This window comes from Nocardioides daphniae, from assembly GCF_004777465.1.
GTDB lineage: Bacteria > Actinomycetota > Actinomycetes > Propionibacteriales > Nocardioidaceae > Nocardioides > Nocardioides daphniae.
Genome location: NZ_CP038462.1, coordinates 2,694,065 through 2,751,735 on the forward strand (window position 1 = coordinate 2,694,065; position 57,671 = coordinate 2,751,735).

46 protein-coding genes, 7 pseudogenes and 1 riboswitch (2 of these 54 running past the window's edge) are annotated in these 57,671 nt (G+C 71.2%); of the genes and pseudogenes, 17 read left to right on the plus strand and 36 right to left on the minus strand.

The features are described 5' to 3' along the window. Positions 1-978: the 5' portion of an adenosine deaminase gene (locus E2C04_RS13235; RefSeq protein WP_229721585.1), read on the minus strand. 102 nt of this gene lie to the left of the window's left edge; the window shows 978 of its 1,080 coding nt (coding positions 1-978); it begins with the start codon at positions 976-978; its stop codon lies off the left edge, out of view. A 19-nt stretch (positions 979-997) separates the two neighbouring features. Between E2C04_RS13235 and E2C04_RS21560 the strand changes: the two are divergent. Continuing rightward, positions 998-1,234 (plus strand): annotated as a pseudogene (locus E2C04_RS21560) (MaoC/PaaZ C-terminal domain-containing protein); the annotation flags it as partial. A gap of 65 nt (positions 1,235-1,299) precedes the next feature. Next, a complete protein-coding gene (locus E2C04_RS21565) occupies positions 1,300-1,449 on the plus strand; it encodes a hotdog family protein (RefSeq protein ID WP_338088764.1) in 150 nt (49 codons plus the stop codon). Here E2C04_RS21565 and E2C04_RS13245 read toward each other — a convergent pair. Then, entirely contained in the window at positions 1,442-2,725 is a 1,284-nt protein-coding gene (locus E2C04_RS13245; protein WP_135832949.1) for a thymidine phosphorylase, read from the minus strand. The genes E2C04_RS21565 and E2C04_RS13245 overlap by 8 nt on opposite strands. Positions 2,726-2,789: 64 nt before the next feature. Further along, positions 2,790-3,197 carry a cytidine deaminase gene (locus tag E2C04_RS13250; RefSeq protein ID WP_188421875.1) on the minus strand — a complete coding sequence of 136 codons (408 nt, stop codon included), beginning with the start codon at positions 3,195-3,197 and terminating at the stop codon, positions 2,790-2,792. A 252-nt stretch (positions 3,198-3,449) separates the two neighbouring features. On the opposite strand from E2C04_RS13250, the gene E2C04_RS13255 reads away from it, so the two are divergent. From E2C04_RS13255 to E2C04_RS13270, 4 genes and pseudogenes are all read left to right on the plus strand, one after another. Next, complete coding sequence (locus E2C04_RS13255; protein WP_135832950.1) at positions 3,450-4,529, plus strand: BMP family lipoprotein; 1,080 nt, start codon at positions 3,450-3,452, stop codon at positions 4,527-4,529. Positions 4,530-4,659: 130 nt separating this feature from the next. Further along, a pseudogene (locus E2C04_RS13260) lies at positions 4,660-6,200 on the plus strand (ABC transporter ATP-binding protein). Beyond that, the gene (locus E2C04_RS13265; RefSeq protein ID WP_135832951.1) at positions 6,197-7,519 is read left to right on the plus strand and encodes an ABC transporter permease; all 1,323 of its coding nucleotides are present in this window, start codon (positions 6,197-6,199) and stop codon (positions 7,517-7,519) included. Before E2C04_RS13260 ends, E2C04_RS13265 begins: the two are co-directional and overlap by 4 nt. Further along, the gene (locus tag E2C04_RS13270; protein ID WP_238694292.1) at positions 7,516-8,802 is read left to right on the plus strand and encodes an ABC transporter permease; all 1,287 of its coding nucleotides are present in this window, start codon (positions 7,516-7,518) and stop codon (positions 8,800-8,802) included. The genes E2C04_RS13265 and E2C04_RS13270 overlap by 4 nt, the downstream gene beginning before the upstream one ends. Before the next feature lie 21 nt (positions 8,803-8,823). On the opposite strand, the gene E2C04_RS13275 is transcribed toward E2C04_RS13270, so the two are convergent. From E2C04_RS13275 to E2C04_RS13340, 14 genes and pseudogenes are all read right to left on the minus strand, one after another. After that, positions 8,824-10,056 (minus strand): amidohydrolase, encoded by a 1,233-nt coding sequence (locus tag E2C04_RS13275; protein WP_135832952.1) that lies wholly within the window; start codon positions 10,054-10,056, stop codon positions 8,824-8,826. Between the two features lie 68 nt (positions 10,057-10,124). Then, positions 10,125-11,165, minus strand: coding sequence for a hypothetical protein (locus tag E2C04_RS13280; protein ID WP_135832953.1), 1,041 nt, complete (start codon positions 11,163-11,165; stop codon positions 10,125-10,127). 122 nt (positions 11,166-11,287) lie between these two features. Beyond that, positions 11,288-12,298 (minus strand): hypothetical protein, encoded by a 1,011-nt coding sequence (locus tag E2C04_RS13285; RefSeq protein ID WP_135832954.1) that lies wholly within the window; start codon positions 12,296-12,298, stop codon positions 11,288-11,290. 56 nt (positions 12,299-12,354) lie between these two features. Further along, positions 12,355-12,951, minus strand: a complete 597-nt coding sequence (locus E2C04_RS13290) for a hypothetical protein (RefSeq protein ID WP_135832955.1) — start codon at positions 12,949-12,951, stop codon at positions 12,355-12,357. 59 nt (positions 12,952-13,010) lie between these two features. Next, on the minus strand, positions 13,011-15,578 hold the full coding sequence (locus tag E2C04_RS13295) for a bacterial transcriptional activator domain-containing protein (RefSeq protein WP_135832956.1): 2,568 nt from the start codon (positions 15,576-15,578) through the stop codon (positions 13,011-13,013). A gap of 166 nt (positions 15,579-15,744) precedes the next feature. Beyond that, positions 15,745-16,191, minus strand: a complete 447-nt coding sequence (locus E2C04_RS13300; protein WP_135832957.1) for a pilus assembly protein TadG-related protein — start codon at positions 16,189-16,191, stop codon at positions 15,745-15,747. Continuing rightward, positions 16,188-16,616 carry a TadE/TadG family type IV pilus assembly protein gene (locus tag E2C04_RS13305; protein ID WP_135832958.1) on the minus strand — a complete coding sequence of 143 codons (429 nt, stop codon included), beginning with the start codon at positions 16,614-16,616 and terminating at the stop codon, positions 16,188-16,190. Before E2C04_RS13305 ends, E2C04_RS13300 begins: the two co-directional genes overlap by 4 nt. Continuing rightward, complete coding sequence (locus tag E2C04_RS13310) at positions 16,613-16,957, minus strand: TadE family protein (protein ID WP_229721582.1); 345 nt, start codon at positions 16,955-16,957, stop codon at positions 16,613-16,615. Before E2C04_RS13310 ends, E2C04_RS13305 begins: the two co-directional genes overlap by 4 nt. A gap of 44 nt (positions 16,958-17,001) precedes the next feature. Further along, positions 17,002-17,199, minus strand: a complete 198-nt coding sequence (locus E2C04_RS13315; RefSeq protein ID WP_135832959.1) for a Flp family type IVb pilin — start codon at positions 17,197-17,199, stop codon at positions 17,002-17,004. 46 nt (positions 17,200-17,245) lie between these two features. Further along, a complete protein-coding gene (locus tag E2C04_RS20115; RefSeq protein WP_135832960.1) occupies positions 17,246-18,166 on the minus strand; it encodes a type II secretion system F family protein in 921 nt (306 codons plus the stop codon). A gap of 187 nt (positions 18,167-18,353) precedes the next feature. Further along, positions 18,354-19,034: pseudogene (locus E2C04_RS21570) on the minus strand (type II secretion system F family protein); the annotation flags it as partial. Next, positions 19,031-20,347 (minus strand): TadA family conjugal transfer-associated ATPase, encoded by a 1,317-nt coding sequence (locus tag E2C04_RS13330; protein WP_135832961.1) that lies wholly within the window; start codon positions 20,345-20,347, stop codon positions 19,031-19,033. The pseudogene E2C04_RS21570 and the gene E2C04_RS13330, both read right to left, overlap by 4 nt. Next, positions 20,347-21,123 (minus strand): CpaE/TadZ family protein, encoded by a 777-nt coding sequence (locus E2C04_RS13335; RefSeq protein ID WP_135832962.1) that lies wholly within the window; start codon positions 21,121-21,123, stop codon positions 20,347-20,349. Before E2C04_RS13335 ends, E2C04_RS13330 begins: the two co-directional genes overlap by 1 nt. Continuing rightward, positions 21,120-21,848: a CpaB family protein gene (locus tag E2C04_RS13340; protein ID WP_135832963.1), complete on the minus strand. Its 729-nt coding sequence runs from the start codon at positions 21,846-21,848 to the stop codon at positions 21,120-21,122. The genes E2C04_RS13335 and E2C04_RS13340 overlap by 4 nt, the downstream gene beginning before the upstream one ends. A 241-nt stretch (positions 21,849-22,089) precedes the next feature. Between E2C04_RS13340 and E2C04_RS13345 the strand changes: the two genes are divergently transcribed. Further along, on the plus strand, positions 22,090-22,386 hold the full coding sequence (locus E2C04_RS13345; RefSeq protein WP_135832964.1) for a WXG100 family type VII secretion target: 297 nt from the start codon (positions 22,090-22,092) through the stop codon (positions 22,384-22,386). Between the two features lie 138 nt (positions 22,387-22,524). Here E2C04_RS13345 and E2C04_RS13350 read toward each other — a convergent pair whose 3' ends face one another. Together E2C04_RS13350 and E2C04_RS13355 are read right to left on the minus strand one after the other, a co-directional pair. Then, complete coding sequence (locus E2C04_RS13350; RefSeq protein WP_135832965.1) at positions 22,525-26,184, minus strand: FtsK/SpoIIIE domain-containing protein; 3,660 nt, start codon at positions 26,182-26,184, stop codon at positions 22,525-22,527. Between the two features lie 61 nt (positions 26,185-26,245). Beyond that, positions 26,246-26,896 (minus strand): ubiquitin family protein, encoded by a 651-nt coding sequence (locus E2C04_RS13355; protein ID WP_135832966.1) that lies wholly within the window; start codon positions 26,894-26,896, stop codon positions 26,246-26,248. 203 nt (positions 26,897-27,099) lie between these two features. Here E2C04_RS13355 and E2C04_RS13360 point away from each other — a divergent pair, with 203 nt between their 5' ends. From E2C04_RS13360 to E2C04_RS13375, 4 genes are all read left to right on the plus strand, one after another. Beyond that, positions 27,100-27,615: a hypothetical protein gene (locus E2C04_RS13360; protein ID WP_135832967.1), complete on the plus strand. Its 516-nt coding sequence runs from the start codon at positions 27,100-27,102 to the stop codon at positions 27,613-27,615. 103 nt (positions 27,616-27,718) lie between these two features. Continuing rightward, complete coding sequence (locus tag E2C04_RS13365; RefSeq protein WP_135832968.1) at positions 27,719-30,388, plus strand: alpha/beta hydrolase; 2,670 nt, start codon at positions 27,719-27,721, stop codon at positions 30,386-30,388. Between the two features lie 49 nt (positions 30,389-30,437). Further along, positions 30,438-30,743 carry a hypothetical protein gene (locus tag E2C04_RS13370; protein ID WP_135832969.1) on the plus strand — a complete coding sequence of 102 codons (306 nt, stop codon included), beginning with the start codon at positions 30,438-30,440 and terminating at the stop codon, positions 30,741-30,743. Next, entirely contained in the window at positions 30,740-31,213 is a 474-nt protein-coding gene (locus E2C04_RS13375) for a hypothetical protein (protein WP_135832970.1), read from the plus strand. The genes E2C04_RS13370 and E2C04_RS13375 overlap by 4 nt, the downstream gene beginning before the upstream one ends. Before the next feature lie 174 nt (positions 31,214-31,387). Here the strand turns inward: E2C04_RS13375 and meaB are convergent. The 4 genes and pseudogenes from meaB to E2C04_RS20130 all read right to left on the minus strand — a co-directional run bounded on the left by meaB (position 31,388) and on the right by E2C04_RS20130 (position 36,309). Beyond that, positions 31,388-32,381, minus strand: a pseudogene (meaB, locus tag E2C04_RS22120) (methylmalonyl Co-A mutase-associated GTPase MeaB). A 37-nt stretch (positions 32,382-32,418) separates the two neighbouring features. After that, a pseudogene (gene scpA / locus E2C04_RS13385) lies at positions 32,419-34,577 on the minus strand (methylmalonyl-CoA mutase). After that, positions 34,574-36,175, minus strand: coding sequence for a methylmalonyl-CoA mutase family protein (locus E2C04_RS13390; protein WP_238694295.1), 1,602 nt, complete (start codon positions 36,173-36,175; stop codon positions 34,574-34,576). The pseudogene scpA and the gene E2C04_RS13390 overlap by 4 nt, the downstream one beginning before the upstream one ends. Further along, positions 36,097-36,309: a hypothetical protein gene (locus E2C04_RS20130; RefSeq protein WP_238694296.1), complete on the minus strand. Its 213-nt coding sequence runs from the start codon at positions 36,307-36,309 to the stop codon at positions 36,097-36,099. The genes E2C04_RS13390 and E2C04_RS20130 overlap by 79 nt, the downstream gene beginning before the upstream one ends. A 246-nt stretch (positions 36,310-36,555) precedes the next feature. On the opposite strand from E2C04_RS20130, the gene E2C04_RS13395 reads away from it, so the two are divergent. The 3 genes and pseudogenes from E2C04_RS13395 (at position 36,556) to E2C04_RS13405 (ending at position 40,072) form a co-directional block, all read left to right on the plus strand. Continuing rightward, positions 36,556-37,269, plus strand: a complete 714-nt coding sequence (locus tag E2C04_RS13395) for a succinate dehydrogenase cytochrome b subunit (RefSeq protein ID WP_268234036.1) — start codon at positions 36,556-36,558, stop codon at positions 37,267-37,269. Positions 37,270-37,284: 15 nt separating this feature from the next. Next, positions 37,285-39,326, plus strand: a pseudogene (locus E2C04_RS13400) (fumarate reductase/succinate dehydrogenase flavoprotein subunit). 2 nt (positions 39,327-39,328) lie between these two features. Beyond that, positions 39,329-40,072, plus strand: coding sequence for a succinate dehydrogenase/fumarate reductase iron-sulfur subunit (locus E2C04_RS13405; protein ID WP_135832972.1), 744 nt, complete (start codon positions 39,329-39,331; stop codon positions 40,070-40,072). A gap of 121 nt (positions 40,073-40,193) precedes the next feature. Here E2C04_RS13405 and E2C04_RS13410 read toward each other — a convergent pair whose 3' ends face one another. The 7 genes and pseudogenes from E2C04_RS13410 to E2C04_RS13430 all read right to left on the minus strand — a co-directional run bounded on the left by E2C04_RS13410 (position 40,194) and on the right by E2C04_RS13430 (position 49,084). Next, the gene (locus E2C04_RS13410) at positions 40,194-40,703 is read right to left on the minus strand and encodes a 2'-5' RNA ligase family protein (RefSeq protein ID WP_135832973.1); all 510 of its coding nucleotides are present in this window, start codon (positions 40,701-40,703) and stop codon (positions 40,194-40,196) included. Positions 40,704-40,709: 6 nt separating this feature from the next. After that, positions 40,710-40,937 carry a hypothetical protein gene (locus E2C04_RS22385; RefSeq protein WP_477529289.1) on the minus strand — a complete coding sequence of 76 codons (228 nt, stop codon included), beginning with the start codon at positions 40,935-40,937 and terminating at the stop codon, positions 40,710-40,712. 53 nt (positions 40,938-40,990) lie between these two features. Then, positions 40,991-41,779, minus strand: a complete 789-nt coding sequence (trpS, locus tag E2C04_RS13415; RefSeq protein WP_477529290.1) for a tryptophan--tRNA ligase — start codon at positions 41,777-41,779, stop codon at positions 40,991-40,993. An 86-nt stretch (positions 41,780-41,865) separates the two neighbouring features. After that, positions 41,866-43,113 carry an MFS transporter gene (locus tag E2C04_RS13420; RefSeq protein WP_135832974.1) on the minus strand — a complete coding sequence of 416 codons (1,248 nt, stop codon included), beginning with the start codon at positions 43,111-43,113 and terminating at the stop codon, positions 41,866-41,868. A gap of 65 nt (positions 43,114-43,178) precedes the next feature. Continuing rightward, positions 43,179-44,579, minus strand: a complete 1,401-nt coding sequence (locus E2C04_RS21575; RefSeq protein ID WP_338088845.1) for an ATP-binding cassette domain-containing protein — start codon at positions 44,577-44,579, stop codon at positions 43,179-43,181. A gap of 263 nt (positions 44,580-44,842) precedes the next feature. Next, entirely contained in the window at positions 44,843-46,756 is a 1,914-nt protein-coding gene (locus E2C04_RS20140; RefSeq protein ID WP_238694297.1) for an ABC transporter ATP-binding protein, read from the minus strand. Between the two features lie 136 nt (positions 46,757-46,892). Then, a pseudogene (locus E2C04_RS13430) lies at positions 46,893-49,084 on the minus strand (NADP-dependent isocitrate dehydrogenase). A 108-nt stretch (positions 49,085-49,192) separates the two neighbouring features. Here E2C04_RS13430 and E2C04_RS13435 point away from each other — a divergent pair. After that, the gene (locus tag E2C04_RS13435) at positions 49,193-49,942 is read left to right on the plus strand and encodes an aquaporin (protein WP_135832975.1); all 750 of its coding nucleotides are present in this window, start codon (positions 49,193-49,195) and stop codon (positions 49,940-49,942) included. A gap of 23 nt (positions 49,943-49,965) precedes the next feature. On the opposite strand, the gene E2C04_RS13440 is transcribed toward E2C04_RS13435, so the two are convergent. After that, on the minus strand, positions 49,966-50,724 hold the full coding sequence (locus E2C04_RS13440; protein WP_135832976.1) for a hypothetical protein: 759 nt from the start codon (positions 50,722-50,724) through the stop codon (positions 49,966-49,968). Positions 50,725-50,815: 91 nt separating this feature from the next. Between E2C04_RS13440 and E2C04_RS13445 the strand changes: the two genes are divergently transcribed. After that, positions 50,816-51,805 carry a malate dehydrogenase gene (locus E2C04_RS13445; RefSeq protein WP_135832977.1) on the plus strand — a complete coding sequence of 330 codons (990 nt, stop codon included), beginning with the start codon at positions 50,816-50,818 and terminating at the stop codon, positions 51,803-51,805. Positions 51,806-51,875: 70 nt separating this feature from the next. Here E2C04_RS13445 and E2C04_RS13450 read toward each other — a convergent pair whose 3' ends face one another. From E2C04_RS13450 to E2C04_RS13470, 5 genes are all read right to left on the minus strand, one after another. Further along, positions 51,876-52,208, minus strand: a complete 333-nt coding sequence (locus tag E2C04_RS13450) for a DUF3017 domain-containing protein (RefSeq protein ID WP_135832978.1) — start codon at positions 52,206-52,208, stop codon at positions 51,876-51,878. Between the two features lie 19 nt (positions 52,209-52,227). After that, the gene (locus E2C04_RS13455) at positions 52,228-53,091 is read right to left on the minus strand and encodes a bifunctional methylenetetrahydrofolate dehydrogenase/methenyltetrahydrofolate cyclohydrolase (RefSeq protein ID WP_135832979.1); all 864 of its coding nucleotides are present in this window, start codon (positions 53,089-53,091) and stop codon (positions 52,228-52,230) included. Positions 53,092-53,221: 130 nt separating this feature from the next. Then, positions 53,222-54,859: a bifunctional phosphoribosylaminoimidazolecarboxamide formyltransferase/IMP cyclohydrolase gene (gene purH / locus E2C04_RS13460; RefSeq protein ID WP_229721581.1), complete on the minus strand. Its 1,638-nt coding sequence runs from the start codon at positions 54,857-54,859 to the stop codon at positions 53,222-53,224. A gap of 28 nt (positions 54,860-54,887) precedes the next feature. Further along, positions 54,888-54,978, minus strand: a riboswitch (ZMP/ZTP riboswitch). Between the two features lie 10 nt (positions 54,979-54,988). Then, complete coding sequence (purN, locus tag E2C04_RS13465; protein ID WP_135832980.1) at positions 54,989-55,612, minus strand: phosphoribosylglycinamide formyltransferase; 624 nt, start codon at positions 55,610-55,612, stop codon at positions 54,989-54,991. A 9-nt stretch (positions 55,613-55,621) separates the two neighbouring features. Then, complete coding sequence (locus tag E2C04_RS13470) at positions 55,622-56,914, minus strand: cell division protein PerM (protein WP_135832981.1); 1,293 nt, start codon at positions 56,912-56,914, stop codon at positions 55,622-55,624. Positions 56,915-57,117: 203 nt separating this feature from the next. Here E2C04_RS13470 and E2C04_RS13475 point away from each other — a divergent pair, with 203 nt between their 5' ends. Next, positions 57,118-57,671, plus strand: partial view of a SigE family RNA polymerase sigma factor gene (locus E2C04_RS13475; RefSeq protein WP_135832982.1) — the 5' portion only. 1,285 nt of this gene lie beyond the right edge of the window; only the first 554 of its 1,839 coding nucleotides appear in the window; the start codon lies at positions 57,118-57,120; its stop codon lies beyond the right edge, outside the window.

Sequence of the window (57,671 nt, forward strand, 5' to 3'; positions counted from 1 at the left end):
CGTGAACCAGCGCAGGTCCTCCCAGCCGTAGCCGAAGGCCTCCACCAGCAGCGCCATCTCCTGGGTCATGGAGGTGCCGCTCATCAACCGGTTGTCGGTGTTGACGGTGACGCGGAAGCGGAGCTCGGTCAGCAGGCCGATCGGGTGGGTGGAGATCGACTCGGCGGCCCCGGTCTGGATGTTGGAGGACGGGCACATCTCCAGCGGGATGCGCTTGTCGCGCACGTACGCGGCCAGACGTCCCAGGGTGACCTGGCCGTCGGCGTCGACCGTGATGTCGTCGATGATGCGCACCCCGTGGCCGAGGCGGTCGGCGCCGCACCACTGGATCGCCTGCCAGATCGAGGGCAGGCCGAAGGCCTCCCCCGCGTGGATCGTGAAGTGGCTGTTCTCTCGCTGGAGGTACTCGAACGCGTCGAGGTGGCGGGTGGGCGGGTAACCCGCCTCCGCCCCGGCGATGTCGAAGCCGGCGACGCCCCGGTCGCGCCAGGCGACGGCGAGCTCGGCGATCTCCATGGAACGGGCCTGGTGGCGCATGGCGGTGAGCAGCTGGCGCACGACGATGCGGCCGCCGGCCGCCTCCACGCCGGCGTCGAAGCCCTCCTGCACCGCCGCGACGACCTCGTCGAGGGAGAGGCCACCCTGCACGTGCTGCTCGGGGGCGTAGCGCACCTCGGCGTAGACGACGCCGTCGGCGACCAGGTCCTCGACGAACTCACGGGCCACCCGGACCAGCGCGTCGTGGGTCTGCATCACCGCGACGGTGTGGTCGAACGTCTCCAGGTAGCGCTCGAGGCTGCCGGAGTCGGCGGCCTCGGCGAACCAGCGGCCGAGCGACTCCGCGTCGTCGACCGGGAGCTGGTGGCCCACCTCGCGCGCGAGCTCGACGACGGTGGCGGGGCGCAGGCCCCCGTCGAGGTGGTCGTGCAGGACGACCTTGGGGGCACGGCGTACTTCTTCGAGCGTGGGCTGGGTCACAGTCCCTATCCTTCCATCCATGAGACGGTTCACGAGTGTTGAGGGGCTCCGCGAGGCGATCGGCGAGGAGCTGGGCCCCGGCGAGTGGCTGCTGGTCGACCAGGAGCGCGTCGACCTCTTCGCCCGCGCCACCGGGGACGAGCAGTGGATCCACGTCGACGTCGACCGGGCCCGCTCGGGACCCTTCGGCGGGACGATCGCCCACGGCTACCTGACGCTGTCGCTGGTCCCCGTGCTGGGCACCTCGGTCTTCTCCCTCGACACCCCCGGCGCGAAGCTCAACTACGGCGTCAACAAGGTGCGGTTCCCCAGCCCCTGCTGGTGGGCCGACGGGTCCGCGCCCGGGTCGTCGTCGCCGACGTCGTCGAGCTCGGGAGCGGCGTGCAGGTCACGCTGCGTACGACCGTGGAGATCGAGGACGAGGCCAAGCCGGCGTGCGTCGCGGAGAGCGTGGTGCTGCTGCTCAGCTGATCCGGTCGTGGATCAGCGGGGTGGCCGCGAAGTCGGCGGCGGCGCCGATCTCCCAGCCGCCCTCGAGCGAGGCCAGCGCCCGGTCGAAGCGCTCAGGGGTGTCGGTCAGCAGGGTGAAGAGCGGCGCGCCGGCGGTGACCTCGTCACCGGGACGGGCGTGCCACACGACTCCGGCGCCGGCCTGGACGGCCTCACCCTGCTTGGCGCGACCGGCACCGAGGCGCCAGGCGGCCATGCCGACCGCCATCGCGTCGAGGCGGGTGAGCGTGCCGGTGGTCGGCGCGGTGACGACGTGCGACTCCTTGGCCACCGGCAGGGTGGCGTCCGGGTCACCGTCCTGGGCCCTGACCATCCGGCGCCAGACGTCCATCGCGGAGCCGTCGGCCAGCTTGTCGGCGGGGTCGACGTCGGTGACGCCCGCCCCGGCGAGCATCTCGCGGGCCAGCGCCACGGTCAGCTCGACCACGTCGGCGGGGCCGCCGCCGGCCAGCACCTCCACCGACTCCGCCACCTCGATGGCGTTGCCGGCGGTCAGGCCGAGCGGGGTGGACATGTCGGTGAGCAGCGCGACCGTGTTGACGCCGGCGTCCTTGCCGAGGCCGACCATCGTCGTGGCCAGCTCGCGGGCCCGGTCGAGGTCCTTCATGAAGGCGCCCGTGCCGACCTTGACGTCGAGCACCAGCGAGCCGGTGCCCTCGGCGATCTTCTTGCTCATGATTGAGGAGGCGATGAGCGGGATCGCCTCGACCGTGCCGGTGACGTCGCGCAGGGCGTACAGCTTCTTGTCCGCGGGCGCGAGGCCGTCGCCGGCCGCGCAGATCACCGCACCGAGCTCCTCGAGCTGGTCGAACATCTCCTTGTTGGAGAGCGTCGCGCGCCAGCCGGGGATCGACTCGAGCTTGTCGAGGGTGCCGCCGGTGTGACCGAGGCCGCGGCCCGAGAGCTGCGGCACCGCCACGCCGCAGGCCGCCACCAGCGGAGCGAGCGGGAGCGTGATCTTGTCGCCGACGCCACCGGTGGAGTGCTTGTCGGCGGTGGGGCGCGACAGCGTGGAGAAGTCCATCCGCTCGCCGGAGGCGATCATGGCCGCGGTCCAGCGGGCGATCTCGCGACGGTCCATGCCGTTGAGCAGGATCGCCATCGCCAGGGCGGACATCTGCTCGTGGGCGACGTCGCCACGGGTGTAGGCGTCGATCACCCAGTCGATCTGGGAGTCGGACAGCTGGTGCCCGTCGCGCTTGGCGGTGATGACCTCGACTGCGTCGTGCTGGCTCATGCGGCCAGCCTATGTTCATCCGGCCGCCGGGAGTCGAATCGCGAGGACGTGTGGTGGCCGCCCCTCAGCGGGCGAGATCCTCCGGACCGAAGGCGTCGGGCAGCACCTCGGTCATGGGTCGTACGCCGGAGACCGTCCACACCAGCAGCTCGGCTCCGCCGGCCTCCCACAGCAGCTGCCGGCAGCGGCCGCACGGCATGATCACCTCGCCGTCGCCGTTCACGCAGACGAAGTGGGTGAGACGCCCTCCACCGCTGGCGTGGAGCTGCGAGACCAGGCCGCACTCCGCGCACAGGGTGACGCCGTAGCCGGCGTTCTCGACGTTGCAGCCCACCACGAGGCGACCGTCGTCGACGAGGGCCGCGGCACCGACCCGGTAGCGGGAGTACGGAGCGTACGCGCGCCCCGCGACCTCCGTCGCCGCTGCGCGCAGCTCGGGCCAGGGGGCCTGGGTCACGTCCACCACGTCCATCACTCCTCCTCGGTCGTCGCGCTCGGCGACGGCTCACGTCACGGCACAGCATGCGCCACGCAGCCTCGTGGCACACCGCCGCAGTCTCTCCTGCGGCGTGTCCATCCAGTGGAAACCTGCCCTCATGTTCCGACTCGGTAACTATCGCGCGCCCGCGCGAAATGCCCGCCTCGCCTCGGCGTATCGTCCGGTGCGTTGACACGTGTCCCTGCCGACGTCGGTGGGACCAGACCCTGGAGGAAGCAAGTGAAGATGAAGCGATCGGCCGCACTCGGTGGCCTCGTGGCGCTCAGCGCGTCCCTGCTCGTCGCGTGTGGCGACGCCCCGGACAACGACGACTCGCCGAAGGCGAACGACGACTTCCTCCCCTGCATGCTCTCCGACGAGGGCGGCTTCGACGACAAGTCCTTCAACCAGGTCAGCCACGAGGGCTTCATGAAGGCCGTCGAGGAGCTGGGCTCGGAGTCCAAGTCGATCGAGTCCAACTCGGCCGTCGACTACGCGCCGAACCTGGAGAACATGGCCGCCGAGGGTTGCGACCCGATCATCTCCGTGGGCTTCAACCTGGCCGGCGACACCGTGAAGGCCGCCAACGCCAACCCGGACAACCACTTCATGCTCATCGACTCCGACGGTGACCTCGACGCCGACGGCAAGGTCGACGCCGAGAACCTGAAGCCCGTCACCTTCAACTCCGCGCAGGCCTCCTTCCTGGCCGGCTACGCTGCGGCGGACTACTCCAAGACCGGCAAGGTCGGCACGTACGGCGGCGCCCCCATCCCGTCGGTCACCATCTTCATGGACGGCTTCGTCCAGGGCGTCGAGTTCTACAACGAGGAGAAGAACAAGGACGTCAAGGTCGTCGGTTGGGACCGCGAGAAGGAGACCGGCTCGTTCACCGGCTCGTTCAACCCCGACGCCAAGGCGACCAACACCGCTCGCCAGGTGCTCGGTGAGGACGTCGACGTGATCTTCCCCGTCGGCGGCCCGATCTACCAGGGCGCCGTCACGGTGATCAACGAGGAGAAGCTGGACGCGACCATCATCGGCGTCGACAGCGACCTCGCCCAGACCGACAAGAAGATCGCCCCGATGGTTCTCGTGTCGGTCCTCAAGGACCTCGGCTCGGTGACCGAGGGCGCCGTCATGGACGTCTCCGAGGGTTCGTTCGACACCACGCCCTACCTGGGCACCCTGGAGAACGGTGGCGTGAGCCTCTCGCCGTTCCACGACTTCGAGTCGAAGATCCGCCCCGACCTGCAGGACGAGCTGGACGCGATCAGCGACGCCATCAAGTCGGGTGACCAGAAGGTCGAGTCCTACCTCGACTGATGACGCCGGTGGGTCCCCGACCCACCGCTGACAGAGGGAGCGGTCGCGTTCCGCGACCGCTCCCTCTTCCTTCCCCCGGCCGACCGGCCGGACCGACCGCACCACGCGTGCAGCGGGGCTGCGCGTCCCGATGCCACGTAGCCCTAGGATCCAACTCATGCATCTGGCACTGCGCAACGTGACCAAGCGCTTCGGCTCGCTGGTCGCCAACGACCGGATCTCCTTCACCGTCGAACCCGGTGAGATCCACTGCCTCCTCGGCGAGAACGGCGCTGGCAAGTCCACGCTGATGAACGTCCTCTACGGGCTCTACACCGCCGACGAGGGCGAGATCCTCATCGACGACGTCGTCCAGAACTTCTCCGGCCCCGGCGAGGCGATCGCCGCCGGCATCGGCATGGTCCACCAGCACTTCATGCTGGTGCCCACCTTCACGGTGGCCGAGAACGTCGTGCTCGGCAACGAGTCCACCGGCTTCGCCGGTGCGCTCGACCTCGACACCGCCCGTGAGCGCGTGCGAGAGATCTCCGCCCGCTTCGGCTTCAAGGTCGACCCCGACGCGATCGTCGAGGACCTCCCGGTCGGTGTGCAGCAGCGCGTCGAGATCATCAAGGTGCTCTCCCGTGACGCCAAGATGCTGGTCTTCGACGAGCCGACCGCCGTGCTCACCCCGCAGGAGACCGACGAGCTGATGGCCATCATGCGCCAGCTGCGCGACGAGGGCACCGGCATCGTCTTCATCACCCACAAGCTCCGCGAGGTCCGCGCCGTCGCCGACCGGATCACCGTCATCCGCCGCGGCAAGGTCGTGGGCGAGGCGTCGCCCAAGGCCGAGAGTGCCGAGCTGGCCGCGCTCATGGTCGGCCGTCCGGTCTCCCTCACCGTCCAGAAGGACCCGCCCCGCCTGGGCGACGAGGCGTTGGTCGTGCGCGACCTGACCGTCTCGGACGCCTCCGGGCTGGTGCACGTGGACAACATCAACTTCTCGATCCGCGCCGGCGAGATCCTGGCCGTCGCAGGCGTCCAGGGCAACGGCCAGACCGAGCTCGCCGAGGCGATCCTCGGCCTCCAGAAGCGCGTCAGCGGGTCGATCACGCTCGACGGCAAGGAGCTCGTCGGCGCCAGCGTGCGCAAGGCCCTCGACGCTGGCGTCGGCTTCGTGCCCGAGGACCGCCAGACCAACGGCCTGGTCGGCACCTTCACCATCGCCGAGAACCTGATGCTCAACCGCAGCTTCCGGCTCCCCTTCGTACGCCGTGGCTCACTGCGCCGCGCCGAGCTGCGCGACTTCGCGCAGAAGAAGATGGAGGAGTACGACGTGCGGGCCCCCGGGATCACCACGCCCGTCGGCACGCTCAGCGGCGGCAACCAGCAGAAGGTCGTCGTGGCGCGCGAGCTCTCCCGCGACCTCCGCCTGCTCGTCGCCTCGCAGCCCACGCGTGGCGTCGACGTGGGGTCGATCGAGTTCATCCACCAGCAGGTCGTGGTAGCGCGCGACTCGGGCATCCCCGTCCTGCTCGTCTCCGCCGAGCTCGACGAGGTCGTCGCGCTGGCGGACCGCATCATGGTGCTCTACCGGGGCCAGGTGGTCGGGATCGTCCCCGCCGACACCCCCGTGACGTGCTCGGCCTGATGATGGCCGGCGAACGACCCGCAGGAGTTGAGGCATGACCAGCGACGGATCACGCGACGTCGTGGACGGCGGAACCGGTGAGGGCGCGCCCCTCGCCGGCGCAGGGGCCACGACGACCCCCGCCGGCACCCCCTCGCAGGAGCCGAACTGGCGGGTGACCGCGAAGGCCATCACCGGCGGAGGCGCCCTCGTGGCGGCCCTCTCCGTGCTGATGTCGCTGGTCGTGGGATCGCTCCTCATCATCGCCACCGACCCCGACGTGCAGGACACGCTGGGCTACGTCTTCTCCCGCCCGAGCGACTTCTTCGTCGCTGCCTGGGAGTCGATCAGCGGTGCCTACTCGGCCTTCCTTCGGGGCTCGATCTGGAACCCCCGCGTCGACGACCTCGCCGCACAGGTCCGACCCCTCACCCTGACGTTGCGCTACGCAGCACCGCTGATCCTCGGTGGCCTGGGTGTCGGTCTCGCCTTCCGTGCGGGCCTGTTCAACATCGGTGGACGAGGACAGATGCTGCTGGGCGGCTCCGCGGCGGCCTGGGTCGTCCTGGCCTGGACCCCGCCCAGCTGGTCGCTCCCCTCGTTCCTGTCCTGGGTGCCCGACTGGCTCGACCCCACCGTCTGGATCCACCCGGCGGCCGGCGTCCTGGCGGCGATCGTCGTGGGCGGACTGTGGGGCGCGCTGGCTGGCCTGCTCAAGGCTCGCACCGGGGCCCACGAGGTCATCGTGACGATCATGCTCAACTACGTGGCGCTCTACCTCGTCGCCTACGCGCTGGGCGAGCAGGGCCTCCTCCAGGCCCCGGGCTCCACCCAGCCGAAGTCCGAGCCCACCCCCGAGAGTGCCCTGCTCCCCCAGATGCTGGGAGACAGGTTCACGCTGCACTCGGGCTTCCTGCTCGCGGTGCTCGCGACGGTCTTCGTGTGGTGGGTGCTGAGCCGCTCGGCCATGGGCTACCGCTTCCGGGCCGTCGGCGAGAACCCGAACGCCGCCAGCACCGCTGGCATCAGCGTCGGACGCGTCTACATCACCGTCATGCTGATCTCCGGCGCGCTCCTCGGCCTGGCCGGCGCCAACCAGTCGCTCGGCACGACGCCGACCGGTGTCACCCAGGGGCTGGACGCCGGCATCGGATTCGACGCCATCACCGTGGCGCTGCTGGGCCGCTCCAACCCGGTCGGCATCTTCTTCGCCGGCCTGCTCTTCGGTGCCTTCAAGGCAGGTGGCTTCACCATGCAGGCCTCCGAGAACGTCTCCGTCGACCTGGTGCTGATCCTCCAGGCTCTCCTGGTCCTCTTCCTCGCCGCACCGCCCCTGGTGCGCGCCATCTTCCGCCTGCCCTCGAAGGAGGCCAAGTGAGCACCGTGACCGTGACCGAGTCGGGAGCTCAGCCGGCTGACGAGAGCCTGCGCGTCGTCGACGTCGTCAGCGCCAAGGCCCCCATCACCTTCGCCCTCGCCATCCTGGCGATGGCCTCCCTCCTGCTCTTCGGTGCCCAGAGCGGAGACACCACGTTCCGCTTCTCCCGCGCCGGCGACTTCTTCACCGTGCCCGACGTGACCGTGCCCGCGACCACCACGGCCTGGGTCCTGGTCGTCGTGCTGGTGGCGCTCACCGCCGAGTCGGTCCGCCGCTACGTCGCCCGACGGCGTACGCCAGGATGGCTCATCGCGCTCTTCGCCCTGGTGGCGCTGACCGCCTTCCTGTCGTGGGCGGGCGCGGACGCCACCCTGCGGGTGGACGGCCTGCTCGCCGGCACCATCCTGCTGGCCATCCCGCTGGTCTTCGGCGCCATGAGTGGCGTCCTCGGCGAGCGCGTCGGCGTCGTCAACATCGCGATCGACGGCCAGCTCCTGGCCGGCGCCTTCGCCGCTGCCCTGGTCGGCTCGATCTTCGGCTCCGCGTGGGCGGGCGTCCTGGGCGCCATGCTGGCCGGTGCGCTGGTCGCGGTGATCCTGGCGGTCTTCACGATCACCTACTTCGTGGAGCAGGTCATCGTCGGTGTCGTGCTCAACGTCCTGGTCCTCGGCGTCACCAACTTCATGTTCTCCCAGGTGCTGGCCGAGAACCCGGAGGGCCTCAACACGCCTCCGCGGCTCTCCCAGTGGGCCATCCCGGTCCTCAGCGACATCCCGGTCCTGGGCTCGGCGCTCTTCAAGCAGTCGCCGATCGTCTACCTGCTCTACGTCGTGGTCGCGGCCGTCACCTACGCGCTCTACCGCACCCGGTGGGGCCTGCGCGTGCGTGCGGTGGGTGAGCACCCGAAGGCCGCCGACACCGTCGGCATCAACGTCATCAGGACGCGCTACACCACGGTGATCCTGGCCGGCGCGATCGCCGGGGCCGGCGGAGCCTTCTACTCGCTCGTCTCGGTCCAGGGATTCAACCGCGAGATCACCGACGGCGCGGGCTACATCGCCCTGGCGGCGGTCATCTTCGGCAAGTGGGACCCGATCAAGGCCACGCTGGCCGCGCTGCTCTTCGGCTTCGCCCTGCAGGGCACGCTGAGCGTCATCGGCGCACCGGTGCCCAGCGAGTTCATGCTGATGCTCCCCTACCTGGTCACGCTGCTGGCCGTCGCGGGCTTCGTCGGCCGGTCCCGGCCGCCGGCCGCGAGCGGCATCCCGTACCGCAAGTCCTGATCCGGACGCAGGCGGGTCACCTCAGTCGCTGAGGTGGCCCGCCTCTTCCGTCTCCCGGGCAGCCTCGAGCGCCGCCTCGGCGAGCACGCGGGCGCCGATCGCGACGGCGCGCTCGTCGATGCGCAGGTCTCCCTGGTGCAGGTCGTACGTCGGGCCACCGGGCGTACGCGTGCCCAACCGCCCCATGGCACCCGGGACGCGGTCGAGGAACCAGCCGAAGTCCTCACCGCCGAGGCTCTGCACCGTCGGCACCGCGCCCTCCTCCCCCAGCGCCGCCTCGACGGCCCGGGTGAGGACGGCGGTGGAGGCGTGGGTGTTGACCACCGGCGGCACGCCGCGCTGGTAGCCGACGTCGGCGACGATCCCGTAGGGCCCCACGATCTGGTGGACGATCTCGGAGATGATGTGCTCGGCCTCGGCCCAGGCCACCGCGTCGAGCATCCGCACGGTGCCGGCGAGCATGCCGGTGGCGGGGATGACGTTGGGGGCCGACCCGGCCTCCACCCGGCCCCAGACGACGCTGGCGCCGGCGCGCGGGTCGAGGCGGCGCGAGAGCACGGCGGGCAGCTCGGTGATGAGCTTGCCGAGGGCGAAGGTGAGGTCCTGGGTGAGGTGCGGGCGCGACGTGTGGCCGCCCTTGCCGCGCAGACCCACCCGCAGCAGGTCGGCGGCACCGGTCAACGGCCCCTCACGCAGGCCGACCTGACCGACGTCGAGGCTCGGGTCGCAGTGCAGCCCGAAGACCTGCACGACGTCGTCGAGCGCGCCCTGGGCGATGAAGTCGAGGGCACCGCCGGGCATGACCTCCTCGGCGGGCTGGAAGAGCAGGCGTACGCGGCCCTGCAGGAGCCCCGCGTCGCGCACGGCGGCCAGTGCGAGCCCGGCGCCGAGCAGCGCCGTGGTGTGCACGTCGTGGCCGCAGGCGTGGCTCACGCCCGGAACCGTCGAGCTCCACTCGTCGGTGGTCAGGTCGGCCACTGGAAGCGCGTCGAGGTCGCCGCGCAACGCGACCACGGGCCCGCTCTCGCCCAGCTCGGCGACGAGGCCGCTGCGCGGGAGCCGGCGCACCCGCAACCCTGCCGCCTCGAGGCGCTGGGCCACCAGCTCGGTGGTGCGCGTCTCGCGCCACGACAGCTCCGGACGCCGGTGGAGGTCACGGCGGAAGTGGAGCAGCTCGTCCCCGAGGGTGCGGATCACGCTCGCGGCGACCGAGCTGGCGTCGAGGGGGGCGGGGTGGGGGGCCGTGGAAGACATCGTCTCCACTCTAGTTCGCCCGGGCGACCCCTGGGACGAGGGCGAACCCGAGGGCTCGCGCCTCACCGTCAGTTGACCTGGGTCACGAGGGCCTGTGACCCCGAGACGGGGACGGACGTCGTCTCCCTTACCCACCTTGGCCTGGGCCCGAGTGCACCACCCTCGGCGCCGGACCTCCACGACGCAGTCCAGGGCACCTCCGCCACGACGGCGAAGCCACCCTCCACCCCGTAGGACTCCTTCGAGAAACTGACGGTGCAGGCCGAGGATTCGTCGCGTCCGGCCCGGTACGACGTGGTGGCCTGGCTCGCGTCGCACGACGCCGATCCTGCCTCGGACCGGACGAGCATCGTGCCCGGTTCAGCCGTCACCGTGACGCTGACCGTCCCGACCGACGCCGTCACCTCGCGGGTGTCGACGGCCTCCGCGTCACGGACCCACATCCAGGTCGGGAGGTTGATCAGTGCCGCGTTGTTCCGGCCGGCGATCTTGGGGTTCCAGTCGAGCTCCGGTGACACGAGGTTCATGACCTCGTAGGCGTACTCAGCGAGCACCCGTACGTCGACGACGGGCGGCCTGGGCGTCTGGAAGGGGAAGTAGTTGTACATGATCGGCACGTCGCCGACCATGGCTCCTCCCTGGACGGCCCAGTCGGTGCACCCGGCGCCGACGAGCTCGGCGGGGGTCATGCTTCGGTCGTACTCGAGCTTGTACCAGGTCACTCCCGCCCCCTCCCTGTCCGCGTCGACGGCCGCGTCGAAGGCCTCGGGGTGACGGGCCGACGCCTGGACGTAGGCACCGCCGCCAGCGCTCGAAGGACCGTGGCTGGAGAGGTACGCAGCGAACCAGTCCCGCACACCTTCGGCGTTGTTCGGGTCCGGGGCCTCCACCTCCGTCCACCAGCAGCGAGGCGCGGGGAGGGAGACCCGTCCGGCGAGGCTCACCGAGTAGTCACCCTCGAGCCTGACCGCGTACGCGGAGTAGCCACCCGGCGTCTCGCCGCCACCCGCGGCGCCCTCGGGGCTCGAGATGTCGGCGTGGGCAGCTCCGGGACTCGCCAGCAGCCACGCAGTGACTCCGACGCCCACCACTCCGATCAGCTTCCTCATGTGTCTCTCTCCGGGTCGAGGGCGGTGACCGCCCGTGTCCATGCCGTACGCCGTTGGTCCGCGGCCAGTCTGCCCCGTTTCCCTCCGGATCACACGTCCCTGTCCTCGCACCGCAGGCCAGCTCAACGCACGTCCACCACGAGGCTCTGGGTGCTCGCGACCCGGATCGGCGTCTCTGCGGTGATCGTCATGAGATCGAAGGTGCCGTCCGCCCCGGTGCTGGCCCGCCAGGTCGCGCGCCAGGTGGTCTGGGCACGCAGCTGGAACCCGTCGCCACCGGTGGCCGACTCCCGCAGGAAGGTGACGAGGCACGCGCTCGCGTCATCCCTGCCGACCGCGAACGAGCGCCTGCCCTCGCTCGGCGTGCAGCGCTTGCTCACCCCGCCGTCCGGCGAGGAGACCACCAAGGACTGGGGTTCGGCGACGACCTCGACCCACAGGTCGGTGCCCCGCACCCGCGCACGGAGGCTGCGCTGCTCCAGCGCCGCGCCACGCTCGACCCACATCCACGTCGGCAGGTTGACCATGGTGGCCCCACCCTGCGCGCTGATGCGCGGGTTCCACTCCAGGGTCGGGAGCACGAGGTCGAGCGCCACGTAGGCGTACCGCGCCAAGGACTCCACGTCGACGACGGGCGGCGGAACCTCGGTCACGGGACGATACCGGTACTCGACGATCGCCGGCACGCTCTGGTGGGAGCTCGCCTCGGTGCATCCTCGCTCGACGAGCTCGCCGGTGAAGTCGACGTCGCGGAGCTGGGCGTGGTCGTAGCGCAGCTGCCACCAGCGGATACCGAGCCCTACCTGGTCCGCCTCGTGGGCCCGGTCCAGGGCGTCCATCCCGCCGGGCAGGCGCGCAATGCGCCTGTAGCCCTCGTCCCACACGGGCGCAGCGGCGACGTGGGCGGTGTACGCCTCGCGCCAGGCCCCGGCGTCCGTCGGATCAGCTGCCAGGTCCGGGCGCCCCCACCAACACACCGGCGGAGGCAGTGACACACCCGCGGTCCTCGACAGGTCGACGTCGCCCTCCCAGTCGATCACGTAGGCGCTGAACCCTCCGGGAGTCTCCTCGCCGTCGGCCTCGCCCACGTCTGCGCCAGCCGGGTGGCCCGCCCCGACGAACGCGGCCACCAACAGCGCCACCGTACTCACCAGCAGGCGCCGGCCGGACCCACGTGCAGTCGTGCGCCTCACAGCTCGCACCGCCCACTCGTGTAGATCTTGAAGGAGCTGACGCGCCACTGGCCGCCCCGGTAGACCAGCACGTCGCTGCTCGTGCGCCAGGGCTCCACGGTCTCGACGGGCTTGCCGGCGGAGTCGACCTCCGTCAGCGTCGTGCGCACGCAGCCGGTGACCAGCGCTTCGTCCCCCTTCACGTCCACCTTCGTCGGGGCGACGACGAGGCCACCGGTGTGCCGGTGCCCCTGAGCGGCCTGCTCCTCCGCGTAGCGCAGCGGGGAGTCGAACGCCTGGTCGGTGGCCACCTCGCTCCAGCGCCCTCGGTCGAGGTCGGGACCGGCGTACATCCGCACCATCTCCGTGTAGAACGAGAACCAGGCTTCGGCGACCGCCTGTTCCTGGGGCGTGGACGCGGCGGCCGCGGACCCGCGTCGCAGCTCACCGTCGACCGGTTCGTCGCTCGTCGCCGCCTGGGTCGGCGTGGCGCTCGGAGACGGCGTGGTGTCCAGCTCCACCTCCGCCCTCGGCGCGTCGTCCGCACAACCGACCAGCACGAACGTCGTCGCGGCCAGCGCGACCCCCACGCGACTTCGTCGTCCCTGACTCATGCATCCCCCCATGCGTTGTCCACGTCCACTCCTCATCACCTCGACCGCTGCTCGGGTCGTCAGGCGATGGCCTCCCCGTGCGGGTCCGCCCCGGACGGCAGCAGCTCCTCCACCAACGCCTCTGTCTCGGCCTCGGGCGTGGCCCCGCAGGCGGCCAGTGCACGACGCATCTCGGCCACCACGGCAGGGGCGCCGGGACCATCCGGATTCTGCGACTCGCTGACCACCAGGTCACGCCACAGGACCTGCGAGGCGGGCGCCAGTCGCAGGCCGGCACGGCAGGCCGCGACGGCGCCCCCGGGGTCGTTGGGCAGCGACAGCTCGACGACTCGATGCGCCGTGTCGACCACGAGGTCGACGCTCTGGCGCTCCAACCTCGTACGCGGCAACCAGGCGTAGCGCTGCGACGGTCGACCGGTGAGGAACTCACCTCGCACCAGCTGCAGAGCGCGGCGCAGGAGCTCGATCTCCTCGTGCGGAGCCGAGGTGCGGGCCCGCAGCGCCAGCGCGCAGAAGGCGTGCCAGTCGACCGCGACGTCGTCGGACAGGAACAGGCGTCCCTCCTCGTCCTCGCGCAGCAGATGGTTGCCGGCCGAGTCGGTGCCGAGCCAGTCACGTACGCGGGCGATCGTGGCGTCCCGCACCTCGGGGGTGACGCCTCCGGGCCAGACCGAGGCGGCGACGACACTCGGGTGCACCGGTGACTGCTGGAGCGCCAGGAAGACGACCACCTCGGTGGCGAGCTGCACGCGGGCAGGATCGAGTTGGCCGGTGGTGCGGACGGCCAGGTCACCGAGGACCCCGACCCTGGCCGGGGCCGTCGCCCAGTGGTCGTCCTCGCCGGCGCGCGGGGGACGGGGAACCGCCACACGGTCGCCGGCGTGCACCGGCGCGGTCTCCCGCGCCTTGGCGAAGAGAGCCGCCACCTCCTGCTCGGTGTCGGCCGTGATGCGCACGGCCTGGACCTCGAGGTCGAGCAGCGGCACCCGCAGGCGGCCGGCTTCGTCCACCTCGAGCGTCCAGCGGGCGCTGGGGACGGGCACGGCGGAGACGACGGCGACGCCGCGGTCGTTCTCACCGGTGAGGTCGGAGAGCAGCTCGACGCTGGCGGGGCTGGGAGCCTCGCCGAGCACCAGGTAGTGAGCGGTCTCGCCATCGGAGCGACGCAGCCGTCCACTGAGTACGTCGTGCGCCGGACGGTGCCGTCGCTGGCCCGACCAGGAGGCAAGCAGCGCGTCGACGTCGTCGACCACCTGCATCTGGGAACCGGCGATCTGCGCCGCAGCGGGCGAGAGGCGGTAGCAGTGCGCGACCTGGTCGTCCGACCAGGGTGAGAAGGCGAGTTGAACGGCCAGCGCTGAGGTGACCTCTCGGGCTACGGCGTCGGAGCCCGAGAGGCTTACCAGCCCGCCGAGTGCCTCGAGATCGAGGAGCACGTCACGGTCGTCGTCGTCGCGTCCCAGGCAGACCAGTGCGGGGTACGGAGCGGGGCCGTCCTCGAGCGGGAGGTCGACGTCGGCGGCCAAGGTCCACCGCGACCCCTCGTCCTGCACGGCCCACGGCATCGGAGCGGTCTCCACGCGCGGGGCGAGATGAAGCTCGACCGACTCGGAGGAGACGGTGACGGCGTAGACCTGGGGAAGCTGCAGACGCTCGGTGCGACAGAGCTCGGCCAACCCGCGCAGGGCACGGTCCAAGCGGCGCGCGCGCTCCTCGTCAGCCCCGATGCGCAGCTGCACCTCTGCCTCCAGCTCCTCGGCCGTGTTGGCGAGCCCGCGACGCCGGCGACGCTCGGCCAACAGTGCTCCGAGCAGAGCGGCAGCCAGCAACCCTCCACTCGCCATCGGGGTCAACGGGGCCTCGGAAACCGATGCGCCCTCGTCCGCAGGGGCAGCGGGACCCTGCTCGACAGGGGACGCAGGGGTGGTGGCGGGCGGCGCCTCGACCGCGGCCTGGACGCGGGTCACGTTCTTCGCGTCCTCGGGCATGATCAGCACCCAGCCGGGTTGGATGAGGCGGCCGAGCACCAGCTGCTGCCCGTCGGGCTGCTTGCGGCCCTTGTTGAGCTCGTAGATCTCCTTCCACCGCCGACCGTCACCCATGGTGCGCTCAGCGATGTCCCAGAGGTTGTCGTGGTAGGCACCGTCGGGTGGCTGCACGATGGCGACCTTGCGGCCGATGACGTCTGTCATGCTGCTCGGCACGCCGGGCACGTGGACCATGCGCGCGCGCGGAGCCCTGGACTCCTCGACCGCCTCGGCCTGGTCTTCCGCCCCAGCCACCTCCTGGGCGACCTCCCGGTCGCCGGACCCGTCGACGGCCTGGATCACCGGAGCGCTGCGCTCCGGTGCCGGCGCCACCACCGCGTTGGCTGCTCCCGAGGTGCCCAGGAAGGAGGTGCCGACCAGGAAGGTGCCGACCAGCGCCCGCGCCAGGGCCTGGCTGCGTCCCGAGAGAGGCACGGGGCGCGGCAGACCGCGGTCGGAGACAAAGCTGCTGACCTCGATGACGGTGCAGACGACGAACTGCAACCACGCCAACCACACGACCGCCAGCAGGACGGCAAGGAGCGCCTCGAGGCTGATCGGCTCGGTGAGCTGTTCGCGGGCGGGGAGTCCCGTGGGCACGGGCGGCGCCCCGCCCCCGTCGCCATCACCAGGAGAACGGGCACACCCACGACCAGGGCGAGCAGCGCGAGTCCTGCCCCCAACGCCTTGCCCAAGGAAGGGCGCTCGGGGGGCGCGCTCGTCAGGGCGAAGCGCTCGGGGCCGCGGCGGCGGGAGTCTGTGGGGGTCATCGCGTCACTGCCTGGGAGGTTGCGGAGGCGCCGACGTCGAAGGTGTCGACGCCGATGAGGCTCAGCATCTGGGCGTCGACGACGTCCTTCGCCTCGACTCTGATCTGGTTGCCCGTCACCGTCACGGCTACGTTGGGGTAGTTGAACGAACTGATGAAGTCTTGGGCCCGCGCCTCGGCCGCCGCGCCGTCGAGGCGGACCTCGCCCGTGGCCCGCAGGTGCGGCACGTCGATCTGCTGGGCTCCGGCTCTTGCCGCCTGCTCGACGTTGTCGGCCATCCGGGTGCGGGCGTTCATGGCCTGGCCGCCGTCCAGGACGAGTCCGGCGCAGACGAGAAGGGTGATCGCCATGCCGAGGACGAAGACCGTGGCGCTGCCGCGCTCCTCACGCCGCCGCAAGCGCTGCAGCACCCTCGCGTGGGGGGCACGCTGAAGAACTGTCATCGGTAACTCCTGTAGGGGTCGAGTGGAACTGCGCTCTCGGCCTCGACGACCTTGTGCCCGCGGACGCCGAGGAGACCCAGACCTTGGTAGGACACCTTGCAGCGCAGACGCACGACGAGCGTCGCCCCTGCCCTGAAGTTCGGGGTCATCGTGGGCGGGTCGCAGGTGGTCTGGTCGTCCAGGGACTTGTCGACGACGTCCTTCGCCGCGAGGACGGCTTCGCTCCGGGACGGCTCCAACGAGGCAGCGCGAGCCGCGTCGCGGGCGGCCGCGTCGATGTCGCCCTGGACGGTCACAAAGCGTCCGATCAGGACGATGAGCATCACGAACATCATCAGGACCGGCGCCAGGATCACGAGCTCGACGGCCATCGACCCACGCTCGTCCGGTTTGGCCGAACGACCCCGTCTGACGAAGCTGCTCATGACGCCTCCACGAAGCGCTCGACCGGGGCCTCGACCTTCTGGGTGATCGCTGGCACCCAGGGCAGGACCTTCAGCGACTTCCCGGTCACCTCGACCTGGACCCGGTCCGTCCCGAGGGGGCGGATCACGATCTCGGGGGCGTCGAGAACCCCCTTGCCCACCTGATCGATGTAGACCTGGCCGCGAGCGCGGGCCGCCGCAGGGTCCCCCGTCACGCGCATGACACGTGCTGTCTCTCGTGCTGCCGAGCTCGCGGTCTGCCGACCGAGGTGGTACATGGAGAACTGCACGGCGAGGAGGATCATCACCATCAGGAGTGGCATGTAGATCACCAGCTCCACGGAGGAGACTCCCCGCTCGTCACGAGCACGCCGGAGGCGGCGCCTCACGGGTCGAGCTGCAGGTTGTTCGCCTTGCCTTCCAGCCGCTGCCGCAGGATCGCGTAGATGCTGAAGGCGATCAGCGCCACGAGGCCGGAGATCACGACCCACTCGACGGCGCTGACGCCACGCTCGTCCTTGCGTGCGGCCGCCAGGCGTCCGTTCAGCATGATGACCAAGAACTGCAGGTGCTGACTCGTCATTGCGTTTTCCTCCGTTGGATGACACTGGCTGGACCCCCGTCACGACTCACGCGAGCACCATGGACAGGGCGGGGTAGATCAGGAACAGCAGGAAGCCGACGCACATCAGCAGCTGCGCCACGAGCATCGACTGCGACTTGGCCGCGGCACGACCCTCGGCGTCGGCCAGCTCCTTGGAACGCATGGACGCGGCGCGTGCGGCCAGCGACTCACGGACCTTGGCACCGTCCTCTGCCACCAGGGCCAGCGACGCGGCGAGGTCACGCAACTCGTCGAGGTCGATCTCGTTGCCCAGCTCGCCGAGCGCTGCCCAGGGTGTGACGCCCTGCAACTTGGCGGCCTCGAGGGTGTCCCGGATGCGGACCATGGCCTCGCTGTCCGAGATCGAGGCCGCGGCCTGCAGTGCCTCAGGCACACCACGGCCCCCGGCGAGGTTCATCGCGACGAGGTCGAGGAAGGCGCTCAGCATGTGCCTGAAGGCGCGCAACCGTTCCGCGGCCTGCGTACGCAGCTGCGACGAGGGCACCATGGCGCCGATGACTGCTCCGAGCACCATGCCCCACAGGGGCACGATGGGTGCAACGACGCCGAGGAAGGCCATCGGCAGCACCACGAACACGGGCCAGAGAAATCCGAGCAGAGCGCCGCCGACGGTGCGCGCCAGGAACATCTCGCGCGACATCCCGACGAGACCGAGCTGCACCGTCAGCGACTTCGGCAGCCGTATGCCGCGGCTGTCCAGGGCCTCGGCCAGGTCGGAGCCGATCTTGCGCATCCTGGCCGACTCGCCCTGGTGGCGTCGGTCGGCGGTCAGGCTGGCGGTTCGACGGCCGCGACGCAGCTGGTCGTCGAACCTCGCCAGGCTCACGGGACCGGTGGTGGGCGGCTGGGCGACAAGCACGGCGGCCAACATCACCCCGCCGCCGACGACGGCACCGGCGAGCATGACCCAGATCTCGAGGCTCATCAGGCGCTCTCCGGGTCTCGAGCGTACGCAGGAAGCGCTCCGGAGCCTCGAACTGTGACAGCCGGCGCAGCCAGAAGATCCCGGCACCGAAGAAGAAGAGGATGACCACGAGCATGATCTGGCCGAAGGGCGTGCCGTAGGGCTCGACGTAGGACGGGTTGAGCAGCCGCAGTCCGAGGACGAAGGCCACCGTGACTCCGACCACGATCTGTACGCTGCGCTGGGTCGCGCGACGCCCGGCGTTGACCCGCTGGCGCATCTCGAGCTCCTCACGCGCTGCGTGCGCCAACGAGGTGAGCACCTGTCGGAGCCCGGGGCCGCGTAGGCGTGAGTTGAGGATCAGCGCTGCGATGATGAGGTCTGCGCCTGCGTCGTCCATGTCGTCGGCGAACCGCTGCAGGGCCTCGGGGAGCGGCACGCGCACCCGCAGCCGGTCGGAGAGCGCGAGGAGCTGCGGCCGGATCGTGTCCGCCGCGGCGTGTGCGGTCGCCGGGATCGCCTGCTCGAGGCCAATGGCGCCGGCCACCGTGTCACGCAGTGACTCGGTCCAGGTGGCGAGGCCCTCGAGCCGGGCCAGCCCGGCGCGCTCGGTGCGCGAGCTGCCGAACAGCTTGTCCCAGAAGACGACCAGTGCCCCGACAGCCACCGCGGCCACCACCCACCGCGTGAGCAGCAGGATCAGCACGCCTGCGCCGATCCCCACGGGCAGCCGCCGTCCGAAGGCGCTCAGTCGCTCGACGAGCGACGGACCACCCTTGACGGTGCGCCGCTCGGGCGCCGGCGTGGCCGAGTGCACCAGGAGGAGCAGGCCGAGCCCGACGACGGCCCCGAGCAGGACGACCAGGAGCAGGCTGGGGCTGACGGTCATGCCGAGTACTCCACCCACGTGGGGGCCGCGCCGGGCACGTAGCCCACGGCCTCCAGGTCGGCCATGCAGGAGATCTGGGCCGCCGGCTCGGCGTATCCGTGCTCGCCCATGGCGAACACCTCACTGGAGAGCACTCGGCCGTCGACGCCGTTGACCTCGCGCACCGAAGTGATCATGCGGCGCAACGACCCACCGGTCGCGAAGTTGTTGACGCGCTCGACGAAGAGCACGAAGTCGATCGCACCGCCGATGAGCATCGTCGTCGCCTCTGCCGGAAGGCGCTCGGCGCTCTGGATGGCGTAGGTGCAGATGCGATTGAAGACCTCGGCCGACGAGTTGGCGTGGATCGTCGACAGCGAGCCGTCGTTGCCCTGGCTCATCGCGTTGAGCATGGTGACGATCTCGTCGCCGAGCACCTCACCAACGATGACGCGGCTGGGGTTCATACGCAGCGAGCGGCGCACCAGCTCGGCCATGTGGATGGCACCGGTGCCCTCGGTGTTGGGCAGGCGCTCCTCGAAGGCCACCACGTTGGGATGCAGCTCGGGGAACTCCCCCAGCCCGAGTTCAAGGGCGCGCTCGACGGTGATGAGGCGCTCATCCGGCTCGATCTCGTTGGCCAGGGCACGCAGCAACGTCGTCTTTCCGGCGTTGGTCGCGCCGGCGATCATGATGTTCTTGCGCGCCCGCACGGCGGCGGAGAGGAAGGCTGCCAGCTCGGGCGACATGGTCCCGTAGCCGACCAGGTCCTCGAGGTGCACCTTCGACAGGCGGGCCCGGCGGATGGACAGGGACGGCCGGGGGCAGACGCCCATCACTGCCGAGAGGCGGGAGCCGTCCGGCAACCGCAGGTCGAGCTGCGGGTTCGAGGTGTCGAAGGGGCGACTGGTCAGGCCGCTGTAGGCACCGAGGGTCTGGACGAGCTCGATCAGCTCCTCGTCGCTCTCGGCGACCGGCTCACCACGCACCTCACGGCCGTCGGAGTAGCCGATGAAGACGTTGTCGCACCCGTTGATGTCGACGTTCTCGACCTCTGGGTCGTCGAGCAGGGGCTGCAACCGGCCGACGCCGAAGAGAGCAGCGTGCACGCCCTCGGCGAGCTGGAACTCCTCCTCCGACGTCATCGGCGAGCGTCCGCTGGTCACCTCTTCGCGGGCGTACCTGTCGAGCACCCGGTTGACGACGGCGCGCGCGAACTGGCGCTCGTCCTCGGCGGACATGGGGGCCAGCCCGTTGGCCGCGTCCTCGCGGCGCTGCCGAGCCAGGAGGTCGGCGACTTCTTCACGCAGGCGGCGTACGAGTGCCTGGTCCATCACGCACTCCCCACGAAGTCACGGGTGGTCACGGAGGCCACCCGCTGGGCGAGGACCTTGGCGGAGCGGGCCAGGAGCGACCGAGCCGGGTTGCCCACCCGTGTCGAGGAGAACACCTGCGCCGCCTTCTCGTCGCGCGCCACGACTCCGACGACCTCGGCGACGATGCCCTCCGAGTCGAGCAACTGCTGAAGGTGCGGAGCGGAGTCCCGGTCGCGGTACGACGTCGCAACCGCGACGAGGACCGGCGTACCGTCGCCCTCCCCGCGGCGCAGCGCGGACCGCAGCTGGAGCAGGCGGCTGCGCAGGTGCGCGACGCCCTCGATGTCAGGACGGACGACGAAGAGCAGCGCGTCGGCCTTCAGGGCGACCGGGAGCGACGCCGATCCGGCAGCCACACGACCACAGTCCACGAGGACGTCCGTGTCGTGCGACGCCATCAGCGTCGGGAGCTGGCTCCACACCGACCCGACGCCGGTCAGCTGGTCCTGGGAGGTGATGCCCACCAGGACGGGCGTACCGAGAGCGGTCTCCTGGAGGTGTTCGGCCAAGCTCGTCTCGCCCGCGTCGCGGCGCGCCGCGGCGGCCAGCGAGAGCAGGCCCCGATCGGGGTCGAGCGGCTCACCGTTGACACCTCGACAGCGCCAGAGCAGATCGCCACCGGCCGGGTCGCCGTCGACGAGCGCCACGGGACGGGGCCACACCGACGCGAGCGCCTGGGCCGTCAGGGTGGCGCCCGGAGCACCCTTGGCGGAGCAGAGGGCGATGACACTCATCGGCCGGTCCGCAGCTCGACGTTGGTGCCGAGGCCGCGCTGGATCAGCGCCAGACCTGCGGAGTCGGAGCCTGAGGCGTTGACGACGTCGGCGGCCGCCGCCCGCGGGACGAGCAGGCTCAAGGAGCCTCCACCCCCGCCGAGCTCGTCCTCGCCCCCGGCGTGGACGTCGAGGACGAGCGCCTCGGAGATCTCGATGCTCGGCCCACCGGTGTCGCCGCGCGAGACGCTGAAGACCTTGACGAGGTCACCGCTGCGCAGCTCCTCCCGCGGGGTGAGCTCAGGGGTGAGCGGCACCGAGACGATTGCCCGGTCGGAGCCGATGGGCTCCTCCTTGGTCAGCACGTTCTCGTCGAAGAGGGAGTCCTGGCGGATCTGCACCCGCGCGTAGGTGTCGCCGTCAAGGATCTGGGAGGCCAGATCGGCCGGGATGAGCCGCAGACCCTCGCTGGCTACGCTCACTTCACGCACGTGCTCCTGCGTGATCAGCGTGCCGGGGGCGATGTCCGTGGCCGCCGCCAGGACGGGCTGGCGAGCGTCCATGCGTACGGCTAGGAGTCCCGCGGCCAGGGCGCCGCCGACAATGAGCGCCACGGCGAGCGCGGCCAGGCCGGTCCGGCGCTGGCGCGGCGGCTCGGCCACCTTGGTCGTCGCCTTCGACGACTCACGACGGTCGTTACGTGCCCGCTGACGCTCTGCCACGCTGGCGCCATTGATCGAACTCACAGTCAATCCCCCTCAGGAATCAGGGGCCCCCCGGCCCCTGTTCACCAATTCCCAAACGTACCCATGTGAAACCTGTTGAAACCATCCGTCCGCTGGGCAAGACAATGTTTGGAGTGGCTGCCGACGCGGCAAGGTGAGGGGTGGTTGCACCGACGTAGGGGGGACCACGCGTGCCCGCACGGGCGGGGGGAGCGTCCGGCGCGGTAGGACCGTCATCGACACCACTGACGAAGGAGCCATCATGGCCACTGGAGACCACCGGATTGATCCGCAGGAGATCCGTACCACCGCGAGCACCATCCGCAAGATGGTCAGCGACCTGGAGTCGAGCAAGAAGACGCTCGACAAGGCCGCGACCGACCTGACCGGCGCTGGCGCCGGCGGCTGGAGCACCCCCAAGGCGTCGAAGAAGTTCGACACGCAGTGGAACGAGTGGAGCGACGGCCTCCGCAAGCTCCTCGAGGTCGGTCCCGACTTCGCCAAGTGGCTCGACAACTACGCGAACGACGCGGAGAACTTCGACCAGCACTACTCCTGATCCTCGGAGCACAGAGCTCCAGCACCACCACAGGGCGGCGTCCACTCGGACGCCGCCCTGTGGTGTGTTAGGAGGTGGTGTGTCCGGAGGTGGTGTGTCCGGAGCCGGCGGCCTCCGCCCCCGTAGGTCCGGGTGGCGTCAGGGGCGCTCAGGCACCTGGGTGACCGTGACCTCGCCGGACGGGTCCAGGACGAGGCCACGACCCGGGTGCACCTTCGACATCATCAGGCTGCGCGACAGCCGGGTGTCGAAGATGTCACCGTCGGAGGGACCGGAGGGCGAGAGCAGCAGGCCCTGGCGCGACTTGCGCGCGTCGGCGACCCACCCGCTGTAGCCGGACCCCATGGTGGAGGTGTCACCCGCAGCGACGATGCGCCATCCCTTGGCGCGCGCCCGGCCCACCACCTCGTCCAGGGCGTCGTCGACGTCGCCGCTGCGCAGCAGGTCGCTGTCGTCGATGACGAGCACTCCCCCCGCGGGCAGCGTCGACACCCAGTCGACGATCTGGTCCTCGTCCTGGGAGCCGTCGATGACCAGGGCCGCGTCGCCGAGCTCGTCCGAGAGCGCGTTGCGCGCCCCGCAGACCGCCTTCACCTCGAGCCCGGAGGCCCGGCCGGCAGCGACCACGAAGCGCAACGCGGTCGTCTTGCCCGACTTGGGCGGCCCGGCGACCACGGCCGTCGGGGCACCGCTGAGGTCGACCCCGACCAGGTCGAGGTCGTCGCCGCCGATGCCCAGGGGCAACCACCCCTGCGCGATGCGGTCGCCGGCGAGGCGGACCAGCTCGTCGACCTCGGCATCCCACTCGGCGCGGGTCGGCATCTCCTTGAGCGAGAACGGCCGCTGCACCGCACTCGCTGCCCGGTCACGCTCGGTGTGCCGCTGGGCGATCTCACGCAGCGCGGCGTTCTGCCCGGCGCCTGAGACGTCGTCGGAGAGCAGCGCGACCTGGCGCTCGAGCACCGGGTCCGGGGTCAGCGCACGACCGTCCGGCATCTCGTCGGGGACGTACTTCGTCTGGATCCCGACGCTGCTGTACTCGCCGCGGTCGGGCATGCGCAGCACGAGCTTGTCCTCGACGAGCGACGACATCCGGCCCGACGTGAGGGTCCGGTCGCCGGAGACCGCGGCGTAGACACCGACGGCGGGTCCGTCACGGAGCAGGTTCTGCACCTGCTCGGCCATCCGGCCGCCGTCGACGTCACCGAGGGTCGCCATGAAGCCGTCCCAGCGGTCGAGGAGGAGCAGGACGTAGGGCGGCCGTTCCTCGGGCGGCAGGCTGCTGCGGAGCTCCGCCAGGTCGGCGACACCGGCGCGGCCCATCGTGGTCTGGCGCTCCTCCACGATCTCGGTGATCTTGTCGAGGAGCCGGCTGGCCCGGCTGGTCTGGGAGCGGGTGACGACGGCACCGGTGTGGGCCAGCGCCTGCAGGCCGAGCAGAGCGCCGTTGCCGCAGTCGAGGCCGTAGATGTTGAGGTCGGAGACGGGGACGCGGTCGGCGAGGGCGCCGGCCAACGTACGCAGGGCCGTGGAGCGGCCGCTGCGCGGGCCACCGATGACGTAGAGCGAGCCGCTGCGTCCGAGCCGGAAGACGTCGGGACGCTGCGCCTGCTCGGACGGGACGTCGACCAGGCCCCACGCGGCCGGCGGGGGCAGGTGCTCGTCGACCGCGGGCACCTCGGGCAGCTCGGCCAGCGTGATCGCGGTCGGGAGGGCGTCAAGCCACGGCCGGTGCGAGGGCGGGATGCCGAGGGCGTCGTTGAGCTCGTTGACCGCCTCGACCAGCGCCGAGAGGTCGGTGTCGGCCTCGTCGGTCTCCTCACCCTGGATCTTCGGGCGCTGCGGGAGCGGGAGCCCCAGCTCCTCCCACTGCACCGGCCAGGCCAGCGCCTCGACGGCGACCTTCTCGACCGGGCCCCGGTCGGGGCTGCGGCCTCCGACGCGCCCCGACTGGAACGGCATCAAGGTGGAGGCGCCCGTGCGTACGAAGGCACGACCGGGCTGGTTCTTGCCGATCAGCGCCGCGTCCGGGGCGTCGATGACGTCGCTGGAGTCGTTCTGGTCGGTGACCCGCAGCGAGATGCGGAGGTTGGTGTTGGCCTTGATGTCGGGGGTGACCACGCCGCTGGGGCGCTGCGTCGCCAGCACCAGGTGGATGCCGAGCGAGCGGCCTCGCTGGGCGATCGAGACCAGGCCGGTGATGAAGTCCGGCAGCTCCGCCACCATCGAGGCGAACTCGTCGATGACCAGCACCAGGCGCGGGATCGGGGGCAGGTCGGGCTGCTTCTTGCGCAGCGCCCAGTAGTCCTCCAGGTCCTTGGCACCGGGGCCGGCGAGCAGGTGCTCGCGGCGGTGCAGCTCGGCCGCCAGGGAGACCAGCGCGCGACCGACCAGGTGGGTGTCGAGGTCGGTCACCATGCCCACGGTGTGGGGCAGCTTGGCGCAGTCCTTGAACGCCGACCCGCCCTTGTAGTCGACCAGGACGAAGGTCATGTCGTCGGGACGGTTGGCCACCGCGAGGGAGGCCACCAGGGTCTGCAGCAGCTCGGACTTGCCGGAGCCGGTCGTGCCGGCCACCAGCGCGTGCGGACCGTCGCGGCGCAGGTCGAGGCGGAAGGGGCCGTCGTACCCGGCGCCGAGGACCACGTCGGTGGTCGGGCTCCCCCGCCAGCGCTGCGCGATGCCCTCGGGCGTGGGCGGGTCGAGGTCGATCTCCTCCAGCAGCCGGGAGGACGACGGCAGGCCCGCCGACTCCTCGCTGGGGGTGGTGTCACGCAACGGGGCCAGGCAGCGGGCGACGGTCTCGCACCACCCGGGCTCGACCAGGTCGGGCACGACGTCGGTGGTGTCCTCGGCCGAGGTCTCGTGGATCGTCAGCCGGCCCATGTGCAGCGACAGGATCGCCTTGCACTCCGCCGGCAGTTGGCGCACCTGCTCGTCGAGGCAGATCACGCGCACGCCCACCTTCGGGCCCCGGCGCAGCAGCTCCACGACGGCAGGCAGCGTACGCAGTCGGCGCGCCCCGTCGAGCAGCACGACGTGGTCCTGACCCACGCGGCCCTCACCGCCTCGGGCGGCCTCCCGGGCCTCGATCAGGGCGAGCAGCTCGTTGAGCCGGCGACCGACCGACTCCTGGCGCGCACCGATCGCGACGCCGACGCCGTCGGCCTCGTCGCGCAGGTGCGGCAGCCAGCGCAGCCACTCCCAATCGGTGTGGCCCTCGGGGTCGCTGAGGGCGACGATCCGGACGTCCTTGGGGCTGTGCAGCAGGGCGACCTGACCCAGCAGCCACTGCGCCATCGGCACCGCGCTCTCCGCCTCACCGGCGATGCCGATCACGCCGAGCTGACCCAGCCCGAGCCAGGTGGGGACGCCGACGAGGGGCTCGACCTCCGGGGCCTCCAGGGACTTGTCGCGACGCTCCTCCTCGATGGTCACCTCGGGGGGCATCGCGGTGAGGCCGACACGGAGCCGGAGGTGGTCGACGTCGTCGGGGCGGCGTTCCCACAACCGCTCCCCCGGGCCGATCGCCTGGGAGATCAGCGTGGCGGGGTCGGGCAGCGCCACCCGGCGCTCCTCCCGTTCCAGCAGCCGAGCCTTGGCGACGCGCTCGAGGACGTTCTCCTTCTTCTCCTCGTACTCGCGCAGGCGCTCCTCGTGCTCCTTGCGGTTGGTGATCTTGTCGCTGAAGAAGTTGGCCAGCGCGAGCAGCGGCGACATCAGGCCGAAGAGCAGGTAGCGCATGTTGTCCAGCACGATCGCCATCGGCACCGCCATCACCGCCGGCGCCAGCACCATGACCCAGGGGAAGGGTCGTCCCCGGTGGGGCGTGGGCTCCGCCGGCATGTGGAAGGTGCGCTCACGGGGGCGGCGCGATCCTCGGCGGACGGTTGTAGTCGACGACCGCCTCGGCGGGCTTCGCGGTGACCTCGGCGAGCGACTCACCGAGAGCCGTGCGGGCCAGGACGGTGTCACCGACGAAGAGGTAGGCGCCGAGGGGCCACTCGGTGGCCTCGGAGATCTCCTCGTCCTCCAGCTCGGTGGTCAGGCCCTCGGCCGGCGTGACCGTGACGGTCCCGTCGGGGGTGACGTCCAGGGTCAGGGCGTCGGGCGGCAGCCGGAGGTCGGGCAGCGACCAGTCGGGCCCCCCATTGCCCACGACGCTGCTGCCGAGCGGGACGCGGTGCACGCGTCCGGCGCCGGGCCCGGAGACCACGCGGAGCTCGGCCACGCCGGACGGGACTGCGCGCACGATGCGGTCGGTGCCCTCGTGGAGCGCGAGCACCGCGCCCGTGCGTACGCCCGCCTCTCCCGCGGGGGTGGCGGAGTCGACCCGACGACCGTCGACCCAGACCGGCACGCGCGCGGCGAACTCGGGGTGCATCGGCTCCCCCAGCAACGACGTCAGCGCCGGGAGCAGGTCGGCCACCGGGGCCGCCAGGTCGCCGTCGACGAGCGCGTCGATCGCGCGGTCGTTCCTGCCGTCGACCAGCGTCAGGCTCAGCCTCACCGTGTCCCCTCCCGAATCGGTTGCCGGTCAGTATGCCTGCCCCCTCCGACACCCTGGCCCCGCAGCCATCCCACAACGCCGGGGCGCCGTCGGCCCCGTCTCACTCCTCGCGCACCCGCCGCGCCCCGTGCGTCAAAGCGCCAAGGTGGGGGAAGGAGAGGGAGGTCCGGCGGGTGCCGGGTGCATCTGTCTAGGGGGAAACCGTGCGAGCGCTACGACTGTCGGTGGCCGCTGCCATGCTCGTCTCCGTCGCCGGGTGCGCGACGCCGGAGAAGACCTCCACGGGGAAGGAGAACGAGGTGGCCACGAGCGAGATGAAGCCGGACGAAGCCCTCGCTGCGCTGAAGAAGGCCAGCCGGGAGCTGATGGCGGGCATCGCCCCCGGGGTCGAGTTCACCGAGGCCGGCACCAACCGTGCGGTCCCCTGCGGTGGTCCCGGCGGCAGCGAGTACAGCAAGGTCCACCTCGACTTCGAGGGTGGGCTGTCGGCCCCCGCGTCGGATCCCCGCGTCCCGCAGGGTGAGGAGCTCTTCAGCAAGGCCGAGTCGACGCTGCGTCGGATGGGCCTGGAGGTGAGGGGCCGCCAACGCACCCCTGCCGGCGACGGTCTCGTCTTCGCGGGGGACGGATTCGGCGGCCGGATCATCCTCCACGTCCAGGACGCGGTCATGGTGCGCGGCCAGACCGCCTGCCTCGACAACCCTGACGACCTGCGCTGACCGGCTCGGGGAGCCACCTGCCACCACCACGTGAATCGGGGGAGACACGTGCACCTGACGCACACCACGAACGCCTCGGCGGGGACGGCCCGGAGGCGGCGCGATGACTCGCGGTCCCTTCACCCTGGACGTCCACCCGGACCAGCTGGACGCCGCGCGCCAGCGCATCAGGCGGGTGCTGGCCATGCTCGAGGAGCGCACCCCGCAGGTCGTGCGTACGCCCGACGAGCTCGACGACTGGCGCGGTGCCGGGGCCGATCGGGTCAAGCGCGAGATGCGGGCGCTCGGGACCCAGCTGGAGGACGCCGACCTCCCGCTCAAGGACGCCGCACGCGCCCTGCGCCACCTGGCCCGGGCCTACCGCGACGCGCTGGACGAGCTGCCGAGCCTGAACCGTCGCTGGCACCAGGCCCTCGGTGACCACGACGACGCGGTGAGGAGGGCCGGTGACGCTCTGGAGAGGCGTCTGGGGAAGATCGCGGAGTCCGACAAGGACGAGGCCGCCGCCAAGGAGGCCAACGACGCCGCGAGCACCACGCACGACGGCGCCCTCGACGACGCGGCGACGACGCTCGCGAGCGCCAAGGCGGCGATCAGGGCAGACTTCGCCGACCTCCAGGAGGACCTGCGACGGGAGACCCGCGCGGCAGCCCGCACCCTCTCCGACTCGTTGCTCGTCCGGCCCTCGGAGATCGAGCGCAAGATGGCGAACGGCGGTTTCGAGAACAAGTTCCGTCGCCGCCACTGGACCGACCTGGCGCGCGACCAGCTGGCCGAGAAGCTGCCGCTGACCGGCGAGCACCACCGCGTACGTGAGTGGCACGAGGCGCTGGAGGCGCACGGCCTGCCCGCCCCCGCCTCCTACGACCCGCAATACGCCGCCGCCCTGCGCCGCGAGCTCGACGACCCGCTCGCAGGCCTCGAGGGGGCCGACGACGAGACCCGGGCCAAGGCGGTCAACACCTGGGCGGAGGAGCTCGACGACGAGGCGCTGGCGCTGCTGGCGGTCCACGACGCCCAGTTCGTCGGCAACCTGGAGGGGATGCCCAACCGGGCGCGCTACGCAGCCAACCGCCTCAACGTCGCTGACGCCATCGAGTCGGAGATGGCCCGTCTCGAGGCCTACGACAAGCCGATCCCCGAGGGCGACCCGGGCTACGCGGACTACGTGCGGCTGATGGACCGGATCGAGACGCTGGAGAGCCTGCTCAACCAGCCGGAGGAGATCTGGGACCCAGTCACCCGCACATCCAGGCAGGCTCCGCACCAGGTCCTCGTCTTCACCCCACCGACGTACGACGGCACCACGACGACCGACGACGGCCGTCTGGCCGTGGTCATGGGCAACCTCGACGAGGCCCAGTTCGTCGGGACCGTCGTGCCCGGCATCACCAACCGCATCGACAACTTCGAGAACACGCTGTCGAAGGCGCGCAACCTCAACCGCGAGGTGCCCGAGAGCGCGACGATCGCGTGGCTGGGCTACGACACCCCCGAGTTCGCGGAGATGTTCCCCGAGCGGGTGGCGGAGGAGGCCGGGGTCGAGCTCGCCAGGTTCCAGCGCACGATGGTGCGCAACCCCGACGCCGAGACGGTGGTGCTGGCCCACAGCTACGGCACGCTGGTCACCTCGAAGGCGCTCCAGGCGGGCATGCACCCGGACCGGGTGGCCCTCTTCGGCTCCCCCGGGCTCGGCCAGGACATCAGGTCGCGTGCGGACCTCGGCATCCCCGACGACGTGGAGATCTACGCCATGCGGGCGCCCGGTGACTTCGTCTCGGTCACCGCCGCCCACGGCGTCGACCCCGTCGACATGGAGGGCATCATCCGTCTCGACACCGACTGGCTCGGGGGCGAGGACGTCACGGGCCACTCCTCCTACACCAAGTACCTCGAGGACGTCGACGGCACCGAGATCGCCTCGGACTCGCTGGCCAACCTGGCCGGGGTGCTCAAGGGGCTGGACACCAGGCCCAACAAGGACGGCGAGTACCTCGTCACCGGTGGCAACCCGCTGGAGGAGGACGGGCTGGGGGGCCGCTACAACGACGAGCTGCGCCGAGCCGTTGCCCTGCTCAACCAGCAAGTGCCGGCGGAGCACACCGCCAGGTTCGTCGCCGTCCTGGAGTCACGACTCCTGGACCACATGGAGGCGGACGGGAAGTCGTTCGACGCCGACGACGCTCGCGAGATGGCCGCACTCGTCTACAAAGCCGCGAACGAGGCGGGGCTGGACCTCTCACCCGAAGAGGTGGGGGCGATCCTGGTTGCCTCGGGCTTCACCGTGGAGGCGGGGGACCACCTCGGCGACTCGGTGCGCAACTGGTTCGCCGACCAGGACGGCCTCGACGACCTCCGGATCCCGGTCGCCGTCAGCCTCAATGGTCGGGTGAGGATCTTCCACCTCGAGGTGCCCGACCAGGTGAACGAGCTCGCCGGAGGCATGTCGGGCTTCTTCGCCGCCGGTGCCACGACCGCCCTGTCCACCACCGCCGTCACAGGCATCTCGCTGGGCGCCGGACGCGTGGCCAGATGGGTCAAGAAGGTGAACACGGGGGTGAACGTCATCCGGTTCACCGCCGAGGTGTCCAGGGCCGTGCCCGGCCTCGTCGAGGCGGGGGCGCACACGGTCGCGGAGGGCGGCCGTCGGGTGGTGGACGGCGCCACCCGCGCCGCAGAGGGAGCGGGCCGCGCGGTCGCCGAGGGGGTCGAAGACGTCGCCGAGGCCGCAGGACGCAGTCCGCTCAACCCCAAGAACTGGAGCTGGCCGTGACCCGTGAGGAGCAGGCGACGGCGTACGCAACGAGGCGGAGGAGGCACGTATGAGCAGGACGACCACCGGCATCCGGATGGGCGACGAGGTCGAACCCAAGGTGACCCGCCGCTTCCGCCGGACGAGCCAGAGCCTCCAGGGCGCCCGACAGGACCTCCGGGGCCTCTTCGGGGACGTCCTCGACGGGGCTGGCGAGCTCTCGGCCCTCATCGACGACGAGGCGCGGGACTTCCAGGCGTCGTGGCGCGCCGTGCTCGACGTCTACGCCGACTGCGCCGCCCTGATCGCCGGCAACACCCACGCCCAGCAGGTCGACCTCACCGCGATGGACGCCGGGTCGGGTGACTCGCGGTGACCACCCGCGTACGCCGTGCAGCCGTGCTGCTGTCCGCGGGCCTGCTGGCGCTGGGCGCCTGCAGCGACGACACGAGCAGCTCGTCCGTCCGTCTGGACGCCCCGTCGCGGAAGGCCGGGGCCGCTGACGCGGGCGCCGACCTCCCCCTCTCGCAGGACCTGTCGGCCGACGGGGAGCGCCCGGCCTGGGCCATGCCCGTCGTCCCGGGGTGGAGCACGCCGGCGGAGAGCGCGCCGGGCGTCCTCCAGATCAGGAAGGACGGCAGCGACGCCTTGGTGACCGCCTACCAGGTGAACCGGTCCGGCGACGTCGAGGAGACGAGCGACCAGGAGGGCGGCAAGGCCTGGCTGGAGAGCTACCACGCGCAGATCTCCTCGATGTCGCAGGCGAGCGACGTCACCGACCCGACCTACGCCACGGCCGTCGTCGAGTCGACCCGCGGCACCGTCGAGCTCGTGAGCAGGAGCTGAGTACAGCACTCCCGACGGCATCCGATACCGGTCGCGCTTCGTCGCCCGCTCCATCGGCGACGACGTCCTCGCGCTCCAGTACGCCGCCCCGGTCGACGAGTTCAGCAACGACGAGTGGGCCGGGCTCGGCGAGGCCGGGCTGCAGCTCACGCTCTGAGCCCTGACTTTCGAGGCTCAGCCCCGTCGTACGCCCCGAGGATCTGGTCGGCGGCGGCCGGGGCGCTCAGCCGTCCGGCGAGCACCTCCTGCGCGACCTCGTCGCGGATCGCCGCGACGGCCTCGGAGTGGCGCAGCCGCTCGATGAGCGTCTCGCGCACGAGCGACCAGGTGAAGTCGAGCTGCTGCTGGGCCCGCTTGGTCAGCAGGCCCTCGGGCGCCCAAGTGCTCGCGGTGGGCCAAGATCCGGGCCCAGACGTCGTCGACACGGTGCCGGTGAGGCCGGAGCAGGTCACCACCGGGGGCGCCACTCCTTGGGTCCACGCACCATCCGCATCGCGCCGGCCAGCTCGCGGGCAGCAGCACGGGCCTCGCCGGCCCGGTCCACTCCCCGCCACCCTCGGCATCGGCCTTGTTGACCGCGATGACGTCGGCGATCTCGAGGATGCCCTTCTTGATTCCTGGAGCTGGTCACCGGTGCGGGCCAGGGTCAGGAAGAGGAAGGTGTCGACCATGCCGGCGACGGTGATCTCCGACTGGCCGACGCCGACGGTCTCCACCAGCACCACGTCGTACCCGGCCCCCTCGAGCACGCCCATCGCCTGCGAGGTCGCGGCGGCGACGCCACCGAGGGTGCCGGCCGACGGCGAGGCCGGATGAAGGCGTTGGGGTCGACCGAGAGCCGCGGCATGCGGGTCTTGTCGCCCAGCACCGAGCCGCCGGTCCGGACGCTGGAGGGGTCGACCGCCAGCACCCCGACCTTGAAGCCCTGGGCCGTCAGGTGCGTGCCGAGCCCCTCGATGAACGTGGACTTGCCGACCCCGGGCACGCTGGAGATGCCCACCCGCACGGCCGGCTCGCCGGAGGCGTTCTCGGCGAGCCGGGCCAGCAGGTCACGGGCCATCGCCCGGTGGTCGGGGCGCCGGGACTCCACGAGCGTGATCGCTCGGGAGACCTGGCCCCGCACACCGGCGGTGACGCCGTCGTACAGGGTGTCGAGGTCCAGTGCCATCGAGGTGCTCCGGCTCGGCTGCTCAGGTGCGGACGGCTCAGGCCGTACGCAGCTTGGCGAGCAGGTCGAGGGCGGAGTCGGCGATGACGGTGCCCGGGAGGAAGACCGCGGCGGCCCCCATCTCCTTGAGCGTCGGCACGTCGTCGGGCGGGATGACGCCGCCGATGACGACCATGATGTCCTCGCGGCCCTGGTCGGCCAGCGCCTGCTTCAGCGCGGGCAGCAGGGTCAGGTGACCGGCGGCCAGCGACGAGACACCCACGATGTGGACGTCGGCGTCGATCGCCTGCTGCGCGACCTCCTCCGGGGTGGAGAAGAGCGGGCCGACGTCGACGGTGAAGCCCATGTCGGCGAAGGCGGAGACGACGACCTTCTGGCCACGGTCGTGCCCGTCCTGGCCCATCTTGGCCACCAGGATGCGGGGACGGCGGCCCTCGGCCTCCTCGAACTCCGCGGTCGCGGCGAGGACCTCGGTCAGCTTGGCGTCGCCGGCATCGGCAGCGGTGTCGCGGTACACACCGGAGATCGTACGGATGACGGCCTGGTGGCGGCCGTAGACCTTCTCCAGCGCGTCCGAGATCTCACCGACGGTGGCCTTGGCCCGGGCGGCGTCGACGGCCAGCGCGAGCAGGTTGCCGTCGAGCGAGCCGCCACCGGCAGCCCCCTGCTCGGCCGAGCGAGTGAGGGCGTGCAGAGCCGCGTCGACGTCGACCTGGTTGCGCTCGGCGCGCAGCCGCTCCAGCTTGGCGACCTGGCGCGGTAGACCTCGTTGTTGTCGACCTTGAGCACCTCGAGCGGGTCCTCGTCGGCCAGGCGGTAGGTGTTGACGCCGATGACCTGCTGGGCGCCGGAGTCGATGCGCGCCTGGGTGCGGGCGGCCGCCTCCTCGATGCGCATCTTCGGGATGCCCTGCTCGATGGCCTTCGCCATGCCGCCGGCCTTCTCCGCCTCCACGATGTGGGCCCAGGCCTTGGTGGCGAGGTCGTGGGTGAGCTTCTCCACGTAGTAGGAGCCCGCCCACGGGTCGATGATCTCGGTCGTGCGCGACTCCTGCTGCAGCAGCAGCTGGGTGTTGCGGGCGATGCGGGCCGAGAAGTCGGTCGGCAGCGCGATCGCCTCGTCGAGGGCGTTGGTGTGCAGCGACTGGGTGTGACCCTGGGTCGCGGCCATCGCCTCGATCGCGGTGCGGCCGACGTTGTTGAAGACGTCCTGCGCGGTGAGCGACCAGCCCGACGTCTGCGAGTGGGTGCGCAGCGACAGCGACTTGGGGTTCTTCGGGTCGAACTCGCGCACCAGGCGCGCCCAGATGGCGCGGGCGGCGCGCATCTTGGCGACCTCCATGAAGAAGTTCATGCCGATGGCCCAGAAGAAGCTCAGGCGCGGCGCGAACTTGTCGATGTCGAGGCCCGCGTCGAGGCCGGCGCGGATGTACTCCACACCGTCGGCCAGCGTGTAGGCGAGCTCGAGGTCGGCGGTCGCCCCGGCCTCCTGCATGTGGTAGCCCGAGATGGAGATCGAGTTGAAGCGCGGCATCTTCTGGCTGGTGAAGGCGAAGATGTCGGAGATGATCCGCATCGAGTGCTGCGGCGGGTAGATGTAGGTGTTGCGGACCATGAACTCCTTGAGGATGTCGTTCTGGATGGTCCCGGCGAGCTGCTCGGGCTTGACGCCCTGCTCCTCCGCCGCGGCGATGTAGAGCGCCAGCACGGGCAGCACCGCGCCGTTCATCGTCATCGAGACCGACATCTGGTCCAGCGGGATGCCGTCGAAGAGGGTGCGGGTGTCGTAGATCGAGTCGATCGCGACGCCGGCCATGCCGACGTCACCGCGCACGCGCGGGTGGTCGGAGTCGTAGCCGCGGTGGGTGGCCAGGTCGAAGGCGACCGAGAGACCCTTCTGGCCGGCAGCCAGGTTGCGGCGGTAGAACGCGTTGGACTCCTCGGCGGTGGAGAAGCCGGCGTACTGACGGATGGTCCACGGCTGGGTGGTGTACATCGTCGGGTAGGGGCCACGCAGGAACGGGCTCAGGCCCGGCCAGGTGTCGAGTCCGTCGAGGCCCTCGAGGTGCTCGGGGCCGTAGACGCCCAGGACGTCGATGCCCTCGGGGCTGGTCCACGGCTCACGGCCGGTCGAGGGAGCTGCGGCAGCCGCGCCGCCCGCGAGGGGCAGGCCGGAGAAGTTGGACGGAATGCTCATGCGAGCGCCTCCCGAGTGCGGTTGAGGAACGCGAGGGCGTCGAGGCCCACCGCGCAGGAGTCGTCGACGGCCAGGTCGCCCGGCTTGCCGGCGAGGATGACGTGCTGCACACCGGCAGCACGCAGGGCCTCGACAGCCGCCGCGCCCCACTCCTCGTACGCGGCGTCGGTGCCGGCCAGGCAGGCCACCGTCTCGCCGTCGAGGCGGGAGGCGAGCTCCTCGGGACCCGAGGTCGGGCCGGCCACGGTGACGCCGACACCACCCGCGGCCAGCAGGTTGCTGGCGAAGGTCGCCCGTGCGGTGTGGTGCGCGATCGGGCCCATCGTCGCCAGGAAGACCGGCGCGGCGGCGGGCTCGTCGCGCAGCGCCTCGTACGACGCGCCGTAGCGGCGGACCGCGTCGGCGCTCGGGTGGGCGGTGCGGGGCGGCAGCGTCTCGGCGAGGTTCGGGAACTCGCTGACGCCGGTGATCGGCTGCTTGCGACGGGCGATGCGCTCCTCGCGGGCAGCGACCACCGCGTCGACGCGGGACTGGAGCGAGCCGTCGGCGAGCGCGGCGGCGGCGCCACCGGACTCCTCGATGCGGCCCAGCTCGGCCCAGCCGGCGGCGGCCAGGTCGTCGGTGAGCTTCTCCACCGCGTACGCGCCACCGGCAGGGTCGGTGACCTTGCCCAGGTGCGACTCCGCGACGAGCAGGCTGGAGGTGTTGCGGGCGATGCGGCGGCCGAACGCGTCGGGCAGGCCCAGGGTCGCGTCGAACGGCACCACGGTGACCGCCTCGGCGCCGCCGACGCCGGCGGCGAAGGCCGCGACGGTGCCGCGCAGCATGTTCACGTAGGGGTCGTACTTGCTCATCATCGGGCGGCTGGTGACCACGTGCTGGCGCATCTGCACCGGCTCGGTCGCGCCGCTGAGCTCGGCCACGCGCGCCCACAGGCGGCGGGCGGCACGCAGCTTGGCGATGGTCGGGAACTGCTCGTCGGTGGCTGCGAAGCGGAACTCGACGACCGACAGCGCCTCGGCCAGCGAGAGGCCGGCGTCGGTGAGCGTACGCAGCACCTCGACGCCGACGGCGACGGCGTAGCCGAGCTCCTGGGCGTCGGAGGCACCGAGGTCGTGCAGGGCGGAGGCGTCGACCACGACGCCGTAGGTGCCCTTGGCCAGGGCCAGACGGGCGACGGCGACGACCTCGTCGGCCGACGAACCGCCCAGGGCGGGGCTGGCACCGAGGTTGGTGCCGGGGGCCGGGGTGACGCCGTCGAGCAGGTCGACCAGCTGGGTCGCCGCGTCGAGGCGCTGGCCCGGGGCGTCGAGCACGACGGGGGCGAGGTCGGTGAAGACGCCCTTGAGGACGTCCTCGAGGTCCGTCACCTCGAGGCCCGCGCCCAGCTCGATCCAGACCGAGGTGGCGCCGTTTTCCAGGTCGACGAGGAGGGCCTCGTTGGCCGCCTTGGCGTCCGGGCCGACGACGTGGACACGGATGTCCCAGTCGCCCTCGCGCGTGGGACGACCCGTGGTGGTCAGGCCCTCGAGGTCGGTGGCCGCGCCGATGGGGCGACGGAGATTCCGTCGAGGGTGGTGCGGGCCAGCTTCTCCCACACGTCGGCGTCGGCGTCGGTCTCGCTCATCCGGCGGGACTTGCGCAGCACGTCGGCCGTCGCACGCTCCCAGTCGGCGGCAGTCGCGGCGTCCTCCGGAGAGGTCAGCGCGATCTGGTCGATCGGTTTGGTCATGCCTTGCAGAATAGGCGGCACCCTGCGGCGACCTTCGCCGTGGTCAGATGCCAGACCCGAGGAGCCGATCCGCAGACCTCCCGCACCGCTCTCCCCCCTCCTCACAAATCGCGGTTGACCAGCAGCGACGGGAGCCACCGGCGTACGAAGCATGCTGGTGACCCGGCGGTAACCGGGGGTATGTCACACGTCCACTGAGGTGGTCCGCTGCGACAGGTGCGTCATCCGGGGGATACGGTGGACCTCGTGGCAACCCAACTTTCCAACCGGACTCTCGTCAAGGGATCCAGGTCGACTCGTTCGACGATCGCCTTGAAAATCACGATGGCAGTCAGCGGCCTGGTCTTCCTCGGCTACCTGGTCCTGCACATGTACGGCAACCTGAAGGTCTTCGCAGGCCACGACGCGTTCAACGAGTACGCGCACCACCTGCGCGAGTTCGGCGCCCCGATGCTCCCCTACGAGGGACTGCTCTGGATCGTGCGCGTCGCCCTCATCGTTGCCCTGGTCGCCCACGTGTGGTCGGCCCTGGTCCTGACGGCCCGCGCCCGCAAGGCGCGCTCGTCCAAGTACTCGGTGAAGAAGAACATCGCCTCCTCGCTCTCCTCGCGCACCATGCGCTGGGGCGGCCTGGCGATCTTCATCTTCGTCGTGTGGCACCTGCTCCACTTCACCGTGGGCAAGGTCAACCCGACCGGTGGCGAGACCAACGACCCGTACAACCTCCTCGTCGACTCCTTCGGCGAGTGGTGGATGGCTGTCATCTACCTGCTGGCGATGTTCGCGCTGGGCATGCACCTGCACCACGGCGTGTGGAGTGCCTCCCAGACGCTCGGCCTGACCAACAGCGCCCGCTCGCGTGCCAACGCCAAGCGCGCCGGCTGGGTCGTCGCGATCGTCATCGCGGGCGGCTTCGCGCTCGTCCCGCTGTCCGTGCTCTTCGGCATCGTCACCAAGTAAGGACCGAGACTCCCCATGGCTTTCCTGGACGGAACCACCCAGACCAACCAGCCGCCGGTGCAGGTCTCTGACGACGCCGCCGGCTACTACACCCTCGGCGCTCCCCTGGTCGACCCGGTCGCCCCGACCGGCCCCATCAAGGACCGCTGGACCAACCGCAAGTTCGAGAACCGCCTGGTCAACCCGGCGAACCGCCGCAAGCTCGACATCATCATCGTCGGCACCGGCCTGGCCGGTGGCGCCGCCGCCGCCACGCTCGGCGAGGCCGGCTACAACGTGAAGTCCTTCTGCTACCAGGACTCCCCGCGCCGTGCCCACTCGATCGCTGCCCAGGGCGGCATCAACGCGGCCAAGAACTACAAGGAGGACGGCGACTCCACGCACCGTCTCTTCTACGACACCGTCAAGGGTGGCGACTACCGCGCCCGCGAGAACAACGTGTACCGCCTGGCCGAGGTCAGCGCGAACATCATCGACCAGTGCGTCGCCCAGGGTGTTCCGTTCGCCCGTGAGTACGGCGGCCTCCTGGACAACCGTTCCTTCGGTGGCGTGCAGGTCTCGCGGACGTTCTACGCCCGCGGCCAGACGGGTCAGCAGCTGCTGATCGGCGCCTACCAGGCCATGGAGCGCCAGGTCGCGGCCGGCACGGTCGAGCAGTTCACCCGCCACGAGATGCTCGAGCTGATCGTGGCCGACGGCAAGGCCCGCGGCATCATCGCCCGCGACCTCGTCACCGGTGAGATCTCCACGCACCTGGCCGACGTCGTCGTCCTCGCCTCCGGCGGCTACGGCAACGTCTTCTTCCTGTCGACCAACGCGATGGGCTCGAACGTCACCGCCGCGTGGCGCGCGCACCGCAAGGGCGCCTACATGGCCAACCCCTGCTACACGCAGATCCACCCGACCTGCATCCCGGTCTCCGGCGACCACCAGTCGAAGCTGACCCTGATGTCGGAGTCGCTGCGCAACGACGGTCGCATCTGGGTCCCGAAGAACCCCGAGGACGCCGAGAAGGACCCGCGCGACATCCCCGAGGAGGACCGCGACTACTACCTGGAGCGGATCTACCCCTCCTTCGGCAACCTGGTCCCCCGCGACATCGCCTCGCGCGCCGCGAAGTACCAGTGCGACGCCGGCAAGGGCGTCGGACCGGCCGTGCGTGAGGTCGACGAGGACGGCAACGAGAAGTGGGTCCGCCGCGGCGTGTACCTCGACTTCGCGGACGCCATCAAGCGCTTCGGCCTCGACGGCGTCAAGGAGAAGTACGACAACCTCTTCGACATGTACGCCCGCATCCCGGCGAGAACCCGTACGAGACGCCGATGCGCATCTACCCGGCCGTCCACTACGTGATGGGCGGCCTCTGGGTCGACTACCACCTGCAGTCGAACGTCGAGGGCCTCTTCGTCACCGGCGAGGCCAACTTCTCCGACCACGGCGCGAACCGCCTCGGTGCCTCCGCCCTCATGCAGGGTCTCGCCGACGGCTACTTCGTCCTCCCGAACACCATCCGCGAGTACCTCGCCGACGGCCCGTTCGAGAAGATCGACGAGTCGCACCCCGACGTCGTCGCCGCCCGCACCGAGACCGAGGAGCGCATCAACAAGTTCCTCAGCATCGGCGGCACCCGCTCGGCCGACTCCTTCCACAAGGAGCTCGGTCGGATCATGTGGGAGTACTGCGGCATGGAGCGCACCGAGTCCGGCCTGAAGAAGGCCATCGGCCTGATCCAGAACCTCAAGAAGGAGTTCTGGAGCAACCTGAAGGTCCTCGGCACCGCCGACACGCTCAACCAGAGCCTCGAGAAGGCCGGCCGCGTGGCCGACTTCATCGAGCTCGGTGAGCTCATGTGCGTCGACGCCCTCAACCGTCGCGAGTCGTGCGGTGGTCACTTCCGCGCCGAGTCGCAGACCGAGGACGGCGAGGCTCTGCGTCACGACGAGGAGTTCGCCTACGTCGCGGCCTGGGAGTTCGGCGGCGAGGACGGCCTGCCGGTCCTGCACAAGGAAGACCTGATCTACACGGCCATCGAGATGAAGCAGCGGAGCTACAAGTGAGCATGAATCTGACTCTGAAGATCTGGCGCCAGAAGGACGCCACGTCCGCTGGTGCGATCAAGACCTACCAGGTCAAGGACATCTCGCCGGACATGAGCTTCCTCGAGATGCTCGACGAGCTCAACGAGCAGCTCAACGAGCAGGGCGAGGACCCGGTCGCGTTCGACTCGGACTGCCGTGAGGGCATCTGCGGCATGTGTTCGCTGATGATCAACGGCCAGGCCCACGGCCCGGAGGTCACCACCACCTGCCAGCTGCACATGCGCAGCTTCAAGGACGGCGACACGATCACCATCGAGCCGTGGCGCGCGGACCCCTTCCCGGTCATCAAGGACCTGGTCGTGGACCGTTCGGCCTTCGACCGCATCATCCAGTCCGGCGGCTTCATCTCCGCCAACACGGGTTCGGCCCCCGAGGCCAACTCGGTGCCGGCTCCCCGCGACAAGGCCATGCGCGCCTTCAACGTGGCGACCTGCATCGGCTGCGGCGCCTGCGTCGCGGCATGCCCCAACGGCTCGGCCTCGCTCTTCCTCGGCGCCAAGATCACCCACCTGGGTGAGCTGCCGCAGGGCCAGCCGGAGCGTTGGACCCGCGTGGTGGACATGGTCGGCCAGCACGACCACGAGGGCTTCGGTGGCTGCACCAACATCGGCGAGTGCACCGCTGCCTGCCCCAAGGAGATCCCGCTCGACGTGATCTCGCAGCTCAACAAGGACCTGCGCACCGCGATGAAGCACGGTCTCTGACCTTCTCGCTGCAGACCCACGAAGGCCCGGTTCCCGCAAGGGAGCCGGGCCTTCGTCGTGGGGGCGGACGCGCGGAGCGCTCTGCCCCGCTGCGCAGGGGCGCCGAGACCGGGGCCGAACGTCAGCCGACGAGCTGGAAGGCCTTGGTCGGCACCCAACCGTTGCCGTCGTCGTGCAGGTAGAGGTGGAACTCCGTGGCCTCGAAGGCGCAGTCGAAGCTCGCGAGCTCGTCGTAGGCGCGGTCGAGCGAGGCGTCGTCGAGGTGGTGGGCGACCGTGACGTGCGGGTGGAAGGGGAACTCCAGCTCGACCTGGAGAGGGCCGGTGCGCACCCCGGCCGCGAGCTCCTCGCACCCGGCGATGCCGTCGGCCACCGCCACGAAGACGACGGGCGAGACCGGGCGGAAGGTGCCCGTGCCGCGCAGGTGGATCCGGAAGGGCCTCTGGGAGGCCGCGACCTGCTCCAGGTGAGCCACCACGTCGCCGAGGTCGTCACCGACCTCGGTCGGCGGGATCAGCGTGATGTGGGTGGGGATGCTGTACGCGGTCTCGTCACCGAGATCCACGCGGTACTGCTGCAGGTCGGTCGCCCACGGCTCCGGGAGCGCGATGGCGACGCCGATCGTCTGCACGCCGCTTCACCCGCCGGCCGGAATCGCGAAGCCCACGCGCTCGTAGACGTCGCGCAGGGTCCTCTCCGCCACCTCGTTGGCGCGAGCGGCACCGTCGGCCAGGATCTGGTCCAGGTGGGTGCGGTCCTCGAGCAGTGCGAGCGTGGTGTCGCGGAAGGGGGTCACGAAGTCGACGACGACCTCGGCGAGCTCCTTCTTCAGGTCGCCGTAGCCGTGGCCGGCGAAGCGCTCCACGAGCGAGTCGATCGACTCGCCGGAGATGGCCGAGTGGATGGTCAGCAGGTTGCTCAGGCGGGCTTGTCCTCGGCGTCGAAGCGGATCTCCGCCTCGGAGTCGGTCACGGCCGAACGGATCTTCTTGGCGCTGACCTTCGGGTCGTCGAGCAGGTCGATGATGCCGGACGGCGACGACGCCGACTTCGACATCTTGCGCGTGGGGTCCTGCAGGTCGACGATCTTGGCCGTCTCCTTCAGGATGTAGGGCTCCGGCAGGCGGAAGGTCTTCTTGTAGCGGCTGTTGAAGCGCTGCGCGAGGTCGCGGGTCAGCTCGAGGTGCTGGCGCTGGTCCTCACCGACCGGCACGTACTGCGGCCGGTAGAGCAGGATGTCGGCGGCCTGCAGGATCGGGTAGGTGAAGAGGCCGACGCTGGCCGAGCCCTCCCCCTGCTTGGCCGACTTGTCCTTGAACTGCGTCATGCGACGGGCCTCACCGAAGCCGGTCATGCACTGCAGCACCCAGCCGAGCTGGGCGTGGGCGGGCACCGCCGACTGGGCGAAGATCGCCGACTGGGCCGGGTCGATGCCCATCGCGACCAGCTGGGCGGCCGCGCGACGGGTGCGCTCGCGCAGCACCTTGGGCTCCTGCTCGACGGTGATCGCGTGCAGGTCGGCGATGAAGAAGAAGGGCTCGTGACTGTCCTGGAGGCCCACCCACTGCCGCAGCGCACCGAGGTAGTTGCCGAAGTGGAACGAGTCGGCGGTGGGCTGGATGCCGGAGAGCACACGGGGTCGGGCGGTGCCCGCTGCCGGTGCGTCGGCGTTGACCTGGGGTGCGGTCGGGTTGGACATGTCAGCCATTCTCTCAGGCTGTCGGGTGCCCGCGCCAACCGCGTCCGTGACGGCCGGTCCGCAGGGCCTGCTCGTACCGGGGCTCGGGCAGGGGCTCAGGCAGGAGCGTGACCGACGGCGCCGGTGCGACGCTCGAGGAGGAACGACACGAGGATCGTGACAAGACCCACCGTGGCGAGCCCGAAGCCGACGATGCCCGGCGCGCGGTAGCCCAGGCCGGCGGCGATCACCAGTCCACCCAGCCAGGCGCCCAGGGCGTTGGCGACGTTGAGCGCGGCGTGGTTCATCGCCGCCCCCAGCGTCTGGGCGTCACCCGCCACGGCCATCAGGCGCATCTGCAGGCCGACGACCAGCACCGACCCGGTGACGGTGATCCCGAAGACGATCGGCAGCACCCACCACCCGGTGTGCGCCAGCATCGCGAAGGCGAGCAGCAACAGGCCCTGGCCGCCGCCGCCGATGAAGAGGGAGCCGAAGAGCGACCAGCTGGCCAGCTCTCCGGCCAGCCAGGTCCCGGCGACCATGCCGAGGCCGAAGGCGAAGAGGAAGATCGGGGCCGCGCCCTCGCTCAGCCCACCGAGCTTGTCGATGGTCGGCACCACGTAGGTGTAGACGGCGAACATGCCGCCGAAGCCGAGCGAGCCGGCAGCCAGGGTGAGCAGCACCTGAGGGTTCCGGAAGGCCCGCATCTCGCGGCGCCAGGACGACGTGTGGTCACCGGGCACCGACGGCACGAAGGCGAGCACCAGGAGCAGCGTCAGCAGGGCCAGGGCGGCGACCACCCAGAAGGCGGCCCGCCAGCCGAGGTTCTGGCCGAGCCAGGTCGCGGCCGGGACGCCGACCAGGTTGGCGACCGAGAGACCGAGCATGATCGTGGCCACCGCCTTCGCCTTCCGGCCGGGACGCGCCAGGCCTGCTGCGACCAGGGAGGCGACGCCGAAGTAGGCGCCGTGCGGCAGGCCCGAGACGAAGCGGGCGACGAGGAGTGACTCGTACGACGTCACCCACGCGGTGGCGACGTTGCCGACGGCAAAGAGCGCCATCAACCCGATCAGGGTCGCACGGCGAGGCCAGTGGGAGCCGAAGAAGGCGATGAGCGGAGCACCGACCACCACGCCGAGGGCGTAGCTGGAGATCGCGTGGCCGGCCGAGGGCTCGGAGACGTCGACGCCACGAGCCAGCTGCGGAAGCAGCCCCATCGAGACGAACTCGGTGGTGCCGATCGCGAAGCCACCCATGGCCAGCGCCAGCAGGACCACCCCGAGCCGCTGCTGCCGCGGTCCCTTCTCGGCGGTGTCGGTGGGGTCGACGCGGGCGGCGGAAGGGGTGTCGGTGGCAGTCATCTCAGGTGGAAACTACGCGAGCGGCCGAGGCATTCCCGCATCCTCGGCCACCCGTGTGGAGCACCTCACCCGGCCAGGTGCGACCACCGCGCGGAGAGCTCCGACCACGGCCCGACTTCGGCGATGCGGCCGTCGACCAGCACCACGACCCGGTCGGCGAGCTCGAGGGCGGAGCGCTTGGCCGTGGACCCGATGACGGTGGTGCCGCGCTCACGCAACGCGCGCCACAGCTCGGTCTCCGTGCGGGCGTCCAGCGCGCTCGACACGTCGTCGGCGAGCAGCAGCTCGGCATCGGTGGCCAGCGCCCGCGCCAGCGCGAGACGCTGCACCTGCCCGCCCGAGAGCCGTACGCCGCGGTGCCCCACGAGGGCGTCCCGCCCTCCGGCCTCGGCGACGTCGGCACCGAGCCGAGCCGCGGCGACCGGGTCGTCGAAGCGGCGCTCATGCCCCAGTCGTACGTTGTCCGCGAACGACCCCGACAGCACCCGCGGCACCTGTGCCACGTGCGCGACCTGTCCGGGCCGCAGGAAGACCTCCGCGTCACCGACCTCGGTGCCGTTCCAGGTGATCGACCCGCCGTGGGAGACCAGGCCGGCCAGCGCCGCGAGCAGGCTCGACTTGCCGGAGCCCACCTGCCCCAGCAGCAGCACCTGCTCACCGGCACGGATCGTCAGGTCGACGCCCTGGACACCGATCGTGCCGTCGTCGTGGACCGCCGAGAGACCGCGCAGGGCGATCTCCTCGAGGGGAACCCGATCGACCAGGGGTGGGGTCGGCGCGACGCCCCGGACCAGGTCGACGCCCGGCGGGAGGTCCATCAGGTCCGCTCCCCCGGCGAACCGGCTGGTCTCCTGCTGCCACGCCCGCGTGCCCGGCGCCTCGGTGACCACCATGCCGGCCACCCGGCCGAACCAGTCGAAGCCGGAGACGGCGTTGGCCACGAGCAGCGTGGTGCCCAGGCCCCAGCCGCCGCCCACGTGGACCGCCCAGGCGGCCACGACGCCGCACTGGACCATGAGCATCGGGACGCCGTCGAGGACACCCTGCACGCGGTGCTCGCGCACCGCGGCGGAGACCCGGCCGGAGTCGACGTGGAGCAGGTGACGGCGGGCAGCCCCGGTGGCCGCGGCGAGCTTGACCGTGCGCGCGGACTCCAGCACCGAGACCAGCGCCCGGCCGAAGCGGGCACGGGCAGCCGAGGCGGCGGCGGCCGAGCGTCCGGCGATCGGGCGGCCGACCGCGGAGGCCAGGGCGGAGGTGACCAGGACCGTGACCAGCACCGCGCCGGCCATCCAGGTGCCGGCGAGCGCGGCCGTGGCGGCGGCGATCAGGATGCCGTTGACGAAGTCGACCCAGCGGTCGGCGTAGCGGGCGTAGCGGTCGGCGTCCATGGTGCGCCCGACGACCTCGCCCGCCGGTGTGCGCGGCAGGCGGTGCTGCGCGGTCTGCCCGTAGAGCACCCGCATCCGCACGCGCAGCAGCACCTCGACCCACCAACGCGGGTAGCGGTAGAAGGCGTCGGCGAGCAGGAGCGGCGCCACCAGCAGCGAGGCCACCAGCGCGACCACCAACCAGGTCGGCACGCCGGAGTCGAGGTCCTCCACGAGGTGACCCCAGATCAGTCCGGTGACGGCGCCCTGGGCCCCGGTCAGGGAAGCGGCGAGGAAGCCGACGGCGCCGCCGATCCCCCACCACGGCCTCACGGAGAGCGCGTGCGCGATGCCCGCACTCAGCGACGGCCCGGTGCCGACGGCGGCCAGCTCCGGAGGCGGTCCGGAGCGGCGACGTCCGCCGACGCCGCGCCCGTCCTCGTCGGCCGGGCCGCCGGCCCCATCGGCGGCGTGCGGGGGCTCGGGCAGGTCGACCGGCACGTCGCCGGGGACGCCGGCGCCGTCGATGCGGCTGGCGAGCAGCAGGTCACGGAAGGGGCCGGGCGCGACGGAGAGCTGGTCGCGCTCGCCGGCCTGGACGACCTGGCCGTGGTCCAGCACGGCCACCAGGGCGCGCGCTCGATGGTCGAGAGCCGGTGGGCGATGAGCACGCCGGTGCGCCCGAGCAGGAGCCGGTCGGCTGCGGCCACGACGCGGCGCTCGGTGAGGGGGTCCATCCGGGCCGTGGCCTCGTCGAGGACGACCACCTTGACGTCGCGCAGGAGCAGTCGAGCGAAGGCCACCAGCTGCTCCTCCCCCGAGGACAGCGTGGTGCCGCCCGGGCCGAGCAGGGTGTCGACGCCGTCGGGCAGCCCGGCGACCCAGTCGCTGAGGCCCAGCTGGGCGAGCGCCGCCTCGACGTCACGAGGTGACTGCGGGCCGAAGAGGGTGACGTTCTCCGCGAGGGTGCCGGCCACGATCTCGGTGCGCTGTGTGACCACGCCCACGGCGGCGCGCAGCTGCTGCAGGTCGAGGTCGCGGACGTCGACGCCACCGACGTACACGCTCCCCCGCGGCGGCTCGACGGCGCGGGAGAGCAGTGAGGCGAGCGTGGACTTGCCCGACCCCGTACGCCCGACCAGCGCGATGGTCTGGCCGGCCGGGACGTGCAAGGAGACGCCGCTGAGCGCGAAGGAGCCCTCGGCGTAGGAGAAGTCGAGGTCGGTCACGTCGATCGCCACGGCGCCCGCGCCGTCGAGCACCCGGCCCCCGGTGGGCTCCGGCTCGACGGCCAGCATCTGGCGCAGGCGGATCACCGCCCCGAGCCCGGCCTGGAGGTCGGGCAGGTGGTTGGCCAGCATGGCGACCTGGCCCACGAAGAGCGAGGAGACGAGGAAGAGGGTGACAAGCCGGGCCACCGAGAGGTCGCCCGTGACGGCCACCGCGATGCCCGCGACGCCGATGCCGGCCAGCAGGCCGTGGAGCAGCAGGCCCGCGCGGCGGCAGACCTGCGACTCGACGAGGACGACCTCGCGGAAGCGCTCGTGGACCACGGCGGAGAGCCGGGCGAGCCGGGCGACCACGTGCGCCTGGCCGAGGCTGGTGCGGAGGTCGTCGCGGCCGGCGATGCCCTCCTCGAGGGCGGCTGCGTGGTCGGTCCACGCCATCTCCTCGACGACCTTGCGCCGGGAGATCTCTCCCAGCAGGCCACGGACCGCGAGGAAGGTGAGCCCACCGAGGACGGGGAAGAGCAGCCACGACGGCCACCAGGTCAGTCCCGCGACGATCCACATGGGGACCACGCCGAAGACGGTGCGAGCGAGCATCCACACCTGCCAGCGCACCAGGTTGCCGACCTCGTGGGTGTCGTCGTCGACCCGGTCGAGGATCTCTCCCACCGCCTGCTCCCCCAAGGTCGCCAGGGGTTGGGCCAGGGCGGCGTCGAGCAGGTCCTCGCGCAGGCGCCCCTCCGCGACGTCGGAGACCCCGACCCACACCACCTTGCCGGCGGTGTCGACGAGCGAGGCGCCCACGACGCAGAGGGCCAGGACCGTGACCAGCGCCCGGGTCGGGTCCTCGGCCAGCCGTCCGGCGACCACCGTGCCGAGGGTGGTGCCGATCGCGGCGATCGCCGCGCAGAGGAGGGCGGCCACCGCCGCCGGGGTGTTCAGACGTCGCCAGTCGACCCGTCGACGGGGGTCGTCGAGGTACGCCGGCGAGCCCGCCCCCTCGAGGAGCGGGGTGGTCTCACGCTGCTGCACGGTGCTGCTCATCCTGGTCGACGTTACGCCCGGGGGCCGACGACTTTCCTCTCATTTTCCGCCGGTGCCCCAGCAACGCCGGAGCCCGGCCGACCTCTCGGTCGACCGGGCTCCGGTGAGTGCGGCCACGCCGTCAGGTCGTGCTCGGTCAGAGAGCAGCCAGCGCGTCGTTGAAGGTCTGCGACGGACGCATGACCTTCGTGGTCTTCTCCGCGTCGGGGCGGTAGTAGCCACCGATGTCGGCGGGCTTGCCCTGGACGGCGAGCAGCTCGGCGACGATGGTCTCCTCCTCGGCGGCCAGCTTCTCGGCCAGCGGCTTGAAGGCGGCGGCCAGCTCGGCGTCCTCGGTCTGCGCGGCGAGCTCCTGGGCCCAGTAGAGGGCCAGGTAGAAGTGCGAGCCACGGTTGTCGATCGTGCCCAGCTTGCGGCCCGGCGAGCGGTCGTTGTTGAGGAACGACTCCGTCGCCTTGTCGAGCGTGGCGGCCAGCACCTTGGCGCCGTCCTTGCCCGACTGCTCGGCGTAGAGCTCGAGCGAGGGGACGAGCGCGAAGAACTCACCCAGCGAGTCCCATCGCAGGTAGTCCTCGGCGACGAGCTGCTGCACGTGCTTCGGGGCCGAGCCGCCAGCGCCGGTCTCGAAGAGGCCACCACCGTTCATCAGCGGGACGACGGAGAGCATCTTGGCCGACGTACCGAGCTCGAGGATCGGGAAGAGGTCGGTGTTGTAGTCACGCAGCACGTTGCCGGTCACCGAGATGGTGTCCTCGCCACGACGGATGCGCTCGAGGGAGAACTTCGTCGCCTCCTCCGGAGCCATGATGCGGATGTCCAGGCCCTCGGTGTCGTGGTCGGCGAGGTAGGTGTTGACCTTCTCGATGAGCTGCGCGTCGTGGGCGCGGGCCTCGTCCAGCCAGAAGATGGCCGGGGTGGCGGAGGCGCGGGCACGGTTGACGGCGAGCTTGACCCAGTCGCGGATCGAGGCGTCCTTGGTCTGGCAGGCGCGCCAGATGTCACCGGCGGCGACCTCGTGCGAGAGCAGCACCTCGCCGGCGCCGTTGACGACCTCGACGGTGCCGGCCTCGGCGATCTCGAAGGTCTTGTCGTGCGAGCCGTACTCCTCGGCCGCCTTGGCCATCAGGCCGACGTTGGGCACCGATCCCATGGTGGCCGGGTCGAGGGCGCCGTTCTCGCGGCAGTCGTCGATGGTGGCCTGGTAGACGCCGGCGTACGAGGAGTCGGGGATGACCGCGAGGGTCTCCTGCTCCTTGCCCTCGGCGTTCCACATGATGCCGCCGCCGCGGATCATCGCGGGCATGGAGGCGTCGATGATGACGTCGGAGGGGACGTGCAGGTTGGTGATGCCCTTGTCGGAGTCGACCATCGCCAGGGCCGGGCCCTCGGCGATCGCCTTCTCGAAGGCAGCCTTGATCTCGGCACCGTTGGGCAGCTTGTCGAGGCCGGGGAGGATCGTGCCGAGGCCGTCGTTGGCCGACAGGCCGGCGGCAGCCAGGTCGTCGCCGTACTGGGCGAAGACGTCGGCGAAGAAGGCCTTCACCACGTGGCCGAAGATGATCGGGTCGGAGACCTTCATCATGGTGGCCTTGAGGTGGGCCGAGAAGAGAGGACGCCCTCGGACTTGGCCCGGGCGATCGCGTCCTTGAGGAACGACTGCAGGTGCGCGACCTCGAGCACCGAGGCGTCGACGACCTCACCCTCGAGGACCTTGATGGCCTCCTTGAGCACGACCTTCTCGCCGTTCTTCGTGGTCAGCACGACCTGGAGGGTGTCGTCGGCCGGGACGGTCACCGACTTCTCGTTGGACTTGAAGTCGTGCTCACCCATGGTGGCGACGTTGGTCTTCGAGTCGGACGGCCACGCACCCATGCGGTGCGGGTGGGCCTTGGCGTAGTTCTTGACCGAGGCGGGGGCGCGACGGTCGGAGTTGCCCTCACGCAGGACAGGGTTGACCGCCGAGCCCTTGACCTTGTCGTACTTGGCGCGGATCTCCTGCGCCTCGGGGGTGTCGGCGTTCTCCGGGTAGTCCGGGATGTCGAAGCCGGCGGCCTGGAGCTCGGCAATGGCCGCCTTGAGCTGCGGGATCGAGGCCGAGATGTTCGGCAGCTTGATGATGTTGGCCTCGGGCGTGGTCGCCAGCTCGCCGAGCTCGGCGAGCGAGTCGTCAGCCAGACCGAACTGCGCGAGGATGCGCGCGGCCACGGAGATGTCACGCGTCTCGACCTCGACCCCGGCCTTGGCGGCGTACGCCGAGACGATGGGGAGGAAGGAGTACGTCGCGAGCAGCGGCGCCTCGTCGGTGTGGGTGTAGATGATCTTGGCCATGGTGCCAGCGACTCCTTGTCGGATGGGTCCAGACGGATTGCTTGATATCAAGATACCTGACCTGAATTGGGTGTGGCCCGTCGCCCGCCGCGCGTGGGAAGGTGGAACATGACGAGCCAGAGCCAGACGGACTCCATCAACGCACAGCCCACGACGGGGCACAAGATTGCTGCCGAGCTGATCGGCACCTTCGCCCTGGTCCTCTTCGGTGTCGGTGCCGCCCTGATGAGCGGGGGCGACTACGTCGCGACCGGGCTCTCCTTCGGCCTGGTCGTGCTGGTGATGGCGGCGGCCATGGCCCACGTCTCGGGTGGGCACTTCAACCCGGCGGTCACCTTCGGGGCGGCCGTGGGCGGGCGCCTGCCGTGGTCGCAGGTGCCGGTCTACTGGCTGTCGCAGCTGCTCGGCGGCATCCTCGCGGGCGCCGTGCTCTTCTTCCTGATGCAGGGCTTCGAGGCGTACGACGTCGACGAGGTGGGGCTGGGCCAGAACGGCTTCGGCGACCAGGCGGCGAGCGGCTACGCGGTCGGGCAGGCCTTCGTGCTCGAGACCCTGATGACCTTGATGTTCCTGTGGATCATCCTGGCCGTCACCGACCGTCGGGCCCGGGCCACCGGCATCGTCGCCCCGGCCGCGATCGGCATGGCGCTGGCGATCATCCACTTCGCCTCGATGGGCGCCACCGGCACGTCGGTCAACCCGGCGCGCTCGATCGGCCCGGCACTCTTCGCCGGCACCGACGCCATGGCCCAGCTCTGGCTCTTCGTCGCCGCTCCCCTGCTGGGGGCCGCGATCGCCGGCTTCAGCTATGCCTTCCTCTTCGGCAAGGAGCCGTTGGAGGTCGACCCGCTGGCCTGACCCGGGTGCCGCTCAGGTGTCGCTCACGGGCGGCTGGACACCAACTCGAGCCGCACGTCCGGGCCGACGACCCGCACCACGCCGACCCCACGCACGAGCGTCAGGTCGGTGACCTCCTCCTCCGCCCGCTCGGCCCCGCGGCGCAGCAGCAGCTCCAGCCCGACGTCGTACCGACCGGCCGGAACCGCCACACCGTCGTCCACCGACTCCCCCACCTCCAGCACCCAGCGGTCGTCGCCGTCGAGGGGCTGGACGAGCTGGGCGTCGCCACGACGCGGCTCCGCCGGCAGGACGAGGCCGGGCGGGGTGCCGCCGTCCGCGGCCTCCCACACACCCTCGCGCCCGAGCAGCCAGAGGGTGCCGTCGCGGTCCTGGCCGAACCACGCGGTCGTCGACTCCTGCTCGCCGTCGCGCTCCACGACCGTGCGTACGCCGGTGGCCGCCACCCCGTCCACCTCGACGGCGTCGTCGAGCACGGTGACCGTCATCGTCGCGGAGACCGAGTCGACCTCCCCCTCGTAGGTCCACACCCTCCCGGGCGTCAGCGGGAGCCACGGGTGGTCGACCCGGGCCACGAACGAGCTCGGGCTGCCGGGGACCTCGTCCACGCCGGTGGGGTCGATCCGACGTGGCGACCCGAGCTCGACGGCGACCACGACCCCGACGAGGAGCGCCAGGCCGAGCGCCCCGAGCAGGAGGCGTCGTACGCCGCGCCCCCGGGACTCCGGAGCGGACTGCTCGACCTCGGAACGGGGGGGTGCCGGACTCCATGGGCACAGCATGCCAGCGCGCGAAACTCTGGACTCAGGGCCGACCCATAGGGATAGGGTCGAGGCGAACTGCACTGCTCGCACTCATCCTTGAGGAGCTTTCGTGTCACTCACTGCCCCGCTGAAGGTCGCTGTCACCGGTGCTGCCGGTCAGATCGGCTACAGCCTGCTCTTCCGTCTCGCCTCCGGCGCCCTCGCGGCGGACCGTCAGATCCAGCTCCAGCTGCTGGAGATCGAGCCCGCCCTGAAGACGCTCGAGGGCGTCGTCATGGAGCTCGACGACTGCGCGTTCCCGAACCTGGCCGGCATCGAGATCGGGTCGGACCCGGAGAAGATCTTCGACGGCGTCAACCTCGCCCTCCTGGTCGGTGCGCGCCCGCGCGGACCGGGCATGGAGCGTGGCGACCTGCTGTCGGCCAACGGCGCGATCTTCACCGCCCAGGGCAAGGCGCTCAACAAGGTGGCAGCTGACGACGTGCGCATCGGCGTGACCGGCAACCCGGCCAACACGAACGCCCTCATCGCGATGACCAACGCCCCCGACATCCCGGACGAGCGCTTCTCGGCGTTGACCCGCCTCGACCACAACCGCGCCATCTCGCAGCTCGCGGCGAAGACCGGGGCCGCGGTCACCGACATCACCAACATGACGATCTGGGGCAACCACTCGGCCACCCAGTACCCCGACCTGTTCAACGCGAAGGTGAAGGGGCAGAACGCCGCCGAGCTGGTCAACGACCAGGAGTGGCTCGAGTCGACCTTCATCCCGACCGTCGCCAAGCGAGGGGCGGCGATCATCGAGGCTCGTGGCTCCTCGTCAGCCGCCTCCGCCGCGTCGGCCACCATCGACGCCGCCCGCGACTGGCTCTTCGGCACCCCCGAGGGCGACTGGGTCTCGATGGCCGTGAAGTCCAGCGGCGAGTACGGCGTGGCCGAGGGCCTGATCTCCTCGTTCCCCGTCACGACGTCGGGCGGCGCGTGGACGATCGTCGAGGGCCTCGAGATCTCCGACTTCTCCCGCGCCAAGATCGACGCCTCGGTCGCCGAGCTCGAGGACGAGCGCAAGGCCGTCACCGAACTGGGCCTCATCTGACGCGACCCACCGGAGCCCGTCGCCCCGCCTGCTCAGCAGGGGGCGGCGGGCTCCGTCGTTCCGTCAGCCGTCAGAGGGGCTGGTCGGGGATGACGCTCGCGAGGGTGGCGAGCGCCCCACCGACGAGCAGGTAGAGACCCACGTCGACCGGCTTCGAGCGGACCGCCAGCATCCCGGCGTCCTGCTCCTTCAGCACGATACGCAGGCCTGCGCCGGCGACCAGGGCGCCGGCGAAGATCCTGATCCCCACGCGCCACGAGCCGAGGACGACGACCAGGATCCCGCCGAGGATGACCGCCAGCATGGCGAGGTAGAGGGCGCCGCCGATCGTCGAGGGGTACCGACGCTCGGCCGGTGCCTCCTCGACCTCCTCGAGGGGGTGCTCCCCCTCTTCCGGCTCCACGACGCCCTCCGCCGTCACGTCAGGCCTTCGCCCGGGCGACCTGCGCCTCGGCGATGGTGACGACGTTGGCCAGCAGCATGGCGCGGGTCATGGGGCCCACGCCACCCGGGTTGGGCGAGACCCATCCGGCGACGTCCCAGACGTCGTCGGCGAGGTCGCCCGCGATCTTGCCGTCGACGCGCGAGACGCCCACGTCGAGCAGCGCCGCACCGGGCTTGACCATGTCGGCGGTGATGATGCCGGGCACACCGGCTGCGGCGACCACGATGTCGGCCCGACGCACGTGCGCGGCCAGGTCGACGGTGCCGGTGTGGCACAGGGTCACGGTGGCGTTCTCCGAGCGACGGGTCAGCAGCAGGCCGAGCGGACGACCGACGGTGACCCCGCGGCCGACCACGACGACCTCGGCGCCGTTGATCTCGACGTCGTGGCGGCGCAGCAGCTCGACGATGCCGAAGGGGGTGCACGGCAGCGGCGCCTCGGTGCCCAGCACCAGCCAGCCGAGGTTGGTCGGGTGCAGGCCGTCGGCGTCCTTGGCCGGGTCGATCAGGCCGAGGACACGGTTCTCGTCACGGCCCCGCGGGAGCGGCAGCTGGACGATGTATCCGGTGCAGGCGGGGTCGTCGTTGAGCTGGCGGACGGCGTCCTCGATCTCGGCCTGCGAGGCGGTCTCCGGCAGGTCGATGCGGATCGAGGCGATGCCGACCTCGGCGCAGTCCTTGTGCTTGCCCCCGACGTACCACCGCGACCCCGGGTCGTCGCCGACCAGGATCGTGCCGAGCCCGGGCGTGATGCCCTGCTCGGCGAGCGCGGCCACCCGGCCCCGGAGCTCTTCCTTGATCGCGGCAGCAGTCGCGGAGCCGTCCAGCTTGCGTGCAGTCATGTGTTCAATCCTCGATGTCGCGAGAGTCGTGGAGCGGGATGTCTGGCAAGGCAGCCGAGGGAGCGGGTCTGGGAGCGGAGCGACCCGCGACCGAGACTAACGCCGCCAGGCGCCCGCCCCGCGGCTCTCGTCAGTGGAAGAAGTGGCGGGTGCCGGTAAAGTACATCGTCACGCCCGCGGCCTCGCACGCCTCGATCGTGAGCGCGTCACGCACCGACCCACCCGGCTGGACGATCGCCTTGACTCCGGCCTCGATGAGGATCTGCGGGCCGTCCTCGAAAGGGAAGAACGCATCGGAGGCAGCCACGGCACCGCGGGCACGCTCCTGGCCCTCGACGAGGGTGTTGGCGCGCTCGACGGCCAGCTTGCAGGAGTCGACGCGGTTGACCTGGCCCATGCCGATGCCGACCGAGCCGCCGTCCTTGGCGAGCAGGATCGCGTTGGACTTGGCCGAGCGGCACGCCTTCCAGGCGAAGGCGAGGTCGGCCAGCGTGGCCTCGTCGGCGGCCTCTCCGGTGGCCAGGGTCCACGTCGACGGGTCGTCGCCGCCGCCGTCGACCACCGCGTCGACGTGGTCGACGGTCTGCATGAGCAGGCCGCCCGAGATCGGGCGGGTCTCGATCTCGGCGCTGGCGTCGGCCGCGGCGACGAGGATGCGGATGTTCTTCTTGCCCTGGAGGATCTCCACGGCGCCGTCCTCGTAGCCCGGGGCCACGATGACCTCGGTGAAGACCTCGGCGACCTGCTGGGCCATCTCGACCGAGACCGGACGGTTGGAGGCGATCACGCCACCGAAGGCGGAGACCGGGTCGCACTCGTGGGCGCGGCGGTGGGCCTCGGCGATGTCGGCGCCGACGGCGACCCCGCACGGGTTGGCGTGCTTGATGATCGCCACGGCGGGCTCGGCGAAGTCGTTGGCGGCACGACGCGCGGCGTCGGTGTCGACGTAGTTGTTGTAGGACATCTCCTTGCCGTGCAGCTGCTCGGCCTGGGCGAGGCCCGGGGTGCCGAAGCCGTTGACGTAGAGAGCCGCCCGCTGGTGCGGGTTCTCGCCGTAGCGCAGGACGGCCGCCTTCTCGTAGGTGCCACCGATCCAGGCCGGGAAGCCGGTCGAGGTGCCCTCGTCGTCGAGGGAGGTGTCGGTGAGCACGTTGCCCATCCAGGACGCGACGGCGACGTCGTACGAGGCGGTGTGGACGAAGGCCTGCGCGGCGAGCTTCTTGCGCTCGGCGTAGGTGAAGCCGCCGGCGGCCACGGCGGCGAGCACGGCGTCGTACGAGGTCACGTCGGTGACGACGGCGACCGACGGGTGGTTCTTGGCGGCGGCGCGCACCATCGAGGGGCCGCCGATGTCGATCTGCTCGACGCACTCGTCGGGGCTGGCACCCGAGGCGACGGTCTGCGTGAAGGGGTAGAGGTTGACGACGACGAGGTCGAAGGGCGCGACGCCGAGCTCGTCGAGCTGGTCGACGTGGGCCTGGAGGCGGCGGTCGGCGAGGATGCCGGCGTGCACGCGCGGGTGCAGGGTCTTGACGCGGCCGTCGAGGCACTCGGGGAAGCCGGTGAGCTCCTCGACCTTGGTGACGGGCAGGCCGAGCTTCTCGATCAGGGCCGCGGAGCCACCGGTGGAGACGAGCTCGACGCCGGCGTCGTGCAGTCCGCGGACGAGGCCCTCGAGGCCGGTCTTGTCGTAGACGGAGACGAGTGCGCGACGGATCGGGACCTGCTTGTCGGCGCTGAAGTCATGGGCGGTGGGCACGGAAGACACTGCTTCTCCTCGGTTGGTTGTCTCGTGGAGAGAGCACCCAGGCGGTCGATGCTCGTCAGTGCCCCTGCTCGGGGCCACTCCCCGGTGGTTGCCCACCTTCGCCAGTCGTGTGGGCCCAGCCTAGTCGACTCAGCCGATCCGGACGCGCCTGCCCTCGACGCTCCACCCCTCACGCACCATGCGTCCCACGGAGTCGACGAGCATGGCCCGCTCGGCGATCTTGATCCGCTCGTGGAGCGTCTCGACGGTGTCGTCGTCGAGCACGTCGACGACGCTCTGCGCGATGATCTGGCCGGTGTCGACACCCGGGTCGACGACGAAGAGCGTGCACCCGGTGACCTTGACGCCGTACTCCAGGGCGTCGGCCGGACCGCGTACGCCCGGGAAGGAGGGCGACAGCGCCGGGTGCGTGTTGACCACCCGGTGCTCGAAGGCCTTGAGGAAGTCGGCGCTGACCAGCTTCATGAAACCGGCGAGGACGACCAGGTCGGGCTCGAAGCCGGCGACCGCGCGGCGCAGGGCGAGGTCCCAGGCGTCGCGCGAGTCGTGCTGGGAGACCTGCTTGACGAAGGTCGGGATGCCCAGGCGCTCGGCGCGGGCCAGCCCCTCGATGTCGAAGCGGTCGGCGCCGACGGCGACCACCTGCGCACCGAAGGCCGGGTCCTCGCAGGCGTCGAGCAGGGCCTGGAGGTTGGTGCCCGATCCGGACACGAGGACGACGAGGCGCGCGGGGGTGTGGTCAGCGGTGGGCACCCGGGGAGTCTAGGGCTCCTGCTCGACCACGGGCTCGGTGACCGACCCCGTGGTCGCCTCCGAGGATGACTCCGTGGATGACTCCATGGATGACTCCGTGCCTGCCATGGCCGTTGCCTCGGCAGCGGGATCGTCGAGGGGCACCGACGTACGCCGCTGCCACCAGGTGACCAGCAGGCCGCCGGCCAGCGCCCCCAGGCCGAGCCAGACCACGGCGTGCAGACCCACGTCGCCGGCCGGCGCCCCGACCTCACGCAACCGACCGGGACCGGCAGCGCCACCGGCCACCGCCGTCAGGACCGTCAGCACCGCCGCGGCGACCAGGCCGGCACCGCAGGCACGCAGCGCGCCCTCGTCCCAGCGCAGGGTCGGGCGCTCGCTCTGGTGGCGCCAGGCGGCTGCTCCCGCGACGACGACCGGGACGACCGCACTCGCCGCCCACCAGGCCGGGGGGATGCCGGCCTCGGGCAGCGCCGCCAGCAGCGGCATCAGCGGCAGGGGCCCGAGCGTCACCGCGGCCGGTGAGACCACGGTCCCCACCCCCACCGCGAAGCCGGGACCGAGCAGGAAGGCGCCGGTCATCAGCACGGCGTTGGGCGCGAAGCCGAGGTTGAGCAGGAGGAGCTGCACGGTCTCGCCGCCGGAGAGGCCGAGCGTGTCGACCATCTCGATCGCCTGGCCCAGACCGAGGCCGAGGGCGGCGACGAGCAGCACCAAGCAGACCACGAGCCACCAGAGGAGCACCCGTCGGGCGGTGGCGCTCGCGTGGCGCACCACGGGCGGCAGCTGGGAGACCCACGCGGCCGCGCGACCGGAGCCGGTCGCGATGCCGGGCGCCCCCAGCCCGACGGCAAGCGCCAGGCCCCCGAGCAGGACCCGTCCCACCAGCGGGTCGAAGGTGTCGCTGGAGACCAGGTTGACCACCACGAGCAGGCTGGCCAGGTAGGCGAGGGCGAAGCCGATCAGCGCCGCGGGGACCGTCAAGTCGCGCTCCCCGTCGGAGAGCCGGTGGACGTCGGGCCCGTGGGCCCAGACCCGCTCCCCCAGGCTGAGGGCGCAGCGCCACACCCACCAGGCGAGCCCGCCGGTGAGCAGCAGCGGCACCACGGTGACCGCGACCCCGTCGACCGTGAAGCCGGAGCCGTGGCCGACGAGCCAGGCGATCGCGCCGTGGCGCACGCCGTCACGTGCGCTCCCGTGCGCGCCGGCGTCGCTGAGGAACCAGGCGACGACCCCGAGCAGGCCCGCCACGACCAGTGGCCCGGCGACCGCCAGCAGTCCGTGGACGATCCCCCACAGCATGGCGGGACGAGGTCGCCCGATGAGGCCACCTCCGCCCCGGCAGGGGCGTGGGACGAGACGGTCGAAGAAGGAGGGAGTGCGGGTGCCATGTCCGGGCCATCATCGCGCGTCGAGGTGGGCGGACCTCGACAGCCACGCCGCCGCCCGCCCACCGGTACGTCGAAGTGCGTGGCGTGGGCCCGCGGCGTACGGTTGTCGACGCCATGGATCAGCCCGCAGAGTTCGACGCCTTCTACAAGGACGTCCGTGACCGACTCCTCGTCGAGGCCTACGCACTCACCGGGGACCTCGCCGTCTCGCGCACCGCCGTGCGCGACGGGCTGGCCGTGGCCTGGCACCACTGGAACAAGGTGCGGCGCGTCGACGACCGGATCGGCTGGGTCCGTCCGCACGTGTGGCGTCGTGCCCGGCACCGCCACAACGCCCGTCCGTGGCACCGCGAGCGCAACCTTCCCGACGACGTCAAGGAGACGCTCGAGGCGCTCAACGGGCTCTCGCTCAACCAGCGCAAGGCGCTGGTGCTGACCCACCTCTCCCCCGTCCCGATGGGCCAGCTGGCGCGCGAGATCGGCGTGACCGCACGCACCGCCGAGGACCTGGTGACCAGCGCCAACACCGACTTCGCGCAGGCCCGCGGCTGCACCGTCGAGGAGGTCGGCCTCCGCCTCGAGGGGCTGCGCACCGTGATCGCCGGGCGCTGGCCGCGCTCCACGATCCTGCGCCGCGCCGGCACGGCACGAAGACGTACGCACGCAGT

Excerpts from the sequence above, each read along its gene's own strand:
- E2C04_RS13245 (WP_135832949.1), bottom strand. The coding sequence starts at position 2,725 with ATGAGCCAGCACGACGCAGTCGAGGTCATCACCGCCAAGCGCGACGGG.
- E2C04_RS13250 (WP_188421875.1), bottom strand. The coding sequence starts at position 3,197 with ATGGACGTGGTGGACGTGACCCAGGCCCCCTGGCCCGAGCTGCGCGCA.
- E2C04_RS13255 (WP_135832950.1), top strand. The coding sequence starts at position 3,450 with ATGAAGCGATCGGCCGCACTCGGTGGCCTCGTGGCGCTCAGCGCGTCC.
- E2C04_RS13265 (WP_135832951.1), top strand. The coding sequence starts at position 6,197 with ATGACCAGCGACGGATCACGCGACGTCGTGGACGGCGGAACCGGTGAG.
- E2C04_RS13275 (WP_135832952.1), bottom strand. The coding sequence starts at position 10,056 with ATGTCTTCCACGGCCCCCCACCCCGCCCCCCTCGACGCCAGCTCGGTC.
- E2C04_RS13280 (WP_135832953.1), bottom strand. The coding sequence starts at position 11,165 with ATGAGGAAGCTGATCGGAGTGGTGGGCGTCGGAGTCACTGCGTGGCTG.
- E2C04_RS13290 (WP_135832955.1), bottom strand. The coding sequence starts at position 12,951 with ATGAGTCAGGGACGACGAAGTCGCGTGGGGGTCGCGCTGGCCGCGACG.
- E2C04_RS13300 (WP_135832957.1), bottom strand. The coding sequence starts at position 16,191 with ATGACAGTTCTTCAGCGTGCCCCCCACGCGAGGGTGCTGCAGCGCTTG.
- E2C04_RS13305 (WP_135832958.1), bottom strand. The coding sequence starts at position 16,616 with ATGAGCAGCTTCGTCAGACGGGGTCGTTCGGCCAAACCGGACGAGCGT.
- E2C04_RS13315 (WP_135832959.1), bottom strand. The coding sequence starts at position 17,199 with ATGACGAGTCAGCACCTGCAGTTCTTGGTCATCATGCTGAACGGACGC.
- E2C04_RS20115 (WP_135832960.1), bottom strand. The coding sequence starts at position 18,166 with ATGAGCCTCGAGATCTGGGTCATGCTCGCCGGTGCCGTCGTCGGCGGC.
- E2C04_RS13330 (WP_135832961.1), bottom strand. The coding sequence starts at position 20,347 with ATGGACCAGGCACTCGTACGCCGCCTGCGTGAAGAAGTCGCCGACCTC.
- E2C04_RS13335 (WP_135832962.1), bottom strand. The coding sequence starts at position 21,123 with ATGAGTGTCATCGCCCTCTGCTCCGCCAAGGGTGCTCCGGGCGCCACC.
- E2C04_RS13345 (WP_135832964.1), top strand. The coding sequence starts at position 22,090 with ATGGCCACTGGAGACCACCGGATTGATCCGCAGGAGATCCGTACCACC.
- E2C04_RS13350 (WP_135832965.1), bottom strand. The coding sequence starts at position 26,184 with ATGGTGCTGGCGCCGGCGGTGATGGCGGTGCCGATGGCGATCGTGCTG.
- E2C04_RS13365 (WP_135832968.1), top strand. The coding sequence starts at position 27,719 with ATGACTCGCGGTCCCTTCACCCTGGACGTCCACCCGGACCAGCTGGAC.
- E2C04_RS13370 (WP_135832969.1), top strand. The coding sequence starts at position 30,438 with ATGAGCAGGACGACCACCGGCATCCGGATGGGCGACGAGGTCGAACCC.
- E2C04_RS20130 (WP_238694296.1), bottom strand. The coding sequence starts at position 36,309 with ATGACCAAACCGATCGACCAGATCGCGCTGACCTCTCCGGAGGACGCC.
- E2C04_RS13405 (WP_135832972.1), top strand. The coding sequence starts at position 39,329 with ATGAATCTGACTCTGAAGATCTGGCGCCAGAAGGACGCCACGTCCGCT.
- trpS (WP_477529290.1), bottom strand. The coding sequence starts at position 41,779 with ATGGCTGACATGTCCAACCCGACCGCACCCCAGGTCAACGCCGACGCA.
- E2C04_RS13420 (WP_135832974.1), bottom strand. The coding sequence starts at position 43,113 with ATGACTGCCACCGACACCCCTTCCGCCGCCCGCGTCGACCCCACCGAC.
- E2C04_RS21575 (WP_338088845.1), bottom strand. The coding sequence starts at position 44,579 with ATGCGGGTGCTCTACGGGCAGACCGCGCAGCACCGCCTGCCGCGCACA.
- E2C04_RS20140 (WP_238694297.1), bottom strand. The coding sequence starts at position 46,756 with ATGAGCAGCACCGTGCAGCAGCGTGAGACCACCCCGCTCCTCGAGGGG.
- E2C04_RS13435 (WP_135832975.1), top strand. The coding sequence starts at position 49,193 with ATGACGAGCCAGAGCCAGACGGACTCCATCAACGCACAGCCCACGACG.
- E2C04_RS13440 (WP_135832976.1), bottom strand. The coding sequence starts at position 50,724 with ATGCTGTGCCCATGGAGTCCGGCACCCCCCCGTTCCGAGGTCGAGCAG.
- E2C04_RS13455 (WP_135832979.1), bottom strand. The coding sequence starts at position 53,091 with ATGACTGCACGCAAGCTGGACGGCTCCGCGACTGCTGCCGCGATCAAG.
- E2C04_RS13470 (WP_135832981.1), bottom strand. The coding sequence starts at position 56,914 with ATGCTGTGGGGGATCGTCCACGGACTGCTGGCGGTCGCCGGGCCACTG.